Below are 56169 nucleotides of genomic sequence, written 5' to 3'. Positions count from 1 at the left end.
AGGCGCGTGAACTGCTCGGGCACTTCGGTCTGGCCGGAATTGGCGAAGACGGTCATCGCCATCATGCCGCGCCCGTGCATGTCGAGGCCGATCCAGCGCTTGCGCAAGGCCCAGGTCATCGCTTCCTCGGTGCGCAGGTTCGGTTCGGTGCGCATCGCGGCAAGGGCGAGCAGCCCGCAGGCCTGCCGAAGCTGGCGGTCCTGCGGTTCCTCGCGGCAGACCGGCGCGGTCCAGCGGGCAACCGCCAGGGCGTCTTCCGCAGTGACGCGCGCGGCGGCGGAGAACGCGGCGACGCTGGCGAGCATCGGATCCTGGGCCTGGATCTCGGCGGGAAGTTGTGCGTGAAGCAGCCCTTCGCGCAGACCCCAGGAGGAGAACACCAGCTTGGACGGTTTCAGCCGCGCGATCACTTCCACCATCAGGGCGGCGGCATCGGGCAGAGTGGCGAGGCGGCTGGCGGAGATGCGCGGATCGACGTCGTTGAGCTTGCCTTTGGCGAAGACCCGCGCCAGGCGCAGCGCCTCGGAAGCGGGCAGTTCGAAGCCGTGGGGATCGTCCACCGGGAAGTCGAGCGCGCGCATGGCCTGGAGCGCAAGCGCGCGCCAGGAACCGCCGACGATATAGAGCGGCTGGCCGCGTCCTCTGTTCCAGCCCGCCTTGTCGAGGCCCTTGCGGACGGTTTCGGAGAACCGGGCCTCGCCCGCAGCGCGCAAGTCCGGCAGGCGCAGGGTTCCGAGCGGCAGGGTGATGCCGCCGGTGCTGCGACCCTCCGCAATCTCGACGAGTTCGAGGCTGCCGCCGCCGAGGTCCGCCGCGATGCCGTGGGCCCCCGGGAAGGCGGCGATCACCCCGGTCGCGCTGGCGCGCGCCTCTTCCTCGCCCGAGAGCAGGCGGGGCGAGAGGCCGAACTGGCGCACGGCGTCTAGGAAGGCCTGGCCATTGGTGGCGTCCCGCGCGGCGGCGGTGGCCACGCATTCCACGTCGCGAACATGGAGCAGGCGCAGCAGCCCGGCGAACCGGGCCAGCGCCACCAGCGCGGCCTTCATCGACTTTTCGTTGATCGCCCCGGTCTTGCCGAGGTCGCGACCCAGCCGCGCGTTGACCTTCTCGTTCAGGACGACCACCGGCGCGCGGGGCGGCCCGTTGTAGACGACCATGCGCACGGTATTCGACCCGATATCGATAATAGCGCGCTTTTCGCTGCTTTGGCTTATGCCGATCATTCCGTTCAGACGAATCGCCCAGGAGCGGGCAGCCTGCGCCCCCTATGTCAGATGTTGCCGCGCCTTAGCGAGAGCTTTGGCACCTTTCGTCCACTGGCAAGCGACGCACCGCGTCCCGAGAGCGACGGGTTGGTCATGAAATAGCGGTGCAGATTGAAGGGGTTGTCCACTTCGCCGACCCGGTCGTAGCTGCCATCGGGATGGAGCACCCAGGACTGCTCGGTATCCAGCAGGTTGGCCAGCATGACCTGGTCCAGCACCTGGTCGTGCACCGTCTTGTTGGCGATCGGCACCATCACTTCGACGCGGCGGTCGAGGTTGCGGCTCATGGCGTCGGCCGAGGTGATGTAGACCTTGGCCTTGCGGTTGGGCAGTTCCTCGCCGTTGGCGAAAGCCCAGATGCGGCAGTGTTCGAGGAAGCGGCCGATGATCGACTTGACCGCGATGTTCTCTGAAAGGCCCTCGATGCCCGGCCGCAGGCAGCAGATGCCGCGTACCACCAGGTCGATGTCGACGCCGGCCTGGCTGGCGGCATAGAGCCGGTCGATCAGGTCCGGGTCGGTCAGCGAGTTGAGCTTGGCCCAGATCGCCGCCGGCTTGCCGTTGCGGGCATTCTCGATCTCGCCGTCGATCCCTTCGTAGATCGTCGAGCGCAGCGAGATCGGGGAGATCGACAGGCACTCCGTCACCTTGGGCTCGACATAGCCGGTGATGAAGTTGAACAGCCGGCCCACGTCGCGCCCGATCGCCGGATCGGCGGTGAAGTACGACAGGTCGGTATAGATGCGCGCGGTGATCGGGTGGTAGTTGCCGGTGCCGAAGTGGCAGTAGGTGCGGTAGCTTTCCCCTTCGCGGCGCACGATCATCGAGGTCTTGGCGTGGGTTTTCCAGTCCACGAAGCCGTAGATCACCTGGACACCCGCCCGCTCGAGCTGGCTGGCCCAGAGCAGGTTCTGCTCCTCGTCGAAACGGGCCTTCAGCTCGACCACGGCCGTCACCGACTTGCCCTGTTCGGCGGCATAGATCAGCGCGGAGATGATCGCGGACTGCTTGCCGGCGCGGTAGAGCGTCTGCTTGATGGCGATCACGTCGGGGTCGCGCGCGGCCTGGCGCAGGAAGTCGATCACCACCTCGAAACTTTCGTAGGGGTGCTGGACGACGATGTCCTTTTCGCGAATGGCGGCGAAGATTTCCCCGTCATGCTCCAGGATGCGCTCCGGATAGCGCGGGCTATAGGGTTCGAACTTGAGTTCCGGGCGGTCCTCGTCGCAGATCGCGGAAAGGCCGGAGATGCCGATCAGCCCTTCCGTCTTCATGATCAGTGCCTTGTCCAGGCCGAGCTGGTTGCGCAGCAGATCCTCGGCGGAAGGATCGAAGGCGCCCTGAAGCTGGAGCACGATCACCAGGCCGCGGCGCCGCCGCTGGATCGCGGTGCGATAGTAGCGCACCAGATCCTCGGCATCTTCCTCGATCTCGATATCGCTGTCGCGCAGGATGCGGAACACGCCGTGGCCGTCGACGGAGAAACCGGGGAACAGTTCGTCCGCATTGCGGCAGATCAGGTCTTCGATGGAGATCCAGGCCGCCTCCTCGCCCGGGATGCGGACGAAGCGTGGCAAGGGGCCGGGGATCAGCACCATCTCCATCACCGGCGCCTCGTCGGCCTGGCGGGTGAGGGCGAAAAGAACGCCGATGCCCTGGTTGGCGACGAAGGGGAAGGGGTGCGCCGGATCGATCGCCTGCGGGGTGATCACCGGCATGACGTGTTCCAGGAAGTAGCGGCGCAGCCAGGCCTCGCGCTCGGCGTCGAGGCGTTCTTCGCCCACCACCCGGATCCCGGCCTCGGCCAGTTGCACTTTCAGTCCGGTCCAGATTTCCTGCTGGATCTGTTCGAGCTGGATCACCTTCTCATGCGTGGAGGCGATCGCCTGCGACGGGGTGAGGCCGTCGATCGAGATCTCCTCGATCTGGCGGCGCACCTGCCCGGCCAGGCCGGCCACGCGCACCATCAGGAACTCGTCGATATTGCTGCCGGAGATCGAGAGGAAGCGCAGCCGCTCGAGCAGCGGGTAGTTGGGATTGGTGGCTTCCGCGAGAACCCGCTCGTTGAAGGCCAGCCAGCTCAGCTCGCGGTTGAAGAACCGCGCGGGCTGGGTGGCAAGATCGTCGGCCACCATGGTTTCCTGTTCCTCGGTGATGTCGCGCCGGGTGGGTGTTTCGCTAAAGTCCAGCATATCCTCGGTCTTCACACCTGCCTCATTGTACGTCTCGGCCCTTGCACGGCATCATGACAGCTTGGCTGCAATAGAGCCAGTCTCCTGTCGGAACGTTCGCCCCACGCGGAGGGTGGACTCGGGCACCGGACACTGGAATGGGCGCGGCATGGACTGGACCCTGCTTCTTGCCGTCTATCTGGGCATCGTCAACGCCGCGGCGTTCTTCGCCTTCGCTTTCGACAAGGGGCGGGCGATGGCGGGCGGACGGCGCGTGCCAGAGCGACGGCTGCTGGCCTATGCGGCCATCGGCGGCTCGCCCGGTGCGCTGCTGGCGCGGCACGTCCTGCGGCACAAGACGCGCAAGCAGCCCTTCGTCAACCGCCTGCGCGCGATCGTTGCGGTGCAAGTGGTGGGGTTGGGCCTGCTGATCTGGATGGTGCTCCGCTGAATTCCGCGCCGTGCCGGGGAGCGACTAGGTGCCGGGCTGGACGTAAGGTGCCTGGGACCAGAGTTCGCGCTGCCAGCCGCGTGGGTCGTTCTCCATGCGGATGTGGTCGCCGAACACCATCGTTGCGCGGGAGGGCAGGGCGTAGCCGGTCCAGTCCGCCCGTCCGGGCCGCCCGGTCTTCGCGAGGCCGGTGAAGGCGTCCATCATCGCCTGGCTCAGGGCCCGTGCCCCGGCCTCGGTGCCGGAAAAGCTGCCGGGCGCGTCGAGCGTGCCGAAGACGTAAGGAATGTCGTCGGTATGCGCCGCGCCGCGCAGGGGATCGACGGGCGAGGGGCGTTCGAGCTGATAGACCCAGGTCGCCGCCGCGCCCGCTTTCGCCCGCTCATCGGCCTCGATGACTTGACCCGGCCAGGAACGGCCCGCCGTGGTGGCGGCGTAGAACACCTGTTCCACGCTCCAGCCGGGTTCGCGGGCGCGGTACCGATCGACCACCCATTGCGGGTCGAGGTCGATCTTGACCTCGCGGGCCATGCGCTCGGCCAGATTGGCCCAATCCAGTCCCTTCAGCTTCGGGCCGCGCGGATCGAGGAAAGCGCGGGTTTCCTCGCGGGTGTTGCCGAGGATCATCGGCACCGACAGCGATTGCGGCGCGGCGTCCGGCCAGAACGGATGGCGCGGCAGGTTGGTCATGTCGAGCACCGGGCCGAAATAGACCGGCCCGCTGCCCATCACCGGATCGGTGGCGGTGAGGCCTTCGACGAGGCGGGCGACCGGCATGGTGCGCAGGCCCTCGACATCGCCGGGCGCCAGCTTGAGAGCGGCCATCAGCGTTCGGGTACGTTCCCAGGCATGCATCGGACCGCTGGCCTGGACCTGCTGCCCGCTCATGGTGGCGGCGGCGTGGAACAGCCCCCTGGCGGCGGGCATGGCCATGAGCGTCGCGATCTTGGCCCCGCCGCCGGACTGGCCGAAGACCATGACCCGCGCCGGATCTCCGCCGAACGCGGCGATGTGGTTGCGCACCCATTGTAGAGCGAGGATCAGGTCGAGCTGGCCCAGGTTGCCGCTGTCGGCATAGCGGTTGCCGAAGGGCTTGAGCCAGGCATAGCCCAGTGCATTGAGGCGGTGATTGACGGTGACGACCACCACGTCGCCTCCGGCCGCGAGTTTCGCTCCGTGGGTGAGCGGATCGGTGACCGAGCCGGTCGTATAGGCGCCGCCGTGGAAGTAGACCATGACCGCCCGCTTCGCCGCCGGGTGCGCGTCGGGCGTCCAGACGTTGAGGAACAGGCAATCCTCGGACTGCGGCTCGCCGTCCTGGCCGCGCTGGGGGCAGATCGGCGCGAAGGCGCGCGCCTCCACGCGCGGGCCGGTCCAGGGCTCGGCGACGGCGCGGGCGAAGCGCTCGGCGCGACCGTAGCGGATGCCCTTGAACGCGAGCACGCCCTGTTCGGTGAGGCCGAGGTAGCGGCCCACTGTTGGAGCGGCGGGCGATTTGGCAAGGAGGGGAGTCGAGGTTGTCGCTGTCAGCACTGCGGCAGACTTCACGAGGGTGCGGCGATCAATGCGTATGGCCATGATGCGGTTCCTCTTCCCCCCTAAGCTCGTCGTCCCGGACTTGATCGGGGACCGCTGGCAAGTCTTTAGGCGCACGTCTGCGAGCAAGGCGCGGCTCCGCCAGCGGTCCCTGATCAGGTCCGGGACGACGTATTTCTTCGCGCTTCCTGTTCGTCGTCTTCAGGCAGCCGATCAGCGCCGCACGTCACCTCCGGCGATCGAGAACGCTTCCAGCTCCGCCTTGCCGATCAGGCTCATGTCGCCGTGGAGCGAGTGCTTGAGCACCGTATAGGCCAGCCCCGCATCGGCCATGGCCGACAGGTCCGCGCCTTCCAGCCACTTGTGCAGCACGCCGGCCGCGAAAGCGTCTCCGGTGCCGATGCGGTCGACGATGCCGGTGACGTCGGCCTCGGCGGTCTGCACGGCATGATCGCGGCCGTCGATGCGGGCGGCGATGCGGTGGTGTCCGGCATTGACGACATGGCGCGCGGTCGAGGCGATGACCTGGAGGTTCGGGAAGGCGGCGAAGGCGGCCTCGGCAGCTTCGCGGCGGCGGTCCTCGCCGTCACCGGAAAAGGTCTTGCCCAGCAGCAGCGAGATGTCGCGGTGGTTGCCGATCATCACCGTGGCGGCGGAGACCAGTTCGGTCAGGATCTCGCGCGGGTTGCTGTCCCAGCTTTCCCAGAGCAGCGCGCGGTAGTTGCCGTCGAAGCAGATCGGCACCTCGGCTTCCTGCGCGGCGCGCACGGCGGCCTTGGCCAGCGCGACGCCGCCCGGTCCGAGCGCGGGGGTGATGCCGGAAAGGTGCAGCAGGCGCGCGCCGTCCAGCGCGGCGGCGAAGTCGAAGTCCTGCACGGCGGACTGGGCGAAGGCGCTGCCTGCGCGGTCGTAAGTGATGGCGGAAGGGCGAAGACCGGCGCCGGTTTCGAGGAAGTAGAGCCCCATGCGCCCCGGCCCGGATGTCACCCCGGAAAGGCCGACGCCGGCCGCGCCGAGCGCCGCGCGGGCCTTGTCGCCCAAGGGGTTGGCGGGCAGGCGCGTGACCATGCGGACTTCATGACCCAGCGCCGCCAGTCCCGAGGCGACATTGGCTTCGGCCCCGCCCACCACCATGTCGAGCGAATCCGACTGCACCACCAGACGGGCGTCAGGGGTGGCGAAACGGATCAGAACTTCACCGAAGCAGGTAACGTGACCGGTCATTGTATCGATATTCCTCAGCGCGCGAGCCAACCGCCGTCCACGGCGAGGACGTGTCCTGTCACATAGTCGGAGGCCGGGGAAGCCAGGAACACGGCGGCGCCGGCAATATCCTTGGGATCACCCCAGCGGCCCGTGGGGATGCGCTCCAGGATCTGGCGATTGCGCGTCTCGTCGCCTTGCAGCGCGGCGGTGTTGTTGGTGGCGATATAGCCCGGTGCGATGGCATTGACCTGCACGCCCCGGGGCGCAAGCTCGTTGGCCATGGCCTTGGTCACGCCGCCCACGCCGGACTTTGCCGCCGCATAGCTGGGCACGCGGATGCCGCCCTGGAACGTGAGCAGCGAGGCGATGTTGACGATCTTGCCGGTTCCACGTTCCACCATGCCCCTGGCCGCCGCCTGGCTGAGGAAGAACAGTGTCTTGAGATTGGTGTCGATCACCGCGTCCCAGTCGTCTTCGGAGAACTGGAGCAGATCGTCGCGGCGAATGATCCCGGCGTTGTTGACGAGGATGTCCACTTTGCCGAGGCCCGCCGCCGCTTCGTCGATCACGCGGCCCACCGGTTCGATCGAGGAGAGGTCGGCCCTGATGTTCACGCATTTGCGGCCGGTCGCCTCGACGAGGGCGATCGTTTCTGCAGGTTCGCTGCGGCCGGCGAGCGCGACATCCGCGCCCGCTTCGGCGAGCGCCACGGCAATGGCCTGGCCGATCCCGGTATTGGCGCCGGTCACCAGCGCGCTCTTGCCTTCGAGGCTGAAGGAAATCGCCATAAGTCAGTCCTGTCCCAATCTCGATATCCGGATTTCCGGACCTTGCTGCCAACCCTTACCGCTGCGCGTCGTTTCGCGCGAAGCGAAGCGATCCAGGGCGGTCTATGCGGCTCTGGATTGCTTCGTCGCTTCGCTCCGCGCAATGACGAGGGAGTGGGCGGCGGGAAGGGGTCCCTTATTGAAGCTGGCAGATATCCAGCACGTTCAGGTCGGTATAGTCGAGGTTTTCCCCGCCCATCGCCCAGATGAAGGCGTATTTCTTGGTGCCCGAACCCATGTGGATCGACCAGGGCGGGCTGATCACCGCCTCTTCGTTGGCGATCACGATGTGGCGCATCTGGTCCGGCTCGCCCATGTAGTGGAACACGCGGTCGTTCTCTTCGGGCAGGTCGAAGTAGAGGTAGATCTCGCTGCGGCGGTCGTGAAGGTGGGGCGGCATGGTGTTCCACACCGAGCCTTCTTCCAGCACGGTAAGGCCGAGCAGGAGCTGCGCGCTCTCGCAGACGCCGGGGATCACCAGCTGGTAGATCGTGCGCTGGTTCGAGTTGGCAAGGTCGCCGCGCGCCAGCGGATTGGCCTGTTCCAGCGTGATGTGCTTGATCGGGCACGCCTTGTGCGCCGGGACCGAGGCAATGTAGAACCGCGCGGTCTCACCTTCGAAGATCACCTCGTCCGAGCCCATGGGGACGTAGAGGCATTCCTTGTTCTTCATCTCGAAGCGCCGGCCGTCCACCGTGATCGCGCCCGGACCGCCGATGTTGATGATGCCCGCTTCACGGCGTTCGAGGAAGGGGTGGCCTTCGGCGCTCTTGGGCTCGGTCTGCGCCGGCAGCTTGAGCGGGCCCTGCGAAGGCACCGCGCCGCCGATCACGAAGCGCTCGTTGTGCGAGTAGTTGAGGCTGACCTTGCCGTCCTCGAACATGCCGCCGACGAGGTAGCGGTCGCGCAGTTCCTCGTTGGAGACGCACTCCATCATGTCCGGATGGGTGGCGTGATAGGTCTTGCAGAACACTCCGGCTCTCCCTTGTGGAATTCTGTTCCGTATAGTGGGACTTCAATTCTCTTGAGATCCAGTCCTATCCCGTCGCGGTAACCGGTGTCAACAATCCTCGATGCGAGTTGTTCGCGCGCCACTCAGGTCGTCCGGTCCGGGGCGGCGACCGAGGCGCGGCGCACGAGGTCGGAAAGAAACAGCGAGGGCTGGTCGGCGGCGCTGCCGGGATCGATCAGCTTGTGCGCGGCGGCCGTGGCCATCGGCACGATCGGCCAGCGCACCGTGGTCAGCGGCGGCCAGATATGCGCGGCGATGGCCGTATCGTCGAAGCCGATGATCGAGAGCTGCTCGGGCACGGAAATGCCTTTGGCGCGTGCGGCGTGCAGTACGCCGGCGGCCATTTCGTCATTGCTGGAGAAGATCGCCGTGGGACGCGGATCGGCCGAAAGCAGGCGCTCGCCCGCGGCCAGGCCGGATTCGAAGCGGTAGTTGCCCCTTGCGGCGATCGCGGGATCCAGCTTGAGCCCGGCGGAATTCAGCCCGTCGATGAACCCCAGTTCGCGCTCGCTGGCGGACCGAAAGCCTTCCGGTCCCGCGATGAAGCCGATCCGGCGATGGCCGAGACTGGTCAGCCATGACACGGCCTCCTTCACGGCATGGCGATCGTTGGAGGCCACCAGGTGGCGGTCGTCGTCGAGCCGGGCCGAGCCCATGCGGACCAGGGTACAGCCCAGTTCGTGGCAGACCGCCGCCAATCCGTCGTTTTCCGAAATGGGGGGCAGCAGCAACACGCCATAGAGCCGCTGCTGCTCGATGAAGCGGCGGATATCCTCAAGCATGGTCGGAGCGTGGCGATCGACCGGGCGAACGACCAGCGCGAACTCGGTGTCGCGAATCGCCTCCAGAATGCCTTCCTGCACGCCGAGCACCATCTGGGCATTCGGGTTGTCGTGAATCAGGCCGATCAGGAAGTTGCGGCGCAGGGCCAGGGCGCGTGCCTGCGGATTGGGCACGTAGCCGATCTCGGCGATCACCGCCTCGACCTTTTCGCGGGTGGCCTGGCCGAGCAGCGGCGACTTGTTGATGACGCGGCTGACGGTCTTCTTGGACACGCCGGAAAGGCGGGCGACATCGTTGATGGTCGGCTTGGTGTCGCGTTTTTCGTCCGGCATCTTTGCCCCTTTCGGCTTGCCCGGTGGCGGCTCCGCCCTGCGGTTTTGCCGATATGTTCCGAGCCGCTTGCCTGCCTGCGCGCGGAAAGGCAAGATGACACCGGTTTCCGTATGCTGGAAGTCTGCAAATTCACGCCAGCTTCGGTCGGCGATGGTCCTGTGCTCCACACTCGAACTTCCGTTGCATAGCTCGTGCCGCGGGAATGGCCCGTCGCTCGGGAGTGCGCGCCTTGCCAAGGGAGCGCGTCGCTTTTGATTTGCCAATGACACCGGTTTCCTTTAGCCCGGCAGCGAGAACAACGAGAGGATGGAGATGAGCTCCAACGAACAGGCGTCCCCCGACAAGGCTCATGCGGTCGCGGGTGCATTCGTGGCGGCGCGGCGGGACAGGCGCGCTCTTGCCACTTACCCGGGCGAGGCGCCTTGCGACCTCGTCGAGGCCTATACGATCCAGGACCTGGCGATCGCGCTCGACGGCCGCCGGGTCGCGGGCTGGAAGGTGGGGAAGATCAATGCGCCGGAAGACGCGCGGCTGGGTGCCAATCGCCTGTCCGGCCCGATCTTCGCGGACAGCGTGGTCACCGTGGCCGCCGGCGAAGCGCCCGAGATGCCGGTCTTCGCCAAGGGATTCGCGGCAGCCGAAGCGGAGTTCCTCCTTCACGTCGCCCCCGGCTGGGACGGCGTGATCCCGGCCGACGATGCCGCGACCCGCAAGGTGCTGGACGCCGTGCATATCGGCATCGAAGTCGCCAGTTCGCCTTACCCGGGCATCAATGCCGATGGGCCGCCGGTCACGATTTCCGATTTCGGCAACAACGCCGGCATGGTGGTCGGGCCGGTGCTGGAAGGCTGGGAAAGCGCGCAGTTCGAGACCATCAAAGTCCGCTTCGAGATCGACGATCTGGAAATCGCCTCGGCGACCACGGCGACGATGCTGGACGGGCCGCTGGGTGCAGTGCGCTTCCTGCTCGCCAACCTCTCCGCCCGCGGCATCGATTGCAGCGGCGGCACTTGGGTCTCGACCGGGGCGGTCACCGGGGTCCATCCGGTCATGTCGGGGCAGAACGTGCTGGCGCATTTCGACGGACATGGCAGCGTCGGCTGCAAGATCGTGGCGGCCGAACCCGCCTAGGAAAGATCGATCGGCAGGCCCGCAACGGCGCCGCCGAAAAGGGAGCAGGATCTCATGAATGCAGCTGCCGGGGAAATGACCGAAGGCGCGCCGATCGGAGGTACGGGCGGCGACCGGGCGGACCTTCGTTCCACCGCCGGGCGCTATCGCTGGGTGATCGTCGCGCTGCTCTTCGCGGCGACGGCGATCAACTACATCGACCGGCAGATGATCGGCGTGCTCAAGCCTACGCTGGAAGCCGAGTTCCACTGGACCGAATCGGACTTTGCCAGGATCGTGTTCTGGTTCCAGCTGGCCTATGCCATCGGCTATCTCTCGTTCGGCAAAGTGGTGGACGTGCTGGGCGCGCGCATCGGCTATGCCATCGCCCTCGTCATCTGGACGATCAGCCACATGGCGCACGGCTTCGCCAGCGGGGTGACGTCCTTCGCCATGGCGCGCTTCGGCCTAGGCATCGGCGAATCGGGCAACTTCCCCGCCGGCATCCGCGCCGTCACCGACTGGTTCCCGCAAAAGGAACGCGCTTTCGCGATCGGCCTGTTCAACGCCGGCGCCAATGTCGGCGCGATCCTGACGCCGCTGATCGTGCCCTTGCTGGTGCTCTGGTTCGACTGGCGCATGGCCTTCTTCGTCACCGGCATCTTCGGCATTCTCTGGCTCGGCGCCTGGTGGACCATGTACCGCCACCCGGCCGAGCACGGGCGCGTCACGCGCGGCGAACTCGCCTGGATCCAGCAGGATCCCGCCGATCCGGTGGAGAAGATCGGCTGGGCCAGGCTGCTCACCGTCAAGGAGACCTGGGCCTACGCCCTCGGCAAGTTCCTGATCGACCCGATCTGGTGGTTCTTCCTGTTCTGGCTACCGGGCTACCTGTTCGAACGCTACGACCTCGATCTCAAGACTTTCGGCCTGCCGCTGGCCGGCATCTACCTGATCTCGGACCTCGGCAGCGTCGGCGGCGGCTGGCTGTCCTCGAAGCTGATCAAGGCGGGCAAGACGCCCAACTTCGCCCGCAAGATCACGATGCTGATCTGCGCTCTCTGCGTCCTGCCGATCTGGTTCGCCCAGAGCATCGACAGCGTATGGTCAGCGGTGCTGGTGATCGGTCTTGCCACGGCGGCGCACCAGGCGTTCTCGGCCAATCTCTACACGCTGCCCTCCGACGTCTTCCCGCGCGGAGCGGTGGGCTCGGTGGTCGGCATCGGCGGCACCGTGGGCGCGTTCGGCGGCATGGGCATGGCGCTCTTCGCGGGCTACATTCTCGATGCCACGCATAGCTACGAAGTGCTCTTCGCGATTTGCGCGAGCGCCTATCTGGTGGCGCTGGCCGTGGTGCACCTGCTGAGCCCGAAACTGGCACCTGCAAAGGTTTGAAGGAGATGGTCTGGGGGATGATCCCTCAGATCGTCCGACCCTCTCCCGTCCAAGAGAGCGAAGCGATCCCTGCGCGAGATTACTCTGGGCGGCGAGCCTTCGACAGCGCCGTCAGCCGGATCACCGGCAGAAACGGGCGCCGTCCGCTTCCAGGTGGAAGTGGTTGCGGTGGGCCTCGTTGTAGTCGGGGCCCAGCGTGGTGCCGAAGCGCTTGCAGGCGCTTTGGTGGACCACGCGCAGGAACCGGCGTTCGGCGGGGGTGCCGCCGTCCCAATCCTCCAGCACGCTCACGCGGCGGCCGTCACCCAGAACGAAGGCGGAAACGTCGATGGCATTGGCGGTGGCATGGCCCGAGCGGCGGCGGCTGCCCGCGATGTTGCGGCAATTGTAGCTGCCATACGTCTCGATCCGCACGATCCGGCTGCCGAGGATCTGTTGTGCCGCCCGGTCCACGCCGTAGCGCGCCCAGGCCGCGAAAGGCGTGGCGGTGTCGCAGGTCACCGGGCCGAGGTTGGTGACCGTGACGGTGGCGTCGTCGGTGTTGAGAGCGGCCAGCTTGACGGTTCCCACCGTCGAGCAGCCGTTCCCGTAATAGCGGTCCTCGACGGGCGTGAACACGACCCGCTGCGCGGTGAGGGTCGCCATGCATTGCCGTGCCTCGCGCGAGGTCTTGACCGCCTGAGGACGCGGCGCCGCCGCCGGGTGCGAACCGCGGCCGCGCCTATGCTCCGGCCGGTCGATGCAGCTGCTGAGCGCGGCGATCAGGGGAAGGGCGAAGAGCAGGCGGTACGGCGAGATCATCATCCGGTACAAGCATCCGGGTTGCGGGTGAACGGGAGATTACCGAGCCGCCCGCGCGGCCGGAATCGGCGACAGCGGTTTATCCACCGCTAACCTGCCCGCCGCAGGAGGGCCGGATTTCCGCGCTTGGGCATATCGGGATCCACTGCTGGAGCGGCCTCCGGCGAAACGAAATGACGCCGGCGGTCGGAGAATCGTTTGACAAATTTCGCGGGGACTTTAGACGCAGCTCCGGGCCACGCGGTCCCAACGCCGCGCGTGCTCTCTGTAAGGAGAGTCAGAAATGACTGATGGTATTACGCTTCCCCAAGGCGCGGAAGCGCCTGTTGCTGTTCCGACCCGCAAACCTGCGCGTCCGCACTTCTCGTCCGGTCCCTGCGCCAAGCCGCCCGGATATGCCCCCGAAAAACTGAATACCGAAGCTCTCGGCCGCTCGCACCGCGCCAAGATCGGCAAGACGCGCCTTGCGTATTGCATCGATCTCATGCGCGAAGTTCTGCAGCTGCCTGACACGCATCGCATCGGTATCGTCCCCGGCTCCGACACCGGCGCCTTCGAGATGGCCATGTGGACCATGCTCGGCGCCCGCGGCGTGACCGCGCTGGCCTGGGAAAGCTTCGGTGAGGGCTGGGTTACCGACGCCGTCAAGCAGCTCAAGCTGGAACCCACCGTGTTCCGCGCCGACTACGGCCAGCTGCCCGACCTCGACAAGATCGACTGGTCCGACGACGTGCTCTTCACCTGGAACGGCACCACTTCGGGCGTGCGCGTTCCGGACGCGAACTGGATCCCGGCAGACCGTGAAGGCCTGTCCTTCGCAGACGCCACTTCGGCGGTCTTCGCCTATGACATCGACTGGTCCAAGATCGACGTCGCCACTTTCTCCTGGCAGAAGGTCCTGGGCGGCGAGGGCGGCCACGGCGTCCTGATCCTCGGCCCGCGCGCTGTCGAGCGGCTGGAGAACTACACCCCGGCCTGGCCGCTTCCCAAGGTGTTCCGCCTTGTCTCGAAGGGCAAGCTGGCAGAGGGCGTGTTCAAGGGCGAAACCATCAACACCCCCTCGATGCTTGCCGTCGAAGACGCGATCTTCGCTCTGGAATGGGCCAAGGGTCTCGGCGGTCTCGAAGGGCTGAAGGCCCGTTCGAACGCCAATGCCCACGCGCTGGACAAGATCGTGGCCGAGCGTGACTGGCTGTCGCACCTTGCGGTGGACAGCGGCACCCGCTCCAAGACCTCGGTCTGCCTCTCCGTCGAGGGTGCCGATGCCGACTTCATCAAGAAGTTCGCAGCGCTGCTCGAAAAGGAAGGTGCGGCCTATGACGTCGCCGGATACCGCGATGCCCCTCCGGGCCTGCGCATCTGGTGCGGCGCCACCGTAGACACGGCCGACGTCGAGGCGCTCGGACCGTGGCTCGACTGGGCCTACGCCACCGTCAAGGCCGGCTAACCAATTCCACGTCGTCCCGGGCTCGATCCGGGACCGCTGGCGGAGCTGGACCCAAACCACGGGTGAAGCTCCGCCAAGACTTCCACCGATCCCGGATCAGGTCCGGGATGACGAGTGAAGGAATACTTCCATGACCAAGCCCCGCGTCCTCATTTCGGACAAGATGGACCCCAACGCCGCCCGTATCTTCGAGATCCGCGGCTGCGACGTAGACGTCATCACCGGCGAGACCCCCGAGCAGCTGATCGCCCGCATCGGCGACTATGACGGCCTTGCCATCCGCTCCTCGACCAAGGTCACCAAGGAAATCCTGGCCGCCGCGAAGAACCTGAAGGTGATCGGCCGCGCCGGTATCGGCGTCGACAACGTCGACATCCCGGCCGCTTCGGCCCAGGGCGTCGTGGTGATGAACACCCCGTTCGGCAACTCGATCACCACCGCCGAACATGCCATCGCCATGATCTTCGCGCTCGCGCGCCAGATCCCCGAAGCCAATGCCCAGACCCAGCAGGGCCTGTGGCCGAAGAACGGCTTCATGGGCGTCGAAGTCACCGGCAAGACGCTCGGCCTGATCGGCGCCGGCAACATCGGCTCGATCGTCGCCAGCCGCGCGCTGGGCCTGAAGATGAAGGTCGTCGCCTTCGACCCGTTCCTCACCCCGGAGCGCGCCGTGGAAATGGGCGTGGAGAAGGCCGATCTCGACACCCTGCTCGAAAAGGCGGACTTCATCACGCTGCACACGCCGCTGACCGACCAGACCCGCAACATCCTCTCGGCCGAGAACCTGGCCAAGACCAAGAAGGGCGTGCGCATCGTCAACTGCGCCCGCGGCGGGTTGATCGACGAAGCCGCGCTGAAGACCATGCTCGACAACGGCCATGTCGCCGGTGCCGCGCTCGACGTGTTCCAGACCGAGCCCGCCAAGGACTCGCCGCTGTTCGGCACGCCGAACTTCATCTGCACCCCGCACCTCGGCGCGTCGACCACCGAAGCCCAGGTCAACGTGGCGCTGCAGGTTGCCGAGCAGCTGGCCGACTTCCTGGTCAACGGCGGCGTCACCAACGCGCTCAACATGCCCTCGCTCTCGGCCGAGGAAGCGCCGAAGCTGAAGCCTTACATGAAGCTCGCTGAAATGCTGGGTTCGATGGTCGGCCAGCTGACCCGCGACTCGGTTCCCCGCATCTCGATCCACGTCGAGGGCGCCGCTGCCGAACTGAACCAGAAGCCGATCACCGCCGCCGTGCTGGCCGGTTTCATGCGCGTCCAGTCGGACACCGTGAACATGGTCAATGCGCCGTTCCTCGCCAAGGAGCGCGGCCTTGAAGTGCGCGAAGTGAAGACCGAGCGCGAGGGCGACTACCACACGCTGGTGCGCGTCTCGGTGAAGACCGAAGCGGGCGAGCGTTCGGTGGCCGGCACACTGTTCAACAATGTCGAACCGCGCTTGGTCGAACTGTTCGGCATCAAGGTCGAGGCCGAGCTGGCCGGTGACATGATGTACATCGTCAACGAGGACGCCCCCGGCTTCATCGGCCGCATCGGCACCCTGCTGGGCGAGAACGCGATCAACATCGGCACCTTCAACCTCGGCCGCCGCGACGCGGGCGGCGAGGCCGTGCTGCTGCTTTCGGTCGACAGCGCCGTGTCGGAGGACGTCCTCAAGGCGGCCACCGCGCTTCCCGGCGTGAAGACGGTCAAGGCGCTCAAGTTCGTCTGATCTGACGGATCGAAAGCTCCCAACGGAAGGGGCCGGTGTCTGCGGATGCCGGCCCCTTTTCTTTTCGAAAATGCCGCGAACGCTGCTCCTGCAATCATTCGACAACTCTGCCTCACCTCGCTAAGGCCGCCATCATCATGCAGGACAACGACCGCGATCTCTTGCCCGAAGGACTGGGCGACCGTCTTCCTCAGCAGGCCTCGGCCTCGCAGCAGGTGCGCCGCATGGCGCATGACGTGCTGGCGAGCCACGGCTACGAGCGCGTGGAAACGCCGCTGATCGAGTTCGAAAAGGCTCTCGCGCACCGCATGGCAGGCGTGCAGGTGCGGCGCATGTTCCGCTTCGTCGATTCCGTTTCCCTGCGGATGCTGGCGTTGCGCTCGGACATGACCGCCCAGGTCGCGCGCATCGCGGCTACCGGGCTTGCCGAAGCGCCGCGTCCGCTGCGGTTGTCCTATTCCGGGCAGGTCTGCACGATCAAGGGCGACGGCCTCGATCCGCGCCGCGAGCGGCTCCAGCTGGGCGCCGAGCTGATCGGCACCGATTCGGTCGCCGCCGCCGCCGAGATCGTCGAACTGGCGATCGAGGCCCTGCGCGCGGCTGGCGCCACCGGGATCTCGGTGGACTTCACCCTGCCGGACCTTGTCGATACGCTCAGCGTGGAAGCCCTGCCGCTGCCGGAAGCCCGCATCGCGGCGGTGCGCCAGATGCTCGACGCCAAGGACGCAGGCGGGCTCGTCGACGTGGGCGGCGAGGGCTACCTGCCGCTGCTCTACGCGGTCGGTCCTTTCGCCAGCGCGATCGAGCGTATTGCGGCTTTCGAATGCGGCGGCGCGCTCGCCAGCCGCATCGCGGGCTTGCGCGAAATCGCCGCGCGCGTGAGTGACAAGGCGCGCATCACGCTCGATCCGTCCGAGCGGCACGGTTTCGAGTATCAGTCGTGGTTCGGCTTCACGATCTATGCCGAGGGAATCTCGGGCAGCCTCGGTCGGGGTGGTACCTATCGCATCCTTGGCCAGACCGGGCATCATCCCGAATCGGCCACCGGCTTCTCGCTCTATCCCGACCCGCTGGTGGACCTGCTGGCTGCCGAACCGCAGGCGCAGCGCAAGCTGTTCCTGCCGTTGGGGCACGATCCGCGTGTAGCCGGGCAGCAGCGCGCGATCGGCTGGACGACGGTGGCGGCGCTGTCCGAAAGCGACGATCCGTTGGCGCTGGGGTGTTCGCACAAGCTGGAAGGCGGCGAAGCGGTCGCGCTGTGATTCGCCAGCGCAACATCGTCATCCCGGACTTGATCCGGGACGACGGGGGCTTCCGGTACGAAGGCGCGGTCTACCCTTGACGAGCCATGCGCCTTGCCACTAGGGCGCGGGCGAAAAGCCGGGGCGCTTTTGCCCCAACGCAAATCCATATCGCCGAGTCCTGTCGAAGGGCGTTATTGGATCCACCGTGGCAGGGTGGAGGAGTATATCCATGGCCAACGTAACCGTGATCGGCGCCCAGTGGGGCGATGAGGGCAAGGGCAAGATCGTCGACTGGCTCGCCAGCCGCGCCGATGCCGTGGTCCGTTTCCAGGGCGGCCACAATGCCGGCCACACGCTGGTCGTGGGCGACCAGGTCTACAAGCTGAGCCTGCTGCCCTCGGGCATCGTCACGGGCACGCTGTCGATCGTCGGCAATGGCGTCGTGCTCGATCCCTGGCACCTCAAGGCCGAAGTCGAGAAGCTGCGCGGCCAGGGCGTGGAGATCAATCCCGAGAACTTCGCGATTGCCGACAACTGCCCGCTGATCCTGCCGCTCCACCGCGACCTCGATGGCCTGCGCGAAACGGCGGCCGGTTCGGGCAAGATCGGCACCACCGGCCGCGGCATCGGCCCGGCTTACGAAGACAAGGTCGGCCGCCGCGCCATCCGCGTCTGCGACCTGGCGCACCTCGATGCGCTCGATCCGCAGCTCGACCGTCTCTGCGCCCACCACGACGCACTGCGCGCCGGTTTCAACCAGCCGCCGGTCGATCGCGAGGCGCTGATCGAGGAACTGCGCGAGATCGCGCCTTTCGTGCTCCAGTTCGCGCAGCCCGTGTGGAAGCGCCTGAACAAGGTGCGCAAGGCCGGCGCCCGCATCCTGTTCGAAGGCGCGCAGGGCGTGCTGCTCGATGTCGATCACGGCACTTATCCTTTCGTCACCAGCTCGAACACGGTTTCGGGCACGGCGGCTTCGGGTTCGGGCCTCGGCCCTTCGGCCACCGGCTTCGTGCTGGGCATCGTCAAGGCCTATACCACCCGCGTCGGCTCGGGCCCGTTTCCGACCGAACTGGAGGACGAGACCGGCCAGCGCCTTGGCGAGCGGGGCCATGAATTCGGCACAGTCACCGGCCGCAAGCGCCGCTGCGGCTGGTTCGATGCGGTGCTCACCCGCCAGTCCTGCGCCATCTCGGGCGTCACCGGCATTGCGCTGACCAAGCTGGACGTGCTGGACGGCTTCGAGAAGGTGAAGATCTGCACCGGCTACCGCCTCAACGGAAAGGTGCTGGACTATTTCCCCAGCCACGCCGCCGACCAGGCCAAGGTCGAGCCGATCTACGAAGAAATGGACGGCTGGCAGGGCACCACCGCCGGCGCCCGTTCCTGGGCCGACCTTCCCGCGCAGGCGATCAAGTATATCCAGCGCGTGCAGGAACTGATCGAAACCCCGGTGGCGCTGGTCTCGACCAGCCCCGAGCGCGAGGACACCATCCTCGTGCGCGATCCCTTCCTGGATTGATCCGGTGCGGCGCGGGTTCAGGCTCGCGCCGCTCCTGCTTCTGCTTCTGCTCGGCGCGGCGGATGCAGAGCCGGCTCTCCAGCTTCCCCAGATCGACCTGATCCGCGTGCACAAGGCGGCGCGGATCATGGAACTCTGGACCGGCGACCGGCTCGTCCATGTGATCGAGCACATCCAGCTCGGCGACGAGCCCACCGGCCCCAAGCGCTTCGAAGGGGACGAGCGCACTCCCGAAGGCCGTTACGAGATCGACTGGGGCAATCCGCAGAGCCGCTATCACCTCTCGCTTCACATCTCCTATCCCAGCGCGCAGGACCGGGCCTATGCCCAGGCGCGCGGGCGGTCCGCCGGAGGGATGATCATGATCCACGGCCAGCCGAACGCCTTGCGCGCAGGCCGCGTGCCCGGCGACTGGACGGACGGCTGCATCGCCGTGTCCAACACGGAGATCGAGGCGCTCTACCAAGCGGTGCCGGAAGGCACCCCGATCGAGATAAGTCCCTGATCGTGCCGTATTTCAGGCAGGAGCGAACGCAAGTTGCGAGAAACCTCGCCTGGAAGCCATTTTCAGGAATTTAATCCTGCTATAGAGGCAGCTACATAAGTAGGGGCCATTGCCGGGACGTCTTGGGCACGGCTCGCCTACGCTCGCGCGATCGGGTGCCGGCGGGCAGCGCCGGTTCTTCCGATCGATGGATCAACTTGGTCGCGGCGGACGCGGCGTGATCGGAATGCCAGGATGACCGGCCAAACCATGCTCCCCCAAACCATCCTCGACGACGAGCAGGGCCGCCTGGCCGCGCTGCACGATCTGGACGTGCTGGACAGCGAGCCCGAGGACGCGTTCGAGCATGTCGTCTCGCTGGTGCGCGCGGTGCTGAACGTGCCCATGGCCGCCGTCACGCTGATCGACGCCGACCGCCAGTGGTTCAAGGCGCGCAGCGGCATCGGCGTGGCCGAGACGCCGCGCAACGTCTCGTTCTGCACCCATGCGATCCAGCAGACCGCGCCGTTCCTCATATCCGACGCCCGGCTCGATGCCCGTTTCGCCGACAACCCCTTCGTCACCGACGACCCCAATGTGCGCAGCTATGCGGGCATCCCGCTGCTGACGCCGGAAGGCTACAATGTCGGCGTGCTCTGCGCGATCGACGACAAAGTGCGGGATTTCAACGAGGCCGAAGTCGCCCTGCTCGGCAATTTCGCGCGCATCGTCATGAACGAGCTGGAACTGCGCCGCATCGCCGAGCGCGACCAGTTGACCGGGGCGCTCACCCGTCGCGGTTTCCTCGACAAGGCCCGGCAGGAGATGGACCGCTTCCGCCGTTACGGCAGGCCCAGTTGCCTGGTGCTGATCGACCTCGATCACTTCAAGCAGGTCAATGACGCCCATGGCCATCCGGCCGGCGATGCGGTGCTGCGCGAGATGGCCGCGACCGTGGTCGGGGCGACGCGGCCGGTGGACTCGCTCGGCCGGCTAGGGGGCGAGGAGTTCGCGGTGTTGCTGCCGGAAACCGAAGCGGCCGAGGCGCTGGTGGCGGTGGAGCGGTTCCGCGTGACCCTGGCTCAGCACGACATCGCGGTGCCCAGCGGCTCGACGATCCGCGTCACCGCCAGCTTCGGCATCGCGCCGCTGAGCGATTCCATCGCCACGGTGGAGGACTGGATCGCCGCTGCCGATGGCCCGCTCTACGCTGCCAAGCGCGGTGGGCGGAATCGGTGCGAACTGTTGCATTGAGGCTGGCGGCATCCCGTCAGTCGAACCGAAATGCCGAAATCGCCGTCTTGAGCACCAGGTCCGAATAGACCTTCTTCCCCGCGCCCTGCGCCGTCCCGGCCACCACCATCAGCGGCAGCAGGTGCTCCTCGCGCGGGTGCGAGAAGCGGCCGCCGGGCGCCTGCGCCCACTGCGACAGCGCTTCGGCGCGAGGTCCCGCGTCGGCTTCGACGGTGCGGGTGAGCCATTGGTCGAAGGCAAGCGAAGCCTCGGTCGAGGCCGGATTGCCGTAGCCGCGCATGTTGTGGAAGCTCATGCCCGATCCCAGGATCAGCACGCCTTCGTCCCGCAGCGGGGCCAGCGCGCGTCCGGCGGCGAGGTGCAGCGCCGGGTCGAGCGAGCGATCGAGCGACATCTCGACGACCGGCACGTCCGCTTCGGGCCAGGCGACCTTGAGCGGAATGAACACGCCGTGGTCGTAGCCGCGCTGCGGGTCGGGCGCCGCGGCGAGGCCGGCGCCGCGCAGGAGCAGGCTGGCGCGCTCCGCCAGCGCGGGCGCGCCCGGGGCGTCGAAGCGGAGTTCGTAAGTGTGCTGCGGGAAGCCGTAGTAGTCGAAGAGCAGTTCGGGCTGCTCGGCGCCGGTGAAGGCGAAGCCCTCGGTTTCCCAATGGCCGGAGACGACGAGGATCGCCTTGGGCGGCGCGGGGAGGCATTCCGGCAGGCCCCGCAGGAAAGCGGCCATCGAGGTCCAGTTGCCTTGCGGATCGGGCATGAAGAAGCAGGGGCCGCCGCCGTGCGGGATGAAGAAGCTGGGTTGGCGGGTCATGGTGGGGGTTCCTCAGTTGCGCCGGGTCGGGACGAGCGTGTGGGCACCGTCGCCGATCAGGGCCAGGACGAGAAGGGCGATCGACCAGAAGGCGGGATACTCCCAGCCGCCACCCGTGCCGTCGAAGAAGAAGCCGTTGACTCCATGTACGAGGACGATGGTGCCGAGCAGCAGCGGGATCAAGGCCAGCGCCACCGCGCGGGCGTAGATGCCAGGATCAGCGCCAGCCCGCCGAGCAGCTCCGCCGCCATGGTGACATAGGCCAGCGCCGGGGGCAGCCCCAGTCTGCCGAAGAAGGCTGCCGCTCCGGCGGGTGTGAAGACGAACAGCTTGAGCGCGAAGTGGGCGATGAACAGCGCGCCCAGCGCGATGCGAAGGATCAAAGCGCCGTAAGGGGCGCTGGAAGGCGTCGAGGTCATGGGAGGCGTCCTTTCGAAGACCTATCTAGACCTTCATCTCCCTGATGATAATCATGGCGCTTGTTGAATGACTTGATACCAGGAGTGTTGAATGGACCGGCTCAAGGGCATCGAGGTCTTCGTGAAGGCGATCCGGCTCGGCGGTCTTTCGGCGGCGGCGCGCGATCTTGCGATGTCGCCGGCCATGGCCGCCAAGCACCTCAACGCGCTGGAGCAGCGCCTCGGCGCGACCCTGGTGAACCGCACCACGCGGCGGCTGGCGCTGACCGAGGCCGGCGCCGCCTATCTCGACAAGGCCGAGCGGGTGCTGGGCGAACTGGAGGAAGCCGATGCCGAGGCCATGGCCCGGTCGACGGCGGTGGAGGGCCTGCTGCGCGTCTCCGGCCCGGCCGCTTTCGGCAGCGCCTATCTGGTGAACCTGGTGACCGAATTCCACGCGCGCCATCCGGCCGTCACGGTGGAGCTTGGCCTCAACGACCGTATCGTCGACCTGCTGGAAGAGCGCTGGGACGTGGCCGTGCGGATCGGGCGGCTGGGCGACAGCAACCTCGTCGCGCGCAAGCTGGCGCCGGTGCGCATGGCGGTCTGCGCCGCGCGCGGCTATCTCGAACGGTGCGGCCCGCCCCGCTCGCTGGACGATCTCGCCGCGCACGAATGCCTGGGCTACACGCTCAGCGGCGAGACGGGCGCCACCCGCTGGAGCTTCGGGCGCGACGGCGGCCACGCGGTGGCCGTGCGCGGGCCGCTTCATGCGAACAATGGCTGGGTTCTGGCGCAGGCGGCGGTGGCGGGCATGGGCCTCGTCTACGGACCGCGCTTCTTCGTGGATCGCGCCCTTGCCGAGGGACGGCTGGTGGAACTGGACCTCGGCGCCGACCTCTACGACCTTGGCGCGATCCATGCGGTCACCCACCCCACGCGGCGGCCCGCGGCCAAGACCAGGGCGTGGATCGACTTTCTGGCCGAGCGCCTCCCGGGCATGGCGCGGGAGTGGTAGGCGGCGGGTGGGAACTGGTCGACAATAGCCTCGTCGCCCCGGACTTGATCCGGGACCGCTGGCCGAGCCGCGCCTGGCGGGCAGTCGAGCACTTATGGCGATGTCGGACAGCGCTTGTCTTCGAGCGCGTGCCTAAAGGATTGCCAGCGGTCCCGGATCAAGTCCGGGACGACGGGATTTCCTCAGATCCGGCCCCGCCCGCGATCAGAAATCGATGGCGATGCCGTTGCGCACCCAGTCGCCGTAGCGGGTGGGCGAAATGCCGTCCGGGTCCTGCTCTTCCTCGCCGTCGCCGCCCTTCGCGGCTTCCGGCGAGGGTGCCGGCGCGGGGTCGTTGGTCCAGTGGGCGGGCTTGGTGAAGCCTTCCGGCCGTGTAGTGGCGCGCTGTGTCATGGAACCCATGTGGTGAAGGTGGCGTCGAAACGCAATCCGCTATAGGGGCAGCCAATGGACATTCCCGGCCTTCCGGCGCGCCGTGCCGCGCTCAACCTTATCGATGCCGTGCTGCGGCGGGGCGAAACGCTCGACCAGGCAGGCGGCTCCGCGCTCGCGCGGGTCAGCGGAGATGCCGACCGGGCGCTTGCCCGCGCCATCGCCGGCGAAGTGCTGCGCTGGCGCACCGATCTCGACGAACTGATCGACAGCGCCACCCGCCTGCCGCTCGCCCCCGACGCCAAGGCGCGCGCGGTGCTGCAGATCATGCTCGCGCAAGTGCTGCGGCTGGAAACGCCCGCCCACGCGGTGATCGCCACCGGACTGCCGCTGCTGATGGGCGGCCCGCGCCGCCTGGCGCACGGCGTGTTTTCCACCCTGACCAAGCGCGAAGTGGCCCTGCCGGATGTGCCCACCCTGCCCGAGGATGTGGCGGGGCGCTGGGGCGCTCGCGGGGAAGCGATCGCTGCCGGTCTTGCCGAGCCGCCGCCGCTCGACCTCGCCCTGCGCCATCCCGAGCAGACCGCCGAATGGGCCGAGCGCCTCGGCGGCACCTCGCTGATGCCAGGCCATGTCCGCCTGGCGCGCGGCACCGCGGTCGAGCACCTCGAAGGGTTCCGCGACGGCGCCTGGTGGGTGCAGGACTTGGCCGCCAGTCTGCCCGCGCGGCTGCTGGGCGCGGGTCACGGAAAGCGCGTGCTCGACCTTTGCGCCGCGCCGGGCGGCAAGACGCTGCAACTGGCGGCGGCGGGCTGGCAGGTCACCGCGCTCGACAACTCCAAGCGCCGCCTCGAACGCCTGCGCGACAATCTCAAGCGCATCGGCCTCGAAGCGGAAGTGGTCCAGGCCGATGTCCTGACCTGGGAGCCGGAGGAACGGTTCGACGCGATCCTGCTGGACGCGCCCTGCACGGCGACCGGCACCGCGCGCCGCCACCCGGACGTGCTGCACCGCATCGGTGAGCGCCAGATCGAGGAAATGACCGCACTCCAGGAAAAGATGCTGGACCGCGCCTCGGGCTGGCTCAAGCCGGGCGGGCAGCTGGTCTACGCGGTCTGCTCGCTGGAAGTGGAAGAGGGGGAGGATCAGGCGGACAAGGTTGCGCTGACGCCGGTGCCGGTTGCGGCTTCGGAACTGCCGGAGGGGCTGGAGCCGAGCGCCGAGGGCTGGGTGCGGACCGATCCGGGGATGCTGGCCGAGGTCGGCGGGCTCGATGGGTTCTTCGTTGGGCGGTGGCAGAAGTAAGGGGAAGACCCGGGGGATGATCCCCCGGACCCTCGCCAATGTCGACCTTGCGCGCGATCTAGCGGTACTGCGCTCCCTACGACGCAGCCATCAAGTCTCCCGACGCCGCGATGGGCGCACGACGGGTAGGTGGTGCCTGACCTAGACAGTGATGGGGTGCAGGGGCGATGGCCCCTGCTTCTACCCCTGCCCCTTAAACCGTGACCGCGCGCCGACGACGCCAGAACAGCAACGCACCCAGGCCCAGCGCGAAGAGTCCGACCATGCCCGGCTCCGGCACGTCGGTCGCGCCGCCCGAAGATCCACCGCTGGAGCCGCCCGGCGTCCCCGGATTGCCGCCCGGCGTATAGCCGCCGGTATAAGTGCCGACGTGCATCTCACCGTTCTGCACGAGATTCCCGAACACCGCCGAACCCTGGATGTAGTTCGAGGTCGTGGCGTTGGCGCCCGGCGCCAGAACCGAGCCGCCCCAGGCGGTGGTCAGCGAGAGGTCTGCGGCCTCGTGGAAGTTCCAGACGACCTTCTCGCCGAGGTTGTTGGTGCCGCCGAGGAAGTTGTCGTCCAGCCGGATCGACTTGCCCGAGACGTTGACGATGGCGGTGTCCGCGCCGTTGAGGTTGAACTGGATCTCGCCGATCTTGTCGAGGTCGGCGGCGGAGATGTTGAACACCGCCACGCCGTCGGCGCCGGGCTGGGCGTTGAAGGTGCCGCGATTGCCGCTGATGGTGAGCTGGCTGTTGGCCGCCTCGGTGCTCATCGCATGGCTGAGGCCTTCCATCGAGGTTTCGATGAGGCTCTTCTGCTGGGCGAGGTTCTGCGCGAACTGCGGGTTGCTGGCGGCGAGGCCCGAGGTGACGGTGTTGTTGTTGACGTTGGTATTGCTGATCGTCCCGCCCACCTGCACCGTCTGCGCGGCACCGTTGAGATTGAGTCCGCTGTTGACGTTGCCGCCGACGATGGCGCCCGAACCGTTGTTGAGGTTCTTGTGGCCGCCGTTGACGTCACCCACCACTGTCAGGCCCGGCGTGCCGGTGGAGGAGGCGGGCAGGGCGGTAATCTGGTAGTTCGACGAATTACCGTCGAGATTGCCGCCCACGAAGGTCCGGCCTTCCACTTCGGAAGACGAGGTGAGATCGCCCAGCACCACCAGGTTCCAGGTCTTCAGCACGTCGATCCCCGCGATCATGCCCGAAGAGGCGAGCACGGGGCTGGCCGCGAAGGCGACGGCGGCGATGGCGACGGACAGCGACAGCTTGGGAAGACGGGACATGATGGGGCTCGCCAGAAAGAACGGATCGTTGGCGAGCTAAGTACTTGTCCGGGAAGGTTTGGATAGGGTTCGTTTCGCCGTGTCTCATGGTGAGACACGGCGAAAGCGATGGCCCGCGCGGCATCAACGATGGCTCGTCGCCGGCGCAAGGCCGTTTTCAGGTCAGCCCTTGACCTTGTTCTGGAAGCTCTTGCGCAGCTTCATCAGCTTGGGCGGGATCACCGCCAGGCAGTAGGGGTTGCGCTGGCCTTCGCCGTCCCAGTATTCCTGGTGGTAGTCCTCGGCCGGATACCATGTCTCGTTCTGCTTGCCGTCCGCGAAGCCCTCGATCGTGGTCACGACCTTGCCGCCGTTGTCCTCGTTCGAACGGGCGATGGCCGCCTCGGCCTCGGCAGCCTGTGCCTCGTCCAGCGGGAAGATCGCGGAGCGGTACTGCGTGCCCACGTCGTTGCCCTGGCGGTTGAGCTGCGTCGGGTCATGGGTGCCCATGAACACGTCGAGCAGGTCGCCATAGGAGAGCACCGAAGGATCGTAGTTCACCTTGATGGCCTCGGCATGGCCGGTGTTGCCTTCGCAGACCTGCTTGTAGGTGGGGCTCGCCACGGTGCCGCCGATATAGCCGCTTTCCACGGAATCCACGCCGATGACGTCGCGGAACACCGCCTCGGTGCACCAGAAGCACCCGCCTGCAACGATTGCCGTTTCCATTGTCCTGAATGTCCTTATGAGGGGAATTTGTCGCTAGATAGGTACACTTGAGTGACTTGTCATTGGGCGGACGGAAACTAGGTTCACATCCATCCACCCATCCACGGGAGAATCGACATGCGCCGCGCCCTGATCGCCCTTGCCTCCTTCCTCGGCGTGATCGCCATGCCGAGCGTCGCCAGTGCTGCCGATGAAAAGACCGAGGCCGAAGCCTGCAAGGGCTGCGAGGCGCTGCTCGAACTCGCCGCCTCCAACCCTTCGCGAAAGGAGGACCGCGCGCGCGACAAGTATCGCCATCCGGTTGAGACGCTGAGCTTCTTCCGCGTCGCGCCGACCATGAAAGTGGGCGAATATGCCCCCGGCGGCGAATGGTACTCGCGCTTCCTGGGCCTCTATCTCGGCCAGCAGGGGCACCTCGTGGGGCTCTACTTCAACCCCGACGCGCCTGCCTTCAAGCCGGAGATGAAGGACGGCATCCGCAAAGGCGCGGCGAGCTATCCGGCGGACGTCGCCAAGTTCACCGGCCTCCCCGCCGACAAGTTCGCCGCCTACACGCTCGGCGCCATACCCGAGGGCGAGAAGGGCACCTTCGACGTCATCATCGTGCCGCGCATGATGCACAACCTGCTGCGCTGGAACATCGCCGGCAGCGAATTCGCGGCCATGCGCGACCTGCTCAAGCCCGGCGGCCTGATCGGCATCGAGCAGCACCGCGCACGTCCCGATGCCCCGGCCGACTATGCCGACGGCTCCAAGGGCTACTTGCGCGAGGCCGACGTGATCCGCTTCATGAAGGACAACGGCTTCGACCTCGTCGCCCAGTCCGAGATCAGCGCCAATCCCAAGGACACCGCGAACTGGCCGGACGGCGTCTGGACCCTGCCGCCCAGCCTGGCGCTGAAGGACAAGGACCGCGAGAAGTACCTCGCCATCGGCGAGAGCGACCGCATGACCCTTCTGTTCCGCAAGCGAGGCTGATAGAGGCCCGCCTCATGACCGAAATCACCGTCGCCGCCCTCCAGCTCGCGCTCAACTCCGCCGACGAGCGCGAGAACATCGCCGCCGTCTCCACGCTCGTCGAGGAAGCCGCCGCCAAGGGCGCGCAGATCGTGCTGCCGCCAGAGCTGTTCTCCGGCCCCTACTTCTGCAAGGTGGAGGAAGAGGAACTCTTCGCCACCGCCCGCCCGACCGCCGAGCACCCCTCGGTGATCGCGATGAAGGCGCTGGCCAAGGCGCTGAAGATCGTCATCCCCACCAGCTTCTTCGAGCGCGACGGCCACCACTACTACAACACCCTGGCCATGATCGGCACCGACGGCGAGATCATCGGCACTTATCGCAAGAGCCACATCCCCGACGGCCCCGGTTACGAGGAGAAGTACTACTTCCGCCCGGGCAACGACGGGTTCAAGGTCTGGGACGTACTCGGCACCAAGGTCGGCGTGGGCGTGTGCTGGGACCAGTGGTATCCCGAATGCGCCCGCGTGATGGCGCTCATGGGCGCGGAACTGCTGTTCTATCCCACCGCGATCGGCTCCGAACCCTATGACGCCGCGCTCGACACCAGCCGCATGTGGCGCCGGGCCATGGTCGGCCATTCGGTGTCGAACTGCATGCCGGTGATCGCCGCCAACCGCATCGGCATCGAGACGGAATGCGGGACCGAGCAGACTTTCTACGGCCACTCGTTCATCACCGACGAATGGGGCGACTATGTCGCGCAGTTCGGCCGGGACGAGACGGGCGTGCTGGTCTCGACGATCGACCTTGCGCGCGCCGCCAAGCACCGCGCGGGCATGGGATTCTTCCGCGACCGGCGCCCGCAACTCTATACGCGCATCGCCCAGGATATCTGATACAAGCCTCCTCATCACGGCTCAATCGGGGGTTTGGGGCTTGGCAAAGCATCACTATCTCGTCGCGCTCGGCTCCAACATGCGCCACCCGCGCCACGGCAGTCCCCGCAAGGTGATCGCCGCGGCGCTGGCGGCGCTGGATAACGGCAAGTACGAGGTCATGGCCGCCTCGCCGGTGATCGAAAGCGCGCCGGTCGGCCCATCGCGCCGCCGCTATGCCAACGGCGTGGCGGTGGTGTGCAGCAAGCGCGAACCCGACGAGATGCTGCACAAGCTGCACAAGATCGAACACAAGTTCGGTCGCCGCCGCATGGGCCAGGCCTGGGGATCGCGGGTGCTGGACCTCGACCTGGTGCTATGGAGCGGCGGCCCCTGGGCGGGCGGCGAGGGCGATGAAAGCCTGATCCTGCCGCACCCCGCCTTCCGCGCCCGCGACTTCGTCCTCGGCCCCGCCCGCCGGATCGCGGGCCCCTGGCGCGATCCTTTGTCGGGTCTTACGATCAATCAGCTTCATGCCCGCTTGACCAAGCCGCGCCCTGCCCCTAGGTGACCCTTCCGCAGCCGCTTCGCCGGCTGCCCCGGAAACGGGGGCCCTTAGCTCAGTCGGTAGAGCAACTGACTTTTAATCAGTAGGTCGCTGGTTCGAACCCAGCAGGGCTCACCATATTCATTTCACATGGTTGGTAGATCGCGCCGCTTTCCGAAGCGGCACGGTTTCGCATGTGCGGAATTATTTTTTCCGGCGCGGGAACAAAGAGATCGTTCGAGAATTAAGTGGCTGCCTGGTGCGATTGCGAACCCTCTTCCGTGTCTGCGGAATTTTCGCGCCGGGCATTTGGAACGCTTTTCCGTTGGTCGGCAGAGGCCGCTTTCGGCGATGCATTTCGGACTGGACCCAAATCCTCAAGGCTCCCCGGTTTCCGGGGAGCCTTTCTTTTAGGCGTCAGTCTTCGGCGGGGCGGCGGCCTTCCGGGTTGCCGAGGTGTTCGATCTGGGCTTCGGTCAGATTCTCGCTGAACGCCGGGGAGAGCTTGCGCTCCAGGCGGCGGCACATGTCGGAGTGCGTGATCAGCGCGCGTGCGGTCTCTCGCAAGGTGGCGTAGCCCAGGGGGACTTCGCCGGAGATCCAGTCCCGCACTTCGCGCTCGGCGATGCCGAGGTGGCGCGCGAGGGCGCGCTGGCCGCCGAGGGCATCTACGGCCTGGGAGAAAATGGCGAGCTGGATGTCGGAGGCTTGCGGCATGGCCGCACGCATGGGCGCAATCGCCGCCTGGCGCAAGCGCCTGCGGGCGGTCAGATCTCGCTGATCACGGGTTTTGCGCCGTTACCCCCGGACTGGCCGCGCGCGGTAAGCGTGGTGCCGATCGTCGCGCCGACAATGGCGGCGATGCCGATCCACTGGGCGAACGGCAGCATCTCTCCCAGCAGCAGCGCGCCTGCCAGCGCGCCTACGGCTGGTTCGCCGCTGGTGAGGATGCCGAAGCTCTTGGTCGGCAACCGGCGCAGGGCGAACATCTCCAGCGAATAGGGGATCGCGCTGGAGAAGATCGCTACGAGCAGCGCGATGGCGAGCACATGCGGCAGGAGCAGCGCCGCCCCGGCCTGCGCCACGCCGAAGGGCAGAGCCACCAGCGCGGCCACGGCCATGCCATAGGCCGGAGCGGCGCCGCCGAGAATGGCTCCGGCGCGCTTGCCGAGCAGGATGTAGCCGCCCCAGAACACCCCCGCCGCCAGGGCCAGCAGCACGCCCACGGGATCGACCGCGTCGCTGGACATGTCGAGCGGCAGCAGCAGCGCGAGTCCGGCGACGGCAAGCCCGATCCAGGCAAGGTCGACGCGGCGGCGCGAGGCGAATGTCGCCACGGCAAGCGGCCCGGTGAACTCGGTGGCGAGAGCGATGCCGAGCGGGATGCGCTGGATCGCGAAGTAGAACAGCAGGTTCATGCAGCCCAGCGCCAGACCGTAGGGCAGGGCGGCATGGAGCATGCGCCGGTCGAAGGGCTTGCGCCAGATGCGAAAGACGCCGCAGAGGATCGCGGCCGCCAGCGAGAGGCGCAGGGCGGTGGTGCCGGCCGGCCCGATCACCGGGAACAGCGTCTTGGCGACCGAGGCTCCCCAGCAGATCGAGACCATGGCCGTCGCCACGGCGGCGAGAGGCGCGAAATCGCTGGACGCGAAGTGGGCGGCGATGCGGCGGAAGACCATGGAACCCTCGGTTGAATCGCCGTGCCTTTTATCGCCGGCTTGCGATAAAAGGGGTCTATGATCGTCCTTTGGCGATAATGTTTATCGGAGATCGTGCCCCATGCCCGATGCGTTCGACTTGCGCATCCTCACCGAGCTTCAACGCGACGCGCGGATCTCCATGCCGGACCTGTCGGAGGCGGTGGGGCTTTCGGCCCCGGCCTGCTACCGGCGGGTCCGGGCCTTGCGGGAACAGGGGGCGATCGAGCGGGAAGCGGCGCTGGTGGCGCCGCGAACCATGGGCTGGCTGGTGACGATGATCGTGCTGGTGACGCTGGAGACCGACAAGGGCAGGGTCGTGGACGATCTGGTCGCGCGCTTGCGACAAGCACGCGAAGTGATCGACGTCTGGTATGTCACGGGGGATCACGATCTCGTGCTCCAGGTGGCGGCCCAGGACATGGAGCATTACGATGCCTTCTCGCGCCGGGTGCTGCACGGCGAGGAACATGTCCGCGCCTTCAAGACGCTGGTGGTGATGCAGCATGCCAAGCGACTTGCGCCGTTGCCGCCGGCGTGATGCCGGTTCACGGCGGCCCTTGCGGCCGGAGCGATTGACGCGGCCGGTTTTTGGCTCGAGGGTCTTTGCCTGATTTGGAGAAAGCCGAGTATGAATTCCGCCAAGCTGGCCTGCCTGGCCCTGATCGCTCCTCTGGGGCTGCTGCCGGTTGCCGCGAATGCCAGTTTCTATACCGGCGACGAACTCTATGCCTCGTGCATGGCCCAGCGTGGCAGCAACGACTATGTCGAGAAGAGCTACGAGTGCATCGCCTACATCACCGGCGCCGTCGATGCGTTCAACACCGTGCGCAAGAACAACAAGCAGGACAGTTGCATTCCCGCCGAGGTGACGATCAGCCGGCTCCGGGAAGTCACCATGGATTATCTCGCGCGCAATCCCAACGACCGCAAGGGATCGGCTTCCGAACAGGTCTATGCCGCCACGCGCAAGGCCTGGCCCTGCAAGGGCGAGGCGAAGAAGAGCCCGGCGAAAAAGGCCGTGAGCAAGAAGCGCGCGGTGAAGAAGAAGCGGTAGGGGTCAGCTCGTCTCGGCCCTGGCGTCCCGGCGGTGGAAGACCCGCTCGTGGAAGAACCACTGGTAGGGATAGCGTTCGAGCCAGTGATAGACCAGCCGGGTGAAGACCAGCGTCACCGGCACCACCACCGCCAGGAACAGCGCCAGCGACAGGCCTGCGTGCTCGCCGAAAAGGCCCAGCCGCACGAAGACGTGGCGCATCGCGAAGTAGGAATAGGGGTGGGCGAGGTAGAGGCTGTAGCTCACTGTGCCCAGGTAGAAGGCCGCGGGGCGGTCCAGCAGCCGCGCGGTCAGGCTGCCGGGCGCGATCGCCATGAAGAAGTAGGCCGAAGTGAAGAACAGCACCGCATAGGCGCGCGGATCACCCATCTCCTTCGGCAGGAACCCGTAGTGCTGTATGGAACCGAAGTAGAGGCATCCTGCGAATGCCAGCACTTCGAGTGGGCGGCTCCAGGCGCGGGGCGGGCGGATGCCGTGATCGTCGAGCAGCCTGGCGCCGATCCCGGCGGCGAAGAAGGCCATGGCCGGAAAACGATAGACCAGTGCCGCGCAGACCAGGGCCATGAGTACGGTCTGGAGTCGGTTGCGGCGGCGCAGGGCCACGTGCACGGTAAGGCAGGTGACGGCGTAGAACAGCACTTCGTAGCTCAGGCTCCAGGCATTGGGCGTGAGCTGCTCCGTGCGCGTCAGCAGGTTCACCAGCAGCAGCGCCGGGGCGATCACGGAGAGCATGTTCAATTCGGGATAGGCGTTGCTCACCGCGTTGACGGCGATGAACAGCAGCGAGAAGGCCAGGAACAGCGGATAGAGGCGGAAGAAGCGCCTGAGGGCGAACTCGCGCGGGGTGTAGCGAAGGACGCTCGGCAGGATCACGTAGCCGCTGATCACGAAGAACAGCCAGACGCCCCAGCGGCCGAAGTTCCACGGTGCATAAGTGGCCGCGAGATAGGCGGCGTCGTGCGGATAGACGTTCTCGCCCACGCCGCCCACGACATGGGCCAGGAAGACCATCATCGCCGCCACGCCGCGCAGGCTGTGGACGGTGGAGTTGAACCCTTCGCCGGACTTGGGCGCGCGTGGCCGGGCGGCCGCGGCTGCTTCGGCGGCCAGCGCTGCGACGGCCGCTTCCTCGCGGCCCAGCACGGTGGCGGCATGCTCGGTCATGCGATCTGCGATCCTCGCGCGTGGAAGGACGGGCGCGCGCGCTTCGCCGATGCCGCCGCCGATCCGCATGAAGCCGGTTCGGCAAGCGGAGCGGCGGGGTTCGGCAGGCTGTAGCCCAGGCGGCGCAAGTCGTAGCGGGTCATCCGCTGGAGCTGCTGGTTGCTTTCGGCATAGCGGTCGCCGACGGCTTGCTCGATCCGGCGCTCCAGGCGGCGGCGCAGCGGTCCGTCGATCAGGCGGCCGAGGGCGAAAAGCGGGCGGAGCTTGCGATAGTACCGGTCGAAGGGCGGAAACCGGATCGGCGCCTGGGGCGAAAGCTGGTTGCGGTTGAACAGGGCGTTGAGCGGGCGGCGCAGGGCCTGCATCAAGATCGGCATGCCCTCGTTCGTCGGCGCGCCGAAGATATCGTGCGGGATCCGCGAGGGGTCCTGGCCGCAGAACTGCGCGATCTCTCGCGCGATGCGCTGGGGCTCGCTCCGCAGGGCCTCATAGGGGAGAACCAGGACATTGTCGGCGCCGAACAGCTGGCGGTAGTAGGCGATGCACTGCGCATAGGCGAAGGAGCGGAAATCGAATTCGGGCTGGCGATGGAGCGTCCACTGCAGGGGCGTCGTCAGCCGCCGGAACGACAGCGAGCCGCCGTCGCTGATATATTGGAGGTAGAAGGAGAAGATCATCGAGCGCTGCTCGCGCACGAAGACCAGGATGCGCGCGTCGGGCAGGCAGTTCTTCACGCGGTCGGCGATCAGCTTGGCGTCGAAACCGCCCGAGGCGGGATAGCCCGAGAGCCGTTCGTGCGAGACGACCAGGGTATGGCCGCGCTCCTGCGCCTCGCGGCTGCGGCGCCGATAGCTCTCCACCCGGTTGGGCGGGAGATCGTCGAAGGCGCCTTGCTTCACGAAGTCCAGCTTGATGTGATAGCGGTCGTTCTCCAGCCGTTCGAAGCCGAGATCGCGCCGGGCGAACAGGGCGTTCTGGAGCAAAGTGGAAGCGGTCTTGTGGTATCCGATATGGACAAGGGGTCCTGTACCCGGCGCCGTCACGTCACGCTCCCTGCTCGCATGTCCCGACGGCAAGCCGGCGTGGCCCAGGCCGTCCGGACATGGTTCGTCACGTTCAGGACAAGCGCCTGAACAGGAACGAAAGACCATGGCGGGCGGGGGCGGGTCAATTGGCCTGAATCGCTGCGGCGCTCCCCCGAAAGTCTAGGCGGATCATGAGCATCGGCGCCAGGGCGGGCCGCGGCGCGGCGGTGCGGCGGGTTCCCGTGGCCTTTGCGGCCTAGCCCCATGGAAGATCACCACCGCCACAATGCCCGCCCGTACTATGCTTCCGGGTGATTGTGGGCCGCGCGCGCGATGCCCACCCTTTCGGCGCGAACCGCCGCAAGAGGAGCGCGTGCTTGAGCCGAACCGATCCCTTCCCCGCCGCCGAACGTACGCTTCGGCTGCGACCCGCCGGTCATGCCTGGTGCGGTGCGGCATGAGCGGCACCGCATCGCTGGGGCGCGAGGCGGCCACGCTCGCGCGGTTCGTGCTCGTGGGGCTGGGCAATACCGCGATCGGCTATGGCCTGATCCTCGGCTGGCTGCGGCTGGGGCTGGGCGACTATGCAGCGAACATGGCGGGCTTCGCGATGGGCCTGCCGATTTCCTACGGCCTGCACCGTCACCTGACCTTCCGCGCCCGCCACCGCGCCACGACCGCCGAGGCCTTGCGCTACGCGGCGGCGTTCCTGATCGCCTATGCGGCGAACCTGTCGGTCGTGGCGCTGGGCCGCGCGGCGGGGTTCGAGCGCAGCGCCCTGGTGCAGGGCGCCGCGATCTGCACTTATGCGGGCGTGCTCTTCGTGCTCACCCGAGTCACTGTCTTTCGCGCGCGACCAGCGTGATCACTTCGGGAAAGTTGAGCTTCTGCTCGACGATCGGTTTCGTCCCCGGCTTGGCCTGGAGGAACAGGCGCCCGACATATTCACCCAGGATCCCCATGAACACCGCGTTGATCGAGATCGACATCAACAGCAGGATCGTCGTCGTCGCGAAACCTGCGGGCCAGGCCTGGCCCAGCAGCACCCGGCCGACGAGGTAGATGAACGTCAGCACCATCGAGAGCACGCCGATGACGATCCCCGCGATCGAGGCGATCCGCAGCGGCATCAGCGAGTGGTTGAGCACGCCGTCGACGGCCAGCGAGATCATCGACTTGAGCGGGAACTTGCTCTCCCCGGCGATGCGGTCGCCGCGGTCGTATTCCAGCCCGACCTGCGAGAAGCCCATCGCGCTGATCAGGCCCCGCAAATAAGGCGAGGCGTCCTCCACCTTGTGCAGTTCCACCAGGATGCGGCGGTCCACCAGGCGGAACTCCCCGGCGTTGACCGGCAGGTCGTCGTCGCTGATCCAGGTGATGAAGCGGTAGAACATCCGGCGCAGCGTGGCGACGAAGAAGCCATCCTTCAGCGAGCGGCGGATGCCGTAGACCACCTGGTGACCGTTGCGCCAGAGCCCGAGCATCTCGGGGATCAGTTCGGGCGGATCCTGAAGGTCGCAGTCGAGCTGGATCGAGCAGGCGCCCGTCGCCGCCTTGTAGGCGCAGAGCAGCGAGCGCTGGTAGCCGTAGTTGCGCGAGAAGCGGATGACCTTCAGCGCCGGATCCTTGCGGGCGAGGTCTTCCAGCAGGTCGAAAGTGCGGTCGGTCGAATGGTTGTCGGTGACGATGATCTCGTAGCTGTAGTCGGGCAGCTTTTCGAAGACGCGCACGATCGATTCGTAGCAGCGCACGACGTTGAGTTCCTCGTTGAAGGCGGGAACCAGGATGGAAACCAGGGTCTTCGGCTCGGCGTTCACGGGTCTAACCTGCTTTCGTGCACATGAGTTGCTCGTCCGCGACAGTGCGGACGAGGCCTTCGTCGAGATCGATGCGATAGCGCCAGCCGAGACGTTCGGCGGCGAGGTCGGGACTGGAGAGCAGCGTCGCCGGGGCAGCGGCCTGCACGTCGTCCGATAAAGGAGCGCGGGCAAGGAAGCCGTCCGGGCAGCCGGTCAGGGCTTCGATCCGGCGGGCCACTTCATCCATCGTCGGGGCCAGGCCGGTGCAGACGTTGACGCAGTCGAGCTGGCGCCCGGCGGTTGGGGCGAGGCGGGCGATATGGAGCAGGGCGTCTACCGCATCGTCCACATGGAGCAGGTCGCGCCGGTCGGCCGGGCGCCGGATGACCATCGGCTGGCGGTCTAGGCAGGCCCGGATCAGTGCGGGAACGAGGAAGCTGGCCGCCTGTCCGGGGCCGTAGCAGAGCGCCAGCCGCGCCGTCAGCACCGGGAAGGGCAGGCACGGGGCCAGCATGGCGATCGCCTCGGTGGTTGCCAGCATCCCGGCACCATAGGGTGTTGAGGGCACGGCGCGGTCCTGCTCGCGATAAGGCAGCGGCGCGTGTCCGTATTCGGCGATCGTTCCGGCGCGTACCACCGCTTCGGGCGGCTCGGGCAGTTCGGCCAGCGGCTCCAGCAGGTTGAGCGCGGGCTGGAGGTAGATCGCGGCGGCCCCGCGCGCGGCGCAGAAATCGGGCTGCGGCGGCAGGCGGGTCTCGGCGGCAAGGTGGAATACGCGGCGGGGGCGAAGCGCGCGGATGCAGCGCCGGATCTCCAGCCGGTCCGACAGGTCGATGCGGTGGATCGTCAGGCGTTCGGCGAAAGGCGCGAGCCGCCCCAGTTCGGTCGAGGGGCGCACGATGGCATGAACTTCGCCGCTCTCACCGAGCAGGTGACGGACGAGGTGCGCGCCGATGAAGCCGCCGGCACCGGTAAGCAGCGTAACCCCTTCGGCCACTGGGCAACCCTTCCGCAAGGGTCCGGGCCGGAATCGGATTCCGGCCCGGACTGTTCAGTTCAGCAGACGATGCGCGGCACCGGCAGCGGCACCAGGAACTTGCCGCCGCGTTCGCGGAAGGCAGCCTGCTGTTCGAAGATCTCGTCGAAGAAGTTCCAGGCGAGCACGAAGAGCACGTCGGGCTTTTCTTCCTCGATGGCTTCGACCGGGCGGATCGGGATGCGCGTGTTCGGCGAATAGAGGCCGTGCTTCAGCGGATTGCGGTCCACGAGGAAGTCGAGATAGCGGGTGTCGATCCCGAAATGGGTGATCAGCGTATTGCCGCGCGCCGAAGCGCCGTAGCCGGCGATCTTCAGGCCTTGCGCCTTCATCTCGTCGAGCATGGCGCGCACGTCGCGGCCCATCTCCTCCACGTCGCGCGCGAGGCTGTCGTAAGTCTCCGGCAGCAGCATCCCGCCCGCCAGTTCGTCGCGCAGCATGTCGCCCACCGACTGCGAGGGGCCGATTCCGGCAGCCTTGCGGTTCAGGAACACGCGCATCGAGCCGCCATGAATGTCGGGCAGCGAGAGCGCGTCGGTCACTTCGAGGTCGAAGAAGGCGGCCAGCTTGACGATCGACAGCAGGCTGAACTCGGAGACGTGCTCGTGGTAGATGTTATCGAACTCGGTGTGGTCGATATATTCCTTGGCGCGGGGCACTTCGATCACGAAGGTCCCGTCGTCCGAGAGCAGGATCGTGATCGCTTCCATGAAGGTGTGCAGATCGCCGATGTGGTTGAAGGTGTTGGTCGTGACGATCACCTTGGCCGGGCCGCGCTGCGAGCGGACCAGTTCGGCGGAAGTCGGCGTGAAGTAGTCGATGTGGGTTTCGACGCCGCGTTCGGCGGCCATGGCAGCGATGTTCTCGGCCGGGTCGAAGCCCAGCGTCTTGCAGCCCAGCGCGTTGCAGGCGGCCAGCAGCAGTCCGTCGTTGCTGCCGATGTCGACGATCAGCCCGTCCCCGGCACGCTCCGCCAGGACTTGCGCGAAGTCCGCGAAGTGGCTGTGCATCCGCGCCGCGCCCGAAGGCACGTAGAGGTAGTGGCGGAAGAAGTCGGCCGGGATCTGGTCGGCGATCTCCACCAGCCCGCACTCCAGGCAGACCTGGGTATTGAGCGGGAAGGCGGGCTGCTGGCTGTCCAGATCGTCCGGACGGATCAGCATCTGGCCCGGGGCATGGTCGCCCAGCGGCAGGAACAGGTAGGGCGCGGGCGCCTTGCAGGCGCGGCATTCCGAAAGCACGTCGGTGGCGTCCTGCTGGGGGATCGGCATCTCAAGCATTGGCCGCCTCCCGCGAAGGGGCGACCGAGAGCGAGCGGACGAAGCCTTCGAAAGTTTCGTGCATGAAGTCGATGTGTTCCTCGTTCAGGCCGTGATGGCAGGCGAGCAGGATGCCGCCCTTCATCACCGCGTCGGCCACCGGACAGCCTTCGGGCGGGGCCTTGAGCGTCACGTTCTTCATGGCCGGCTGGCGCAGGATGTTGCCGGTGAAGACCGGGCGGGTCTGGATGTCGCGCTCTTCCAGCCAGATCTGCATCTGGGTGCGGGTGAAGGGCGCGTCCTCGCGAATGGTGAGCGGGAAGGCGAGCCAGCCGGTGCGCGATTCGGGCAGCTGTTCGGGCAGGACGAACCAGTCCTCGTACTGCTTGAAGAACTGGTACTGCCGCGCGAAGTTGTGTTCGCGCGCGGCGATGTTGTTGTCGAGCTTCTTGAGCTGGACGAGGCCGAAGGCGGCGCCCATTTCCGAAGGCTCGACGTTGAAGCCCAGTTCGTCGAACAGGAACTTGGCGTCGTAGTCGATGCCGTCGAGCGCGACGTTGAAGCGCTTCTCGATGCTTTCGGAGTCGACGTAGAGCGAGCTGGTGCGGCCCCAGGACCGCAGCAGCAGCGCGCGGCGGGCGAGGTCTTCGTCCGAAACGCAGAGCATGCCGCCGTTACCCGCCGCATTGATGACGTGCGAGCCGTAGAAGCTCGTGGTCGAGATGTGCGAGCGGGTGCCGGTGCTGGTGCCGCGCAAGGTGGCGCCCAGGGTGTCGGCGCTGTCTTCCACCACCATCAGGCCGTGCCTGTCGGCGATCTCGCGGATGCGGTCCCAGTCGGGCAGGTTGCCGATCAGGGACGGGATCATCATCGCCCTGGTGTTCGGCCCGATCATCGCCTCGATCTTGTCGACGTCGATGTTGTAGGTGCCGACCGCCGAGTCCACGAAAGCCGGGACCAGGCGCGAGCGCACGATCGGCGCGACGGTGGTGGCGAAAGTCAGCGCCGGAGTGATCACCTCGCTGCCCTCGGGCAGGTTCAGCAGCTCGACCGCGAGATAGTTCGCGGAAGAGCCGGAATTGACCATGATGCCGTGGTTCTTGGCGAACAGCGCCGAGACCTGCTCCTGCATGGCCCGTACTTTCGGCCCCATCTGGGTGGAGGTCCGCAGGACTTCCATGACGGCGGCGATTTCCTCTTCGCCGTGGACAGTCTGGCCGTAATTTACGCGCATAGTGCTTCCCCCTGGAGTGTTTCGGTGAATCCGCCCGAGTACCGGGCGATCTGCGCCTCGCTGAAGGCGCGCATGTCTTCGTTTCCGGCCGCGAAGGCGCGGTACCATTCGGCGCTCATGGTCACGGCTTGCTCGGTCGAGAGGCGTGGGCGCCAGCCGAGGCGGGCATGGGCCTTGCTGCTGTCGAGCGTGAGCATCCCGGCCTCGTGCGGATCGTCGGGGCGGCGCCCGAAGGCGATCTGCGCCACGCCGGGTCCCCAGGCTCGCTGGAAGTGGCGGGCGATTTCCTCGACGTCGATGAAGCCATCGGCGCTGGGGCCGAAGTTCCAGGCCTCGGCAAAGCGCGGCGCCTGCTCCCCAAGCAGCCGCGCACCCAGCATCAGGTAGCCCGCGAGCGGCTCCAGCACGTGCTGCCACGGGCGCACGCTGGCCGGGTTGCGGATCGTCACCGCGGTGCCGGCCACGGTGGCGCGCACGACGTCGGGCAGCAGGCGGTCGAGCGAATTGTCGCCCCCGCCGATCACGTTGCCCGCCCGCACGGTGGCGATCTGGCAGCCGGCGGGATCGGAAAAGTACGAGCGCCGGAACGCGGCGGCGACCAGTTCGGTACAGCCTTTCGACGCGCTGTAGGGATCGGCCCCGCCCAGTTCGTCGGTCTCGCGGTAGGGCCATTCCCACTCGCGGTTCTCGTAGCACTTGTCGCTGGTGACGACGACCACGCCGCGCGCCGAGGGCATCCGCCGCACCGCGTCCAGCACCACGGCGGTGCCGGTGACGTTGGTGGCGAAAGTCTCCACCGGATCGTCGTAGGACGGCCGCACCAGTGCCTGCGCGGCGAGGTGGAACACGAGGTCCGGCTCCACGTCCTGGCAGGCCTGCGCATAGGCGGCGGCATCGCGGATGTCGGCGATGCGGTGGTCGACCAGCCCCCCGAGGTCGACCGAATGAAACATGTCAGGGCCTTGCGGGGGGCGGTGCAAGGCGACCCCGGTGACCTCTGCGCCCAGTTGACTGAGCCAGAGGCACAACCAGCCACCCTTGAAGCCGGTGTGGCCGGTCACCAGAATCCGCTTGCCCCGATATGCCGAAACAAGCGCCTGATCCATTGAGCCTTCTTCAGGCATGTTGCAGCTTCGTCGTCGGCGCATCGGTGCTGAGCACCGGCTGTCCGTTTTCGAAATCCATCCAGGGCGGCAGTGTCTGGCAGCCCAGCTTGTCCAGCGTGTCGCGGTCGCGCACGGTGTCCATCGGGTGCCAGAAGCCCTTGTGCTTGTAGGCCATGAGCAGGCCGTCGTGGGCGAGGCGCGTCAGCGGCGCCTGCTCCAGCGGCTCCTCGTCGCCGGTGAGATAGTCCAGCACGCCCGGTTCGAAGACGAAGAAGCCGCCGTTGATCCAGGTTTCGTACTTGATGACCTTCTCGGTGAACTCCACCACCTGGCCGCCGTCGCCGTCGCACGGGCCCAGTTCCAGGTTGCCGAAGCGCGCCGGGGGTTGCACCGCGGTGACGGTGGCCAGCTTGCCGTGCGAGCGGTGGAACGCCAGCAGCGCATCGAGGTCCACGTTGCCCACGCCGTCCGAGTAAGTGACCATGAAGGTCTCGTCGTCGAGCCAGGACCGCAGGCGCTTCAGGCGCCCGCCGGTCATCGTGGCCAGGCCGGTATCGACCACCGAGACGCGCCAGTCGATCTTGGAGGTGGGGCGCAGGGCCATCTCGCCGTTGCCGATGCCGACCGTGAAGTCGTTCGACATGAGATGGAGGTCCTGAAAGAAGCTCTTGATCGCCATGGCCTTGTAACCGCAGGCGACGATGAAGTCGTTGTGGCCCCAGCGGTCGTAGATATCCATGACATGGAGCATGATCGGCCGACCGGCCACTTCGACCATCGGCTTGGGAATACGAACCGTTTCTTCGGCAAGGCGGGAGCCGAGGCCCCCCGCAAGCAGGACGACTTTCATGACCGCACCTCCGGTGTCGGAATTTTGAGGAGAAATTCTCCGGTCGATGCAGGAAGGTTAAGGGCAGAGCGGGCCGGCGGAGAAGTGTTCATCCGGGTTAGGCAGCTTTAGCCAGTGGAGGTGCCAAAGGGTTAAGCGCCGGGCGGCAAATGCGCGGAAGGGCCATTTCGAGAGGGTCTTCAGGCGTCTTCCCGGACGTGATCCGGGACCGCTGCCAGGTCTTCGGGCGCAAGATCGCGAGCAAGGCGCGGCTCTGCCAGCGGTCCCGGATCACGCCCGGGACCGACGAGGATTTATGAGTTTACGCCCTGGCCAAATTATTCGTCAGGATCGGGCGCCAGCGGGCTGCGGTAGAGTACCGGACCGGTGCCGTCGCCGCGGGCGGGAAACTCCAGGTAGCCGTGGCTGCGCGCATAGTCGGCGAAAGGCTGCTCCAGCGGCTCCTCGCCGCTCACCAGGATGGCCGAGGGGCGGTGGCCGTCCAGCCAGGCAACGAGCTGACTGGGCGAAGTCGTGGTCCAGTAGGTTCGCTCCTGCGGCGGCATGTAGTCGGCCACGCGGTAGACGAACTGGCCGGCGGCGAACTCGCCCGGCACCGAGAAGCCCCCTTCCAGCGCCAGCACCGGAGAGAGCGTCGCCACGCTGTCGCGCGAGGACGCTCCGGCGCTGCGGGCGAGCTGACGCATTTCACGGTGCAGCTTCATGCCTTCCCAGGAAGCCGGGCGGGCCAGCGACACCAGCCCCGGGCCGACCCGCGACGCGGCGCAGAGCAGCGCGACGCATGCCAGGGACAGCAGCACGGCATCGGCCGCCCGCCGGTTCTCGCTCAAGGTCCGGGCCCGCAGCAGCAGCACCAGCAGGATCAGGAAAGGGATCGGCGGCACGAAGTATTGCGGGAAGGAAGGACTCGGCACGAAGGAGATGGCCACACCCATCAGGGCGAGCGCGGCAGCCAGCACCACGGGCCAGGACCATACGGCGAGGAGCCCGTCCCGCCAGCCGCGCCGCGCCAGCGGCAGGACGACCAGGACGACGGCGCCGGCAAGGGCGAGCAGCGTCGCGTTGGAAGTCCAGATATCCTCGGCGAGCAGGATCTTCTGCGCCACGCCGACGATCTTGGGCTCGGCCGAGTGGTCCCAGTAGATCGGCTGGAGCTGCGTGAAGTAGCGGATCGTATGGGCGAAGAAGGCGTCAGGGTCGGAAGCGATGGCGATCAGCGCCGGAATGCCGCCGGTCAGACCGCCCAGCGCGAGCGGCACCGTGCCGCAGACCAGGCGATGGCGCAGCGGCCGCGCGAGCGGGGCCAGCACGGTGGTGACGGCCAGGAACGGTGCGATGAAGATGTAGTTGGCCTTGAGGCCGATCGCGACCGAGACCAGCACGCCCGCCACGAAACAGCACATCCACGAGGGTCGCTCGCGGTCCAACCCGCAAAGCAGGAAGTGGATCGCCAGGAAGGCGAAAGGCAGCGGCAGGAAGTTGTTGGTCGCCAACATGCCGGGCGGGCCGATCAGCAGCACGTTGCCCATCAGCAGCACGGCGGCGGCGAAGAAGGCGGGAAAGCCGGTTCGCTGGCGCCGGGCGATCAGCCAGAGCGCCGCGACCGCCACGGCCCAGGCCGTCACGATCAGCAGGCGTCCCAGCAGCAGGACATGCCCCGTGCCGATCAGCCAGTAGAGGCCGCCGAGCATGTAGGGCAGGTAAGGCAGGTGGTTGTAGCCGAAGTCGCGATAGATATCGCCCGTGCCCCATAGCCGCGAGACCGTGATGAAGAGGTTTTCGTCCCGTCCGATCGGAAAAGCGAGTACGCGTCCGGCGATTCCCAGGAACATCACCGCCAGCACGCCGAATGCCGCGACACGGACCGGGCTCGGCGTGGTCTGCCGCATCGGGCCGCCGGGGCCGTCGCTCAATCCTTCCGAGAGAGGCGCGGCAAGGCCGAACGGTTCGGCGGGCCCCTCGGGCACGGATGACGGGAACAGATCCCGGCTCTGCGCCCAACCCTGGCCCTGACCCCTGGCCTGACCCTGGCCCTGACCCGGCCTCTGGGCCCTGTCGCTGTCCATCATCGAAGTCCCCTCTTGCCTAGGACCGTCAGGAAAGACGGCCTTGCCCTGGCGCGGAAGTGTGGCGGATGCGCGGGTAGACCGTGAGCGCGATTAGGGCGTACCCAATCAGGATGACGGCGGCCGCGTTGCCGTGACGGGCACGGCGGGCAGGCCGGAAGCTGCTGTTCCAATAAAGAGTTAGTTCGCATGACCGTCTGCCGACCGGCGCAGCTTGCGCTAGGTTCGCGGCAGTTTTCGAGAACGGTTTCCACGCAGGCGGACGAGAGGCCTTGGCACTTCCACACAGCAAGATGCGCATCGCGATCGTCGCGTCCGGCCTTGGCGCCGGGGGCGCCGAGCAGGTCATCGCGCAGCTATCCCATCACTGGTGCGCCGCCGGGCACGCGGTGGAGGTGATCGCCTTCGATCGTCCCGAAGACCCGGTGTTCCACCACCTGCCGGGCGCCGCCACGCTGCACCGGCTGGGCGGCAGCAGCGGCTTTGCCGGCATGGCCGGGCGGGTCGCGGCCTTGCGCCGGGTGCTGCGGGACCGCAGGCCGCAAGTGATCGTCTCGTTCCTGACGAAGAACAACCTTATCGCGGCGCTCGCCACGATCGGCACGCGCACGCGCCTCGTCTGTGCGGAGCGCAACAATCCGGAGCGACAGGGCGCGCATCCCTTGTGGAACCTGCTGCTGCGCCTGCTCTACCGCCGCGCCGATGCCATCGTCTGCCAGACGGAGGCCGTGCGGCGCTGCTTTCCCGCCGCCGTGCAGGGCAAGCTGGTGACTATCGCCAATCCGGTGCCGCCGCCCGACGTCGCGCGCTCGGCCGCCGAGGTGAAGCGGATCTGCGCGGTAGGACGGCTGACGCATCAGAAGGGCTTCGATCTGCTGATCGCGGCCTTCGCCTCGGCAACCTCGGGCGCACCGGACTGGCGGCTCGACATCTGGGGCGAGGGGCCGGAGCGAGAGGCGCTGCATGCCCTGATCCGCGATCAGGGACTGGCAGGGCGGATATCGCTGCGGGGCTTGAGCCCCAGGCCGCGCGCCTGGGTGGCGGAGGCGGGGATCTTCGTGCTGTCGTCGCGCTACGAGGGGTTTCCCAATGTCCTGGGCGAGGCGATGGCGGCCGGTCTGCCGGTGATCGCGGCGGACTGCGATTTCGGGCCCGCCGACATGGTGGAGCACGGCCGCAGCGGCCTGCTGGTGCCGGGGGAGGATCCCGCCGCGCTGGCGCGCGCCATGGCGGACCTCATGGCAGATCCTCTTGCGCGCAGCCGCATGGGCGCGGCGGCGGCAGAGGCGATGGCGCGGTTTCGGCCCGCACACATACTCAAGCAGTGGGACCTTATGCTGGCGCAAGCGACGGCGGCGCGGCATGGCCCCGTGATACGGGCCGCAGCCGCGGCGGAAGCCGGGCAAGGCCTTGAGGCGTAAGCATCGGGGCGCATAAGCATGGGCGCTTCACAAGTAATCGGGGGAACGGGGTGGTACGGATACTTTTCACGTCGGCCGGGCGCCGGGTCGAGCTGACTCGCTGCTTCCGCCGCGCGGCCGAGAAACTGGGCCTGCGCGCGGAGATCCACGCCTGCGATCTCGAACCGGAACTCAGCGCCGCATGCCTGGAGGCCGAAGCGGCGTTCCAGGTGCCCCGCTGCACCGCGCCGGACTATGTCGAGCGCCTGCTGGACCACTGCGCGCGCGAGAAGATCGACCTGCTGGTGCCGACCATCGACACCGAACTGGACGTGCTCTCCCGCGCGCGCGAACGCTTCGCGCAGGCAGGCACCATGGTCCACGTCAGCGCGCCCGAGACGATCGACGTGGTGCGCGACAAGGAACGCACCATCTCCGTCCTGGCCGCCGCCGGGGTGCCGGTGCCGCGCACCGCGCGGATCGAGGACGTGCGCGCCGACCCCTCCGGCTGGGCCTTCCCGCTTTTCGCCAAGCCCGTCGGCGGCAGCGCCAGCCGCGGCATCGGCGTGCTGCACTCGGCCGCCGACATCCGCGACGACTATCCCGAGCCGATGCTGGTGCAGGAACTGCTGCGCGGGCCGGAATATACCATCAACATGTACCTCGACGCGCGCGGCCGGATGCGCTCGGCGATCCCGCACTTGCGCATCTCGACGCGCGCGGGCGAAGTGGAGAAGGGGCGCACCGTGCGCGACGCGCGCATGATCGCCATCGCCGCAGACATCGCCGCCGCCCTGGAAGGCGCCGAGGGGGTGCTCTGCTTCCAGCTCATCGACGATCCCGATCGGGGGCCGCGCGTCTTCGAGATCAACGCCCGCTTCGGGGGCGGCTATCCGCTGGCCGACCATGCCGGCGGCCGCTTCGCCGAGAGCCTGCTCGCCCGGGTGGCGGGGCTCACCGAATGCGCGAGCGAGCACTGGCGCGAGGGCGTCACCATGGTGCGCTACGACAGCGCCGTGTTCCGTGGTTGAGATCCGGCAGTCCGTCGTGGTCCTGGACCTCGACGACACGCTCTACCTCGAACGCGACTTCGCGCTCAGTGGCTTCGCGGCGGTGGGGCGGCACCTGGAGCAGAGCCACGGCGTCTCCGGCTATGCGGATCACTGCGCGCGGCTGCTGGACGAGGGGCATCGCGGCACGGTGTTCGACGCGGCGCTCGCGGCCATGGGGCTGGCGACGGTGGAGGTGGCGCCGCTGGTGGCGCTTTATCGCGGCCACACGCCCGAGATCGCGCTGGCAGAGGATGCCCGGCGGTTGCTCGACCGAGTAGGCGCGCGGGCCAGCGCGATCATCACCGACGGCCCGGCCCGGACCCAGGGCAACAAGGTCTCCGCACTGGGGCTCTACGAGCGGATCGGCAAGGTCATCCTCACCGGCCTCCTGCCCGAAGGCTGCGGCAAGCCCCATGCCCTGGCCTACGAGATGGTCGAGCAATGGTCCGGCCGACCGGGGGCGGAGCACGTCTATATAGCCGACAATGCGGCGAAGGACTTCGTCACCCCGCGCGCGCGCGGCTGGACCACCGTGCAGATCCTGCGCGAGGACCGGATCCACGCCTGCACGCCGCCCACGCCCGATCATGCGGCGCACCATGTGGTGACATCGCTGGACGAGTTGACGCTGGCCTGATCCGGCGTTTGCAGGCACGCCCGTCATCCCGGCGCAAGCTGGAACGACGGGGGGGAGTTTACGCCCTAATCCGCCAAAGCCACCGCCTGCGAGCGGCGTTCGCCGCCGACCATGACCCAGAGCGTCAGGGCCACGATCCGCAGGTCCAGCAGCGGCGAGGCGTTCTCGACGTACCAGAGGTCCAGCGCGATCTTCTCGTCGAGCGAGAGCAGGGTATTGCCGTTGACCTGCGACCAGCCGGTGAGCCCCGGCCGGACCCGGCCCCGCGCCGCACCGCGTGCGCCGAGGCCGGCGATCGTCTCGGGCAGCAGTGGGCGCGGGCCGACGAAAGTCATGTCTCCGGCTGCGACGTTCCACAGGCCCGGCAGTTCGTCGAGCCGGCTGCGGCGCAGGAAGCGCCCGAACGCGGTGACGCGGTCCTCGTCCGGCAGCGGCTGGCCGTCCGGCCCCACGGCGTCGCGCATGGAGCGCAGCTTGAGCAACGTGAAGTCCCGCCCCTCGCGACCCGCGCGGCGCTGCCGAAACAGCACCGGGCGGCCCATCGAGACCAGCACGCCCAGACCCAGCACCAGAAGCAGGGGCAGAAGGGTGAGCAGGAGCAGCGAAGCGAGCAATCGAAGGGAAGCGAAGGCCACTCGCGCGCTCCTGCTCACGCTTCCGCGGGGCGCCACGAATGGCCCCGGAAGAAGCGACGGATCCTGGCGGCCCACTCTTCCCGCACCGGCACCGGCGCGGAGTAGTAGCTGGCCGAGTCGGCGTAGAACTGAACCGAGTCGCCGTAGCGGCGGCGGGCGTGTTCGGCGTAATCGACCTGATCGAAGATCACCCCGCCGACGCTGTCGTCCAGCATCTCCAGCGCGGCACGCATCTGGTCGCCGGTGGTATGGCCCCAGCGGGCGACCAGCACGGTCTGGTCCGCGAAGTGGCACATGGCGCGGGCGTCGCGCACGGCCAGGGCGGCGGGGGCATTGATGATGACCAGTTCGAACCGCTCCTTGAGCTGGTCGAGCAGGGTCTTCAGTCGGTTCGACGAGAGCAGCAGCGCCGGTTCGGCCACCGGCTCCTTGGCGCTGAGCAGGACGATGCGGTTGGCGCCGTCCGGCTCGGGCTGGTCGGCGCCTTCATGCCCGATGACCTGCGTGCCGTCGGCGGAAGTGATCAGGGTGCCGTCGTAAGGATGCGCCGAGCGGGGCGCGACCAGGCTGTCGAGGTCGGCACGGCCGCAGACGATGTCGACCAGGTCCGGCATCTGCATCTCGTTCTGGAGCCGCTGGAGCGCACCGCGTTTGCGCAAGTCGAGGTCGAGGATCACCGTGCGGTCGCCCATGGCGATGCCGGCGGCGGCCAGCGTCAGCGAGACCGTGGACTTGCCGTCGCCGGGCAGCGGGGAGGTGACCAGCACCACTTGCGAATTGCCGCCTCTCCGGTCGAGCGCCCGGACTTCGGTATACGTCGAGCGGGCGACTTCGGCGAAGAGCGACTGCGGCTCCTTGATCACCGGGCTGTCGTTGGGATCTTCCGACAGATTGCTCTTGAGCAGCGGCAGCATGCCCAGGGTCGGCAGGCCGAACAGGCGGCGGATCTGGGCGGTGGTGCGCAGGCGGTCGTCCAGGAAGTCGCGGGCGAAGGCGATCAGGAAGGCCAGCACGCTCGACCCGAGCAGGGCGGTGATCGCCATCTTGAGCGGCGCCGGGGCGATCGGATCGTAGTCCGGCACGGCCGGCGAGACGACCGAGGAGGACACGCCTTCCATCTGCATCTGCGCGCGAACCTGCTCCAGGCGCCCGGCGATCGCCTTGTAGGCATCGTCGGCCAGAGTGGCTTCGCGCACCAGCTTGTCGAGCTGCACGGCATTGGCCGTGTTGCGATAGGCGGTCGAACTGAGACCGGCGACGATGCCTTCCAGGCGGCTGGCCTGGGCGCTGTCTCCGGCCGCCTGGCTGCGGGCGAGTTCGGCCATCTGCGCGGCCTTGGCCGAAGCGTCGGCCTGGGCGGCGGCCTGGACGCGGGCCTGTTCCTTGACGATGCCCTGGTCCACTGTGGCAAGCTGGGAAGCGAGGCGCTTCACGTCCGGGTGGTTGGGGCCGAGGCTGGTGGACAGCTTGGAGGTTTCCGCGACAAGCTCTCCGCGGGTGCGTTCAAGCTGGTCGAGCACGCCGGAGCTGGCGAGCGCGGTGCTCTGCATCCGGCTGGCGCGGGCGATGCCGGCGCTGCGGGCCATGGCCGCGTCCCGCGCCGCCACGGCGGAAGCGCTCTGCACCGCGATCCGGTTGATCTGGGCAAGGTCTTCGGCCCCGCCCGCGCCCGTCAGCATCTGGTGCTGGCCGCGGAAGTCGGCCACGCGCTGGGCGGTCTCCTCGGCGGCGATGGCGCGGGCCTGCTGTTCCTGTTCCAGCGAGGCGAGCAGTTCGGTGCGCCGTTCGTTGGTCTTCATCGTTCGCAGGGCGCGAACCGAAACGGGGATCTGGTTGGCGATCGCGGCCGCAAGCACCGGCGATCCCGCCGTGACCGAGATCTCGACCAGGTCGGAGCCCGCCTCGGAATTGATGGCGACCATCGAGAGGACCTTGTTGGTCGCGGCCTGCTGGAGAACGCGCCGGTCTTCCGGGACCTTGCCGAGTTCCTTCAGGAAATCGTTGTCCTTGGTCAGGTGCAGGTCGTTCACCACCTGCTCGGCGGCGGAGCGCGAGCGGTGCAGGCGCACGGCATTGGCGACGCGTTCGGCATTGCGGGAATTGACGTCGGCCTGGTTGGTGCCGACTTCGTCGATCAGCTCGACCTGGACCGTCGAGGAGGAGCGGTACAGCGTGGGCGAAAGCAACTGCTGCACGAGCACGGCCAGGGTGATGGTCCCCACGACCAGCGCCATCATCGTCCGGTGACGGTAGATGACGCGTAGCAGGTCCTTGGGTCCGACCTGATGATCCGATGGCGAAGATGAATCCCTGGACAGCGCCGGTCCCCGGTAATGGGCCGGCGCGCCGCCGATCGGGCTTGGCGCGATTGCAGTTGACATGTGTGCCCCTCCAGCGAGGTGAAGTTCGCCGCCACGGGGCGGCCCGATAGATGGCTGCCGCCCCCCGCGGGACGGGCCTGGTGCGGAACCGTCCAAGCGGTACGGTCTTCAGGATGGACTATGCGATCAAAGCCCGGAGGCGCAAAAAGGGCATAGGGGCCGCGCGCGCCCTAATAGAGACTAGTCCTTTTGGGGGGCGCGAAGGCGCAGCAGGGACGAGTAGAGTTCGAGATGCCGCGCGGCGGCGTTTTCGATCGTATATTCGCGGCTGGTAGCCAGGGCCCCTGCGGAATATTGCCGGTAGAGGGAGGGATCGTCTGCCAGTTGCAGGATCGCCGCCGCCAGTGTCTCGGGCTTGTCGGGCGGGCAGAGCAGACCGTTCTGGGCCGAGCGCACGAGGCCGCGATTGCCGGCGACGTCGGTGGCGACGACCGGCAGGGCCATGGCCATGGCCTCGAGAATGGCGACCGAGAAGCCCTCGTAATGGGACGTGTTGAGGAACAGGTCGCTTCGGGCCATGAGGTCCGGCACGTCGCGGCGTTCTCCCAGGAATTCCACCACGCGCTCGAGGTTCAGCGCGCGGACCTGCGCGCGCAGGTCCTCCAGTCGCTCGCCGCCGCCGGCGATGCGCAGGACGGGGGCACCTTCCCCGGCGCGGTCCTGCAGGATGCGGGCCGTCTCGATCAGGAGCGGATAGTTCTTCTGGTCGGAAATCGCGCCTACGCTCAGCACGTTGCAGGGGCGGCGAGAGGCGGCGCGCGGTGCGCTCGCCCGGTAGCGCGCGGAAGGCGCATTCTGGATCAGGGTGTAGGGCCGCCTGGACAGGCGCCGGTACATGGCCGCGGTGTCGTTGCTGATGGCGATGTAATGATGGACCACGCGGTCCACCGCGGCGAACAGGGCGGGCGGGAAGCTCAGGCGGCTGTTGTGGTAGGTGAAGACCACCGGCCCGGCAAAGCCGGACAGCGCCAGCATGGCGACCGCGCGGACGGTGTGGACGTGGACCACGTCCGGCCGCGTCCCGGCCAGGTGGCGGCGCAGGGCGAGCACGCCCGGCAGCAGGCGGCGGCTCCGGCCGAGGCGCATCGATTCGAAGCGGCACCCGCTCTCGGCGATCTGGGCGGCCAGCTCGGCCTCCATCTCCGGCGAGTTGCCGAGCGTGGGCGCATCGCAGAAGGCGAGGACGGTGCCTTGCGCGCCCTTGGCGGCAAAGGCGGCGTTGAGATTGGTAACCAGGACTTCCGCCCCGCCCGAGGTCAGGCTGGTGATGATCGAGCTGACCTTGAGAGGGCTTGCCCGGTCGGCGGGGCGCGTGAAGTCGCTGGGGGCGTGGAAGGTCACGACTCGGCCTCCATGGCAGCAGCGCCGTTGACCGGCGAAGGGGAAGCAGCAGGCGGGATCGGCTCCGCACGGCGCAGCCCGCGCCAGAAGGCGATGTCGATCAGGGTTACCGACATGAGTCCGAACGCGACGTGGGCGTAGTTCGCGCCCATCGCGCCGTAGCGGGGGATCAGCACGAAAGCCGCCGCGAAGAAGGCGGTGGCCGAGGCGAAGCTGGCAAAAAGCACGAAAGTCGGCCGGTTCATCGCCATCAGGGCGGTACGCGCCGGTGTCGCATGCAGGGTCAGCAGCACGGCGAAAAGCTGGATCAGCAGGAGCTGGTAGCTGTCCGCGAAGCCGGGACCGAACACCAGCTCGATCACTTGTCGCCCCATGAGCCAGCAGGCGCCCACCGCCGCCAGCGCGATCGCGGCGAGCGCGAGCTGAAGCATCCGCACGAGCTGCCCCATCGCCGCTGGTCCTACCTTGCGCCACAGCCGGGCGAGGTCGGGATAGATCACCGTCTGGATCATGTCCCCGGCCATCTGCGCCACTTTGGCGATGCGCCGCGAGAGATAGTAGAGCCCCGCCGGCCCCGGCCCCGCGAACGTGCTGACCAGCAGCGTATCCATCTCATGCGTCATGGTGCGCACGGTGGAGGACAGGTTGGTCGAAATGGCGAAGCGCATGAAACCGGGAAAACGCCCGGGAAGGCCTCGCCGGTCTGCCCGCAGGGGGCTCGGCACGCCGGTCTCGGCGATGGCGCGGAAGCCCAGGAAGTTGAACAGCGCCGAATCGAAGATCTGGCTGACGGTCCAGACCAGCACGAACCAGATCAGCCCCGCATCGACGACATAGAGCAATGCCGAGAATGCGAAACGCGCCACGAAGGAGGCCAGCTGAACGTAGGCGAGCACGCGGAACTTGCCGGCGAGTCGCAAGGCGGCGCTGGCCATGCCGCGCGGATTGCAGGCGATCGCGCAGGCATAGATGGCGACGAGATGGACATTGCCCCGCCCGATCCCGATCAGGTCGCCCGCCAGCCAGGCCACGACGACGCTCAGCACCGCCGCCAGGAGCGCGCTGCTGACGTCGAGGATCAGGCCATAGGCATAGAGCGAGGACATCCGGCCGACGTCCCCATGCTCCTCCTCCACCGCGATGAAGCGCACGAGGGGTTGCCAGGATTCGAAGCGGATCAGCCGCTCGCAGACGCGGCCGATCGTCAGGATCACCGCCAGGATGCCGAACTGCTCCTGCCCCAGCGCGCGGGTGGCGATGGCGAGGCTCGCCATCATGATCATCACGCCGCCGAAATTGCCCGAGAGCAAGTGGCCGATGTTGACGAGGTGGGGCCGCAGCATCTCGCTGCCGCGCCAGCGGGCAAGCTGGCGGGGCAGGAACCCCGCCTTGCGCTCCTCGCTCCCGTACTCCAGGCGGTCCTTCCGGCCGCCGTTGCCGGCCGCGACCCCGCCGGCGCTATCGAGGGGTGTCATCCTGCTTCCGGCGTCCGGACGGTTTCGGGATCCTCGGCCCGGCTCGGCCAGGCCGGGCGCCGGGTGGTGCCCAGGGCGGCCATTCCGGCCCCGGTGGCAGCGAGCGCGAACATGAGCATCACCGGCCCATTCCACATCCGCGCGAACATATGCGGCAGCGACATCGCGTACATGAAGAAGACTCCCAGGATCGCGAGCGCGGAAACGCCATCGGTGCGACTTCGCACGGCGATGAAGATGCCTTGCACGAACATCGTGGCGAACATCAGACTAAGCCCGAGGAAGGAGACGATGCCCCCTTCGTTGAGCACGAGAAGGTAGAGCTGGTGGACCGGCATCCCGTAGACGCTGGCCTTGCGGTAGCCGTCGCTGCCCAGCCCGATCAGCAGGTTTTCGCCCGACATCTGCCAGGCTTCCTGGATCAGCACGGAGCGGCCGACGAACGTGCCGGCCTTGGTCGGATCGCCCGAGACCACGGCATCGCCCACCCGCTGCTCGAAGGCGGCCGGCACCGGCCCCCCCAGGCCGACGTAGGCGACCACCACCAGGACTACCGGCAGGGCGATCGTGATCACCGTGCGGATGCGGGAGAAGGCGAGCACGAAGCCGATCGAGAGGATCGTCGCGGAAAAGGCGGTGAAGCTGGCGCTGTAGACCAGCCCGGCGACCACCACGAGCGCCAGCGGCACGGCGACGAAGGGACGCAGGCGCTTCTCGATCACGGCATGAAGCAGGAAGATCAGCGCGAAGACGCAGACGGCGCCGTTGGAGTTCGGCTCGCCGGTGAAGGCGCCGAGCCGTCCGTTGCCGGTGACGACGTACTTGTTGACGTATTGGTTGATCATGTCGCGGCTGAACAGGTTGACCAGGGCGACGCCGATCGCCTGCGATACCGCCACCCCCCAGATGTAGGCCACCGCGCAGCGGTGCAGCACGTGCGGCGAGCAGTTGGCCAGCACCATCGGGATCAGCAGGAGCGCGAAGGCATATTGCCCGCTCACCACGGGCCAGCGGGCGAAGTCGCCGTGGAATGTCGATCCGATCAGCATGCCGCCCAGCAGCATGACGATCCCGGCGACCCACAGGACCGACACCCGCCCCATCATCCTGGCATTCAGCCCGCGCGAAACCAGCATGAGCAGGATGCAGACGATCATGATCATGTCGGACATGGTCAGGTTGAACGCGGGAATGCGGCCGACCTGCCACCAGCTCAGGAAGAACGCCGCCGCCGGCAGCAGCACGCCGATGGCGCGATCGTAGGGAGACGCGGGCAGGCGCGCCGGCCGATATCCCTGCGCGGGTCCCTCAGGTCTCCGGGGCGGCTCCTGCGGGATCGCCGGTTGCGCCCCCTCGCCGGGGAACTGGGTAAGGATAGCGGCCATGGCGGCGATCATGGGCAGCCGGTCGCCTCAAGGCAAAGGCCAGTCCGAGCGATAGGCGGGCGCATAGATGTTAGCGCAAAAGGGTGACGCCGGACGCGGCGCTAAATCCAATTGGTAACTTGTACGCACTGGATGGGAGAGTCAGGTTTTACTGCGCGCATGGCTCCCCGGGCCCGTCAGACGGTGCGCGTTCGGCCCGCTGCTGGAGGACTAGGCATGACTGCGACGAAGCTGCCGAAGACGCGGACCGGGCGAATTCTTCCGGCCCGCCGCACCCTGGTCGTGGTGACGGGCCTGGGGCTGGCGGGGCTGGCCGTGCTGGCGGGGCTGGCGGGAACCGTCAGCGAGCGGGTCATGGCGGCCGCCCCGGTCGTGAGCGTACCGGGCGGCAAGAAGTCCTTTCCGGCCGCGACGGGCTACGGCGCCACCAGCGTCGGCGGGCGCGGCGGTCGCATCATCTACGTCACCACCCTGGCCGATTCGGGCGCCGGCTCCTACCGGGCCTGCGTAACGGCCACCGGGCCGCGCGTCTGCGTGTTCCGGGTAAGCGGGGTGATCCGCTTCACCCAGCGCCCGCCCTGGATAACGTCCCCCTATCTCACCATCGCCGGCCAGACCGCGCCCGGAGGCGGCATCACCCTGGCCCACGGCGGCGGCCGCAACGGGCTGACCCCGCTGGTCATCAAGGACACCCACGATGTCGTGGTGCGCGGCATCCGCGTGCGCAACGACCGCATCGGCGGCAACCGCGAGGCCGAGGACAGCATCACCATAGAAAAAAGCAGCCGCGTGGTGATCGACCATGTCAGCGCCTCCTGGGCGCGCGACGAGCTGATCAACGGCTACGACGACAACGACGAGATCACCATCAGCAATTCGATCTTCGCCTGGGGTATCCCCAGGCACGACAAGTGCGCGCTGCTGGCCAGCGATCCGGTGGACAAGCAGAAGCTGAGCTTCATCGGCAATCTCTGCGCCCATAACGGCGATCGCAACCCGGACATCAACTTCCCCAAGGGCTCCTGCGTGGAAGTGATCAACAACGTGCTCTACAATGCCTATTCGGAATTTGCCGAGGTCTGGGAAAGCTACGGCGGCAGCCCGGTCTCGATCGTGGGCAACAGCTTCATCGCCGGCAGCAACACCACCGCGCTGAGCCGCGGCGTCGCGCGCGAAACGCAGGGGTCGACAGGCATGGCCTCGATCTACCTCTGGGACAATGCCTTCCACGGCAACTTCAAGCACGTCAGCCCGGAAGTCGTCCCGGCGCAGATCCAGCAAGCGCCGTGCCCGCTCACGGTGCAGCCGATGAGCGCTTCGGCCGCTTACGATGCGGTGCTGGCCCGCGCCGGAGCGTTCCCGCGCGATGCCATCGACAAGCAGGCCGTCGCCGACGTCAGGAATCGCACCGGACGCATCGGCGAGCCGGTGCCCGCGATCCCCACCCCGGCGCCCGGCACCGCCTATGTCGACGACGACAAGGACGGCATGGACGACGCGTGGGAGCGGGCCAACGGCCTCGATCCCGCGCGCAACGACGCCTGGAGCGACAAGAACGGCAACGGGATCGAGAACTTCGAGGAATTCCTCAGCTACAGAGAGAAAGGTTTCGGGCTTTGAACAGTCTGGCGGGGCCGCTTGCGGCAGAGTTCAAGCGGGTCGGGACAGCCACGCCGGCAGGAACCGGATCGATGGTGCGGGCTCGAGGTCACTCTGGGGCCGAGGGGCAGGCCGAAGGGCCGCTTCGGATCTGCTTCCCCTTTGCCGGAGACGAACTGGGCGGCAGTCATGTCTCCGCGCGCGGGCTGATGGAAGCGCTCGACCCGGAGCGTTACCGGCTTCTGGTCGTGCCCGAAGTACCGGGCGGCACGATCGCGGACTTCTTCGCGGCTTTCGCGCAGGAAGCGGATCCAGCCCGCCCGCGCCGCTCGTTCGTGCCCGGCGCGCAATTCGGGATCGGCAAGGTGCTACGGGCGCTTCTCGGCGTGCCGCGCCGCGTGAACTTCCTGCGCCGGAACGCCATAGACATCGTGCACAGCAACGACGGGCGCAGCCATGCGAGCTGGGCCCTGGCGGCGCGACTAGCCGGAGCCCGGCTGATCTGGCACCATCGCGGCGACCCCGACGCGCGGGGCCTGCGCTATGTGGCGCCGCTGCTGGCCAACCGCATCTTCACCGTCTCCCGCTTCTCGCTTCCGGGCAGCGGGGCCTCGCGGGCGGGGGGCTCTGGAACGGGCAGGGGAAAGCCGGCCGCGGAAGTGGTCTACAGTCCCTTCGACACGGCGGTCACCGCCGACTGGGCAGCCATGCGAGGACGCATCGTCGAGGAAATCGGCTGTCCCCCCGACGCGGTGCTCTGCGGCTGGTTCGGCAATTTCATCCAGCGCAAGCGTCCGCTGGAGTTCGTCGCGGCGGTGGAGCGGCTGGCGGCCCTGATCGACCGGCCGGTCGTGGGCCTGATGTTCGGCGATCCGCGTAATACCGAAGTGGGAGAGGCGCTGCCGCAGCGCATCGCGCAAGTCTCGGGCCGGGCGGCAGTGCACATGATGGGCTTCCGCACGCCGGGCCACGAATGGCTGGCGGGCTGCGACCTGCTCATGGTGCCCGCCGCGCGCGAGCCGCTGGGGCGCACTCTGGTCGAAGCGATGCTGGTCGGCACGCCGGTCGTCGCCACGGATTCGGGCGGCAACCCGGAAGCGCTGGAAGGCGGCTGCGGCGTGCTCTGCCCGCTCGACGATCCTGAAGCGATGGCGCGGG

General features: G+C 67.5%; 52 protein-coding genes and 1 tRNA gene (1 of these 53 only partly in view). 23 read left to right on the top strand and 30 right to left on the bottom strand.

Features of this window, described 5'->3' with window-relative positions; genetic code table 11:
* Together L284_RS29290 and L284_RS29285 are read right to left on the bottom strand one after the other, a co-directional pair.
* A protein-coding gene (locus L284_RS29290; RefSeq protein WP_021232858.1) for a Ppx/GppA family phosphatase crosses the window boundary here: on the bottom strand, nucleotides 1-1223 show its 5' portion. It extends 259 nt beyond the left edge of the window; 1223 of the gene's 1482 nt are visible here — the first part of the coding sequence; the start codon lies at nucleotides 1221-1223; its stop codon lies beyond the left edge, outside the window.
* 47 nt (nucleotides 1224-1270) lie between these two features.
* On the bottom strand, nucleotides 1271-3472 hold the full coding sequence (locus L284_RS29285) for an RNA degradosome polyphosphate kinase (RefSeq protein ID WP_021232857.1): 2202 nt from the start codon (nucleotides 3470-3472) through the stop codon (nucleotides 1271-1273).
* Between the two features lie 133 nt (nucleotides 3473-3605).
* Here L284_RS29285 and L284_RS29280 point away from each other — a divergent pair, with 133 nt between their 5' ends.
* Nucleotides 3606-3887, top strand: coding sequence for a DUF1294 domain-containing protein (locus L284_RS29280; RefSeq protein WP_031341569.1), 282 nt, complete (start codon nucleotides 3606-3608; stop codon nucleotides 3885-3887).
* A 24-nt stretch (nucleotides 3888-3911) separates the two neighbouring features.
* On the opposite strand, the gene L284_RS29275 is transcribed toward L284_RS29280, so the two are convergent.
* The 5 genes from L284_RS29275 to L284_RS29255 form a co-directional block, all read right to left on the bottom strand.
* Complete coding sequence (locus L284_RS29275; protein ID WP_031341568.1) at nucleotides 3912-5465, bottom strand: carboxylesterase/lipase family protein; 1554 nt, start codon at nucleotides 5463-5465, stop codon at nucleotides 3912-3914.
* A gap of 171 nt (nucleotides 5466-5636) precedes the next feature.
* The gene (locus L284_RS29270; RefSeq protein ID WP_021232854.1) at nucleotides 5637-6647 is read right to left on the bottom strand and encodes a sugar kinase; all 1011 of its coding nucleotides are present in this window, start codon (nucleotides 6645-6647) and stop codon (nucleotides 5637-5639) included.
* Between the two features lie 14 nt (nucleotides 6648-6661).
* Complete coding sequence (gene kduD, locus L284_RS29265) at nucleotides 6662-7417, bottom strand: 2-dehydro-3-deoxy-D-gluconate 5-dehydrogenase KduD (RefSeq protein ID WP_021232853.1); 756 nt, start codon at nucleotides 7415-7417, stop codon at nucleotides 6662-6664.
* Between the two features lie 175 nt (nucleotides 7418-7592).
* A complete protein-coding gene (gene kduI / locus L284_RS29260) occupies nucleotides 7593-8429 on the bottom strand; it encodes a 5-dehydro-4-deoxy-D-glucuronate isomerase (RefSeq protein ID WP_021232852.1) in 837 nt (278 codons plus the stop codon).
* A 122-nt stretch (nucleotides 8430-8551) separates the two neighbouring features.
* Nucleotides 8552-9583: a LacI family DNA-binding transcriptional regulator gene (locus L284_RS29255; RefSeq protein WP_031341567.1), complete on the bottom strand. Its 1032-nt coding sequence runs from the start codon at nucleotides 9581-9583 to the stop codon at nucleotides 8552-8554.
* A gap of 313 nt (nucleotides 9584-9896) precedes the next feature.
* Between L284_RS29255 and L284_RS29250 the strand changes: the two genes are divergently transcribed.
* Nucleotides 9897-10715: a 2-keto-4-pentenoate hydratase gene (locus L284_RS29250; protein WP_152524606.1), complete on the top strand. Its 819-nt coding sequence runs from the start codon at nucleotides 9897-9899 to the stop codon at nucleotides 10713-10715.
* 75 nt (nucleotides 10716-10790) lie between these two features.
* On the top strand, nucleotides 10791-12089 hold the full coding sequence (locus tag L284_RS29245; RefSeq protein WP_031341566.1) for an MFS transporter: 1299 nt from the start codon (nucleotides 10791-10793) through the stop codon (nucleotides 12087-12089).
* Between the two features lie 120 nt (nucleotides 12090-12209).
* Here the strand turns inward: L284_RS29245 and L284_RS29240 are convergent, their stop codons facing one another.
* Nucleotides 12210-12890: an extensin family protein gene (locus L284_RS29240; RefSeq protein WP_040712558.1), complete on the bottom strand. Its 681-nt coding sequence runs from the start codon at nucleotides 12888-12890 to the stop codon at nucleotides 12210-12212.
* Between the two features lie 283 nt (nucleotides 12891-13173).
* Between L284_RS29240 and L284_RS29235 the strand changes: the two genes are divergently transcribed.
* The 6 genes from L284_RS29235 to L284_RS29210 all read left to right on the top strand — a co-directional run bounded on the left by L284_RS29235 (nucleotide 13174) and on the right by L284_RS29210 (nucleotide 20555).
* The gene (locus L284_RS29235; RefSeq protein ID WP_021232847.1) at nucleotides 13174-14337 is read left to right on the top strand and encodes a phosphoserine transaminase; all 1164 of its coding nucleotides are present in this window, start codon (nucleotides 13174-13176) and stop codon (nucleotides 14335-14337) included.
* Between the two features lie 130 nt (nucleotides 14338-14467).
* Nucleotides 14468-16054, top strand: coding sequence for a phosphoglycerate dehydrogenase (gene serA / locus L284_RS29230; protein WP_021232846.1), 1587 nt, complete (start codon nucleotides 14468-14470; stop codon nucleotides 16052-16054).
* 137 nt (nucleotides 16055-16191) lie between these two features.
* Nucleotides 16192-17316 carry an ATP phosphoribosyltransferase regulatory subunit gene (locus L284_RS29225; protein ID WP_021232845.1) on the top strand — a complete coding sequence of 375 codons (1125 nt, stop codon included), beginning with the start codon at nucleotides 16192-16194 and terminating at the stop codon, nucleotides 17314-17316.
* 211 nt (nucleotides 17317-17527) lie between these two features.
* Nucleotides 17528-18817, top strand: a complete 1290-nt coding sequence (locus tag L284_RS29220) for an adenylosuccinate synthase (RefSeq protein ID WP_021232844.1) — start codon at nucleotides 17528-17530, stop codon at nucleotides 18815-18817.
* Between the two features lie 4 nt (nucleotides 18818-18821).
* Nucleotides 18822-19322 (top strand): L,D-transpeptidase family protein, encoded by a 501-nt coding sequence (locus L284_RS29215; protein WP_021232843.1) that lies wholly within the window; start codon nucleotides 18822-18824, stop codon nucleotides 19320-19322.
* 234 nt (nucleotides 19323-19556) lie between these two features.
* Nucleotides 19557-20555, top strand: coding sequence for a GGDEF domain-containing protein (locus L284_RS29210; protein ID WP_021232842.1), 999 nt, complete (start codon nucleotides 19557-19559; stop codon nucleotides 20553-20555).
* A gap of 16 nt (nucleotides 20556-20571) precedes the next feature.
* On the opposite strand, the gene L284_RS29205 is transcribed toward L284_RS29210, so the two are convergent.
* From L284_RS29205 to L284_RS48655, 3 genes are read right to left on the bottom strand one after another with little or no spacing between them, the layout of a single operon-like run.
* Nucleotides 20572-21360: a DODA-type extradiol aromatic ring-opening family dioxygenase gene (locus L284_RS29205; protein ID WP_021232841.1), complete on the bottom strand. Its 789-nt coding sequence runs from the start codon at nucleotides 21358-21360 to the stop codon at nucleotides 20572-20574.
* 12 nt (nucleotides 21361-21372) lie between these two features.
* On the bottom strand, nucleotides 21373-21555 hold the full coding sequence (locus tag L284_RS48660; protein ID WP_021232840.1) for a hypothetical protein: 183 nt from the start codon (nucleotides 21553-21555) through the stop codon (nucleotides 21373-21375).
* The gene (locus L284_RS48655) at nucleotides 21540-21779 is read right to left on the bottom strand and encodes a DoxX family membrane protein (RefSeq protein WP_235054305.1); all 240 of its coding nucleotides are present in this window, start codon (nucleotides 21777-21779) and stop codon (nucleotides 21540-21542) included. Before L284_RS48655 ends, L284_RS48660 begins: the two co-directional genes overlap by 16 nt.
* A gap of 91 nt (nucleotides 21780-21870) precedes the next feature.
* Here L284_RS48655 and L284_RS29195 point away from each other — a divergent pair, with 91 nt between their 5' ends.
* Complete coding sequence (locus L284_RS29195; RefSeq protein ID WP_021232839.1) at nucleotides 21871-22776, top strand: LysR family transcriptional regulator; 906 nt, start codon at nucleotides 21871-21873, stop codon at nucleotides 22774-22776.
* A 204-nt stretch (nucleotides 22777-22980) separates the two neighbouring features.
* Here L284_RS29195 and L284_RS29190 read toward each other — a convergent pair whose 3' ends face one another.
* A complete protein-coding gene (locus tag L284_RS29190; protein ID WP_081673901.1) occupies nucleotides 22981-23169 on the bottom strand; it encodes a DUF1674 domain-containing protein in 189 nt (62 codons plus the stop codon).
* Nucleotides 23170-23223: 54 nt separating this feature from the next.
* On the opposite strand from L284_RS29190, the gene L284_RS29185 reads away from it, so the two are divergent.
* Nucleotides 23224-24453, top strand: coding sequence for an RsmB/NOP family class I SAM-dependent RNA methyltransferase (locus L284_RS29185; RefSeq protein WP_021232837.1), 1230 nt, complete (start codon nucleotides 23224-23226; stop codon nucleotides 24451-24453).
* Between the two features lie 193 nt (nucleotides 24454-24646).
* Here L284_RS29185 and L284_RS29180 read toward each other — a convergent pair whose 3' ends face one another.
* The gene (locus L284_RS29180; RefSeq protein WP_021232836.1) at nucleotides 24647-25723 is read right to left on the bottom strand and encodes a choice-of-anchor A family protein; all 1077 of its coding nucleotides are present in this window, start codon (nucleotides 25721-25723) and stop codon (nucleotides 24647-24649) included.
* Between the two features lie 162 nt (nucleotides 25724-25885).
* A complete protein-coding gene (gene msrA, locus L284_RS29175) occupies nucleotides 25886-26431 on the bottom strand; it encodes a peptide-methionine (S)-S-oxide reductase MsrA (RefSeq protein ID WP_021232835.1) in 546 nt (181 codons plus the stop codon).
* A gap of 117 nt (nucleotides 26432-26548) precedes the next feature.
* Here msrA and L284_RS29170 point away from each other — a divergent pair, with 117 nt between their 5' ends.
* The 4 genes from L284_RS29170 to L284_RS29155 all read left to right on the top strand — a co-directional run bounded on the left by L284_RS29170 (nucleotide 26549) and on the right by L284_RS29155 (nucleotide 28951).
* Nucleotides 26549-27409 (top strand): class I SAM-dependent methyltransferase, encoded by an 861-nt coding sequence (locus tag L284_RS29170; RefSeq protein WP_021232834.1) that lies wholly within the window; start codon nucleotides 26549-26551, stop codon nucleotides 27407-27409.
* 14 nt (nucleotides 27410-27423) lie between these two features.
* On the top strand, nucleotides 27424-28287 hold the full coding sequence (gene aguB, locus L284_RS29165; RefSeq protein WP_021232833.1) for an N-carbamoylputrescine amidase: 864 nt from the start codon (nucleotides 27424-27426) through the stop codon (nucleotides 28285-28287).
* A 40-nt stretch (nucleotides 28288-28327) separates the two neighbouring features.
* On the top strand, nucleotides 28328-28837 hold the full coding sequence (gene folK, locus L284_RS29160) for a 2-amino-4-hydroxy-6-hydroxymethyldihydropteridine diphosphokinase (RefSeq protein WP_021232832.1): 510 nt from the start codon (nucleotides 28328-28330) through the stop codon (nucleotides 28835-28837).
* Nucleotides 28838-28875: 38 nt separating this feature from the next.
* Nucleotides 28876-28951: transfer RNA gene (locus L284_RS29155), tRNA-Lys, on the top strand.
* Nucleotides 28952-29230: 279 nt separating this feature from the next.
* Here L284_RS29155 and L284_RS0123740 read toward each other — a convergent pair.
* Together L284_RS0123740 and L284_RS29150 are read right to left on the bottom strand one after the other, a co-directional pair.
* Nucleotides 29231-29530 (bottom strand): YdaS family helix-turn-helix protein, encoded by a 300-nt coding sequence (locus tag L284_RS0123740; protein WP_052018328.1) that lies wholly within the window; start codon nucleotides 29528-29530, stop codon nucleotides 29231-29233.
* 50 nt (nucleotides 29531-29580) lie between these two features.
* Nucleotides 29581-30492 carry an EamA family transporter gene (locus tag L284_RS29150; RefSeq protein ID WP_021232830.1) on the bottom strand — a complete coding sequence of 304 codons (912 nt, stop codon included), beginning with the start codon at nucleotides 30490-30492 and terminating at the stop codon, nucleotides 29581-29583.
* Between the two features lie 100 nt (nucleotides 30493-30592).
* On the opposite strand from L284_RS29150, the gene L284_RS29145 reads away from it, so the two are divergent.
* Together L284_RS29145 and L284_RS29140 are read left to right on the top strand one after the other, a co-directional pair.
* Nucleotides 30593-31051: an Lrp/AsnC family transcriptional regulator gene (locus L284_RS29145; protein ID WP_021232829.1), complete on the top strand. Its 459-nt coding sequence runs from the start codon at nucleotides 30593-30595 to the stop codon at nucleotides 31049-31051.
* 90 nt (nucleotides 31052-31141) lie between these two features.
* Entirely contained in the window at nucleotides 31142-31567 is a 426-nt protein-coding gene (locus L284_RS29140; RefSeq protein WP_021232828.1) for a Rap1a/Tai family immunity protein, read from the top strand.
* Between the two features lie 3 nt (nucleotides 31568-31570).
* Here L284_RS29140 and L284_RS29135 read toward each other — a convergent pair whose 3' ends face one another.
* Both L284_RS29135 and L284_RS46780 read right to left on the bottom strand, forming a co-directional pair.
* Nucleotides 31571-32731: an acyltransferase family protein gene (locus L284_RS29135; RefSeq protein ID WP_160172092.1), complete on the bottom strand. Its 1161-nt coding sequence runs from the start codon at nucleotides 32729-32731 to the stop codon at nucleotides 31571-31573.
* Complete coding sequence (locus L284_RS46780) at nucleotides 32728-33774, bottom strand: sulfotransferase (RefSeq protein WP_160172091.1); 1047 nt, start codon at nucleotides 33772-33774, stop codon at nucleotides 32728-32730. Before L284_RS46780 ends, L284_RS29135 begins: the two co-directional genes overlap by 4 nt.
* 439 nt (nucleotides 33775-34213) lie before the next feature.
* Between L284_RS46780 and L284_RS29125 the strand changes: the two genes are divergently transcribed.
* A complete protein-coding gene (locus L284_RS29125; protein WP_021232824.1) occupies nucleotides 34214-34621 on the top strand; it encodes a GtrA family protein in 408 nt (135 codons plus the stop codon).
* On the opposite strand, the gene L284_RS29120 is transcribed toward L284_RS29125, so the two are convergent.
* From L284_RS29120 to L284_RS29090, 7 genes are all read right to left on the bottom strand, one after another.
* Nucleotides 34593-35573: a glycosyltransferase family 2 protein gene (locus L284_RS29120; RefSeq protein ID WP_021232823.1), complete on the bottom strand. Its 981-nt coding sequence runs from the start codon at nucleotides 35571-35573 to the stop codon at nucleotides 34593-34595. The genes L284_RS29125 and L284_RS29120 overlap by 29 nt on opposite strands.
* Before the next feature lie 4 nt (nucleotides 35574-35577).
* Nucleotides 35578-36552 carry an NAD-dependent epimerase/dehydratase family protein gene (locus L284_RS29115; RefSeq protein WP_021232822.1) on the bottom strand — a complete coding sequence of 325 codons (975 nt, stop codon included), beginning with the start codon at nucleotides 36550-36552 and terminating at the stop codon, nucleotides 35578-35580.
* 59 nt (nucleotides 36553-36611) lie between these two features.
* Nucleotides 36612-37871: a methyltransferase domain-containing protein gene (locus L284_RS29110; RefSeq protein ID WP_021232821.1), complete on the bottom strand. Its 1260-nt coding sequence runs from the start codon at nucleotides 37869-37871 to the stop codon at nucleotides 36612-36614.
* A complete protein-coding gene (locus L284_RS29105) occupies nucleotides 37864-39084 on the bottom strand; it encodes a DegT/DnrJ/EryC1/StrS family aminotransferase (protein ID WP_021232820.1) in 1221 nt (406 codons plus the stop codon). The genes L284_RS29110 and L284_RS29105 overlap by 8 nt, the downstream gene beginning before the upstream one ends.
* Nucleotides 39075-40190, bottom strand: a complete 1116-nt coding sequence (gene rfbG, locus L284_RS29100; protein ID WP_021232819.1) for a CDP-glucose 4,6-dehydratase — start codon at nucleotides 40188-40190, stop codon at nucleotides 39075-39077. Before rfbG ends, L284_RS29105 begins: the two co-directional genes overlap by 10 nt.
* A 10-nt stretch (nucleotides 40191-40200) precedes the next feature.
* Nucleotides 40201-41040, bottom strand: a complete 840-nt coding sequence (rfbF, locus tag L284_RS29095) for a glucose-1-phosphate cytidylyltransferase (RefSeq protein WP_021232818.1) — start codon at nucleotides 41038-41040, stop codon at nucleotides 40201-40203.
* 317 nt (nucleotides 41041-41357) lie between these two features.
* The gene (locus L284_RS29090; RefSeq protein WP_021232816.1) at nucleotides 41358-43109 is read right to left on the bottom strand and encodes a hypothetical protein; all 1752 of its coding nucleotides are present in this window, start codon (nucleotides 43107-43109) and stop codon (nucleotides 41358-41360) included.
* 269 nt (nucleotides 43110-43378) lie between these two features.
* Between L284_RS29090 and L284_RS29085 the strand changes: the two genes are divergently transcribed.
* The 3 genes from L284_RS29085 to L284_RS29075 are packed head-to-tail and all read left to right on the top strand — an operon-like array spanning nucleotide 43379 to nucleotide 46195.
* On the top strand, nucleotides 43379-44527 hold the full coding sequence (locus tag L284_RS29085) for a glycosyltransferase family 4 protein (protein ID WP_021232815.1): 1149 nt from the start codon (nucleotides 43379-43381) through the stop codon (nucleotides 44525-44527).
* Nucleotides 44528-44577: 50 nt separating this feature from the next.
* Nucleotides 44578-45537: an ATP-grasp domain-containing protein gene (locus L284_RS29080; RefSeq protein WP_021232814.1), complete on the top strand. Its 960-nt coding sequence runs from the start codon at nucleotides 44578-44580 to the stop codon at nucleotides 45535-45537.
* Complete coding sequence (locus L284_RS29075) at nucleotides 45530-46195, top strand: HAD family hydrolase (protein WP_021232813.1); 666 nt, start codon at nucleotides 45530-45532, stop codon at nucleotides 46193-46195. The genes L284_RS29080 and L284_RS29075 overlap by 8 nt, the downstream gene beginning before the upstream one ends.
* A gap of 65 nt (nucleotides 46196-46260) precedes the next feature.
* On the opposite strand, the gene L284_RS29070 is transcribed toward L284_RS29075, so the two are convergent.
* The 5 genes from L284_RS29070 to L284_RS29050 all read right to left on the bottom strand — a co-directional run bounded on the left by L284_RS29070 (nucleotide 46261) and on the right by L284_RS29050 (nucleotide 53412).
* The gene (locus L284_RS29070) at nucleotides 46261-46830 is read right to left on the bottom strand and encodes a sugar transferase (RefSeq protein WP_031341553.1); all 570 of its coding nucleotides are present in this window, start codon (nucleotides 46828-46830) and stop codon (nucleotides 46261-46263) included.
* Nucleotides 46831-46844: 14 nt separating this feature from the next.
* Entirely contained in the window at nucleotides 46845-49211 is a 2367-nt protein-coding gene (locus L284_RS29065) for a GumC family protein (RefSeq protein ID WP_081673897.1), read from the bottom strand.
* 180 nt (nucleotides 49212-49391) lie between these two features.
* A complete protein-coding gene (locus L284_RS29060; protein WP_021232810.1) occupies nucleotides 49392-50552 on the bottom strand; it encodes a glycosyltransferase in 1161 nt (386 codons plus the stop codon).
* The gene (locus L284_RS29055; protein WP_021232809.1) at nucleotides 50549-52027 is read right to left on the bottom strand and encodes a lipopolysaccharide biosynthesis protein; all 1479 of its coding nucleotides are present in this window, start codon (nucleotides 52025-52027) and stop codon (nucleotides 50549-50551) included. The genes L284_RS29060 and L284_RS29055 overlap by 4 nt, the downstream gene beginning before the upstream one ends.
* A complete protein-coding gene (locus L284_RS29050) occupies nucleotides 52024-53412 on the bottom strand; it encodes an O-antigen ligase family protein (protein WP_152524604.1) in 1389 nt (462 codons plus the stop codon). The genes L284_RS29055 and L284_RS29050 overlap by 4 nt, the downstream gene beginning before the upstream one ends.
* A 216-nt stretch (nucleotides 53413-53628) precedes the next feature.
* Here L284_RS29050 and L284_RS29045 point away from each other — a divergent pair, with 216 nt between their 5' ends.
* Both L284_RS29045 and L284_RS29040 read left to right on the top strand, forming a co-directional pair.
* Nucleotides 53629-55032 (top strand): pectate lyase family protein, encoded by a 1404-nt coding sequence (locus L284_RS29045; protein WP_021232807.1) that lies wholly within the window; start codon nucleotides 53629-53631, stop codon nucleotides 55030-55032.
* 71 nt (nucleotides 55033-55103) lie between these two features.
* Nucleotides 55104-56169 (top strand): glycosyltransferase family 4 protein (locus L284_RS29040; protein WP_152524603.1); only part of this gene is annotated, 1066 nt, incomplete at its 3' end.

It is taken from the genome of Novosphingobium lindaniclasticum LE124 (assembly GCF_000445125.1).
GTDB lineage: Bacteria > Pseudomonadota > Alphaproteobacteria > Sphingomonadales > Sphingomonadaceae > Novosphingobium > Novosphingobium lindaniclasticum.
The sequence above is the reverse complement of the archived record's forward strand: the minus strand, read 5'-3'. Positions and strand labels throughout refer to the sequence as shown.

Bases quoted from the DNA above. Each gene is read 5' to 3' on its own strand.
- L284_RS29280 (WP_031341569.1), top strand. From the start codon at position 3,606: ATGGACTGGACCCTGCTTCTTGCCGTCTATCTGGGCATCGTCAACGCC.
- L284_RS29275 (WP_031341568.1), bottom strand. From the start codon at position 5,465: ATGGCCATACGCATTGATCGCCGCACCCTCGTGAAGTCTGCCGCAGTG.
- L284_RS29270 (WP_021232854.1), bottom strand. From the start codon at position 6,647: ATGACCGGTCACGTTACCTGCTTCGGTGAAGTTCTGATCCGTTTCGCC.
- kduD (WP_021232853.1), bottom strand. From the start codon at position 7,417: ATGGCGATTTCCTTCAGCCTCGAAGGCAAGAGCGCGCTGGTGACCGGC.
- L284_RS29255 (WP_031341567.1), bottom strand. From the start codon at position 9,583: ATGCCGGACGAAAAACGCGACACCAAGCCGACCATCAACGATGTCGCC.
- L284_RS29250 (WP_152524606.1), top strand. From the start codon at position 9,897: ATGAGCTCCAACGAACAGGCGTCCCCCGACAAGGCTCATGCGGTCGCG.
- L284_RS29245 (WP_031341566.1), top strand. From the start codon at position 10,791: ATGACCGAAGGCGCGCCGATCGGAGGTACGGGCGGCGACCGGGCGGAC.
- L284_RS29240 (WP_040712558.1), bottom strand. From the start codon at position 12,890: ATGATCTCGCCGTACCGCCTGCTCTTCGCCCTTCCCCTGATCGCCGCG.
- L284_RS29235 (WP_021232847.1), top strand. From the start codon at position 13,174: ATGACTGATGGTATTACGCTTCCCCAAGGCGCGGAAGCGCCTGTTGCT.
- serA (WP_021232846.1), top strand. From the start codon at position 14,468: ATGACCAAGCCCCGCGTCCTCATTTCGGACAAGATGGACCCCAACGCC.
- L284_RS29225 (WP_021232845.1), top strand. From the start codon at position 16,192: ATGCAGGACAACGACCGCGATCTCTTGCCCGAAGGACTGGGCGACCGT.
- L284_RS29220 (WP_021232844.1), top strand. From the start codon at position 17,528: ATGGCCAACGTAACCGTGATCGGCGCCCAGTGGGGCGATGAGGGCAAG.
- L284_RS29210 (WP_021232842.1), top strand. From the start codon at position 19,557: ATGACCGGCCAAACCATGCTCCCCCAAACCATCCTCGACGACGAGCAG.
- L284_RS29205 (WP_021232841.1), bottom strand. From the start codon at position 21,360: ATGACCCGCCAACCCAGCTTCTTCATCCCGCACGGCGGCGGCCCCTGC.
- L284_RS48655 (WP_235054305.1), bottom strand. From the start codon at position 21,779: ATGACCTCGACGCCTTCCAGCGCCCCTTACGGCGCTTTGATCCTTCGC.
- L284_RS29195 (WP_021232839.1), top strand. From the start codon at position 21,871: ATGGACCGGCTCAAGGGCATCGAGGTCTTCGTGAAGGCGATCCGGCTC.
- L284_RS29190 (WP_081673901.1), bottom strand. From the start codon at position 23,169: ATGACACAGCGCGCCACTACACGGCCGGAAGGCTTCACCAAGCCCGCC.
- L284_RS29185 (WP_021232837.1), top strand. From the start codon at position 23,224: ATGGACATTCCCGGCCTTCCGGCGCGCCGTGCCGCGCTCAACCTTATC.
- L284_RS29180 (WP_021232836.1), bottom strand. From the start codon at position 25,723: ATGTCCCGTCTTCCCAAGCTGTCGCTGTCCGTCGCCATCGCCGCCGTC.
- msrA (WP_021232835.1), bottom strand. From the start codon at position 26,431: ATGGAAACGGCAATCGTTGCAGGCGGGTGCTTCTGGTGCACCGAGGCG.
- L284_RS29170 (WP_021232834.1), top strand. From the start codon at position 26,549: ATGCGCCGCGCCCTGATCGCCCTTGCCTCCTTCCTCGGCGTGATCGCC.
- aguB (WP_021232833.1), top strand. From the start codon at position 27,424: ATGACCGAAATCACCGTCGCCGCCCTCCAGCTCGCGCTCAACTCCGCC.
- L284_RS0123740 (WP_052018328.1), bottom strand. From the start codon at position 29,530: ATGCCGCAAGCCTCCGACATCCAGCTCGCCATTTTCTCCCAGGCCGTA.
- L284_RS29150 (WP_021232830.1), bottom strand. From the start codon at position 30,492: ATGGTCTTCCGCCGCATCGCCGCCCACTTCGCGTCCAGCGATTTCGCG.
- L284_RS29145 (WP_021232829.1), top strand. From the start codon at position 30,593: ATGCCCGATGCGTTCGACTTGCGCATCCTCACCGAGCTTCAACGCGAC.
- L284_RS29140 (WP_021232828.1), top strand. From the start codon at position 31,142: ATGAATTCCGCCAAGCTGGCCTGCCTGGCCCTGATCGCTCCTCTGGGG.
- L284_RS29135 (WP_160172092.1), bottom strand. From the start codon at position 32,731: ATGACCGAGCATGCCGCCACCGTGCTGGGCCGCGAGGAAGCGGCCGTC.
- L284_RS29125 (WP_021232824.1), top strand. From the start codon at position 34,214: ATGAGCGGCACCGCATCGCTGGGGCGCGAGGCGGCCACGCTCGCGCGG.
- L284_RS29110 (WP_021232821.1), bottom strand. From the start codon at position 37,871: ATGCTTGAGATGCCGATCCCCCAGCAGGACGCCACCGACGTGCTTTCG.
- L284_RS29105 (WP_021232820.1), bottom strand. From the start codon at position 39,084: ATGCGCGTAAATTACGGCCAGACTGTCCACGGCGAAGAGGAAATCGCC.
- rfbG (WP_021232819.1), bottom strand. From the start codon at position 40,190: ATGGATCAGGCGCTTGTTTCGGCATATCGGGGCAAGCGGATTCTGGTG.
- rfbF (WP_021232818.1), bottom strand. From the start codon at position 41,040: ATGAAAGTCGTCCTGCTTGCGGGGGGCCTCGGCTCCCGCCTTGCCGAA.
- L284_RS29090 (WP_021232816.1), bottom strand. From the start codon at position 43,109: ATGATGGACAGCGACAGGGCCCAGAGGCCGGGTCAGGGCCAGGGTCAG.
- L284_RS29065 (WP_081673897.1), bottom strand. From the start codon at position 49,211: ATGTCAACTGCAATCGCGCCAAGCCCGATCGGCGGCGCGCCGGCCCAT.
- L284_RS29055 (WP_021232809.1), bottom strand. From the start codon at position 52,027: ATGACACCCCTCGATAGCGCCGGCGGGGTCGCGGCCGGCAACGGCGGC.
- L284_RS29050 (WP_152524604.1), bottom strand. From the start codon at position 53,412: ATGGCCGCTATCCTTACCCAGTTCCCCGGCGAGGGGGCGCAACCGGCG.
- L284_RS29045 (WP_021232807.1), top strand. From the start codon at position 53,629: ATGACTGCGACGAAGCTGCCGAAGACGCGGACCGGGCGAATTCTTCCG.